Origin of the sequence: Pantoea sp. BJ2, from assembly GCF_040255075.1 — a bacterium.
Classification (GTDB): Bacteria; Pseudomonadota; Gammaproteobacteria; order Enterobacterales; family Enterobacteriaceae; genus Pantoea; species Pantoea leporis.
In genome coordinates this window covers 2642829-2700499 of the sequence record NZ_CP158292.1, presented here as the reverse complement: position 1 = coordinate 2700499, position 57671 = coordinate 2642829, and the positions used below count along the sequence as shown (strand labels likewise).

Here is a 57671-nt window from a genome sequence, read left to right as displayed (position 1 = left end):
AAATAGATGAGTCTCTGGTCATATCCTTAAGTATTTGATGGTAATCAGAAATACCTGAGCGAACAGCCCCTTTGTACTCCGAGTAATCTGGAAGTAAAAGATCATCCACATCAATTATGATTTTTACATTCAAAGTACGGCAAAGATGCATAAAGTATTTTGTTTTTCGGCTACCATTACTGGGGCGGATGAATACCATCTCTTTTGCTGTAAAAATCTCTTTAACGGAGTCCAGAAAACTCGTGTCCTGATGGATGATTACCGAAGAATTTTTTCGCACTTCTGGGAAGTATCCGCGATAAAGAAAAGAAGCATTTGTCTTAACAGTGTCAAAGAAAATTATTGATTGTCCAGATTCAAAGCGTTCTGATTTTTTTATAGCACGAAAATTAGGTTCAAAAAATTCGCGCCCTTCTTTGTATCCATATGTATAGTAATGATAAGTCCCCGACAATCCGGAGTTTTTTATATCTTGATAGAATGAAAGATATTGTTTTTCATCTAATAAAAGACTTTTGATATACGCATCTGATAAGTCCGGACGCGACCTTGCAAGATTGGATAAAAAATCCGCGAACTGGTCTTGTGAGGGCACATGCGTACTATTCTGTGATTGTGAGTTCGAAGCCGGGTCACTCCGAAGTAGTTTAAAAACAGACGAATATTTCATATGAGTTCAATCTATCAATGGGTTGAAAAAAGAGGATAAAGTCGCCATCCGTTATCATCACGCTTGGGATTTTTCAAATTCGAATGTTATGCTAATGTCCTGGTAAGTGTAAAATTATATTTCTTCGGAGCGTTCATATCAAGGTTTATGATGTGTTGAACAAGCGATATTAAAATGTGTATATGATAAATTAGTAAAAGAGTTAGTGTTAATAAACAATCATAGTTTTAATGTTACTTTGCGAGTTGATAAAATGAACTATTTGAAGCAACTGTACCAGCAGCATGAAGGTAAATCTTCGGATAAATGGGATATTTATCTCGATGTATATGATGAACTTTTTTTTGACCGGCGCTCTAATGTGTCAAGTTTTTTAGAAATTGGCGTACAAAACGGAGGTTCGCTTGAAATTTGGAGTAAATACTTTTCTTCGGCTCAACATCTGGTTGGCTGTGATATAAATCCTGATTGTGCCAAATTAAATTATGACAATCCTTCAATCGAAGTGGTAATAGGAAACTCATCAACAGTTGAAATAAAAGAAAAAATTTTATCAATTTCCTCTGCATTTGATGTGATCATTGATGATGGCTCACATGTTTCTTCGGATATAATAAAATCTTTCTTGCTTTACTTTCCATTAATTGCTGATGATGGGATATATATCATTGAAGATCTTCATGCAAGTTATTGGGAAAGCTTTGAAGGTGGGTTGTATTATCCCTATTCTTCAATGTCATTCTTAAAAAAACTTGCAGATGTTCCAAATCAGGAGCATTGGGGTGTTAAGCGTGATGCGAAAGATTATTTATCTCCATTTTATCGTTTTTATAATTGTGAATCCATTGATAGTGTAGACTACTCAACTATTCATTCAGTTACTTTTGTGAATTCATTATGTGTAATAAAAAAGAAAAAATCAGAAAGTAACATTCTTGGTTCTCGTCATATCGCAGGAACTGAGTGGGATGTTTTTTCAAGAAATAAAAACTCGCAGGGTTTAAAAATAAATTGTATACCACAAGAGAAAAACATCTGGAGCCAACTTGATACATTCCCTGAAATGGAATGGACAAAGTTAGTTACGAATGGAGTTGATAACGAAAATATTAATATTTCTTTGCAACAACAAATTGAACTTTCTCAACATGAATTAAATGTTAAGATTAAAACTTTGCTCAATGAGATTAGTCAAAAAGAGTTGTCTTACGAAAACTTATTAGAAGAAAATGCTCGTATTTCTGTGAAGCTAAAAAATATTACTACAGAAAATCATGCAATACTAACCTCTAATAGCTGGAGGATTACCCAGCCTCTAAGAGCTTTAATGAGAAAGTTTAAACGTAACTGAGTACTGGTTTTTATTGAAATTGAACAAAATTTGTTGGCCCACTTATCTTGTTGGGCCAAATATTCAACCCTATTTAGTTCTAGAATTACACCACCAACAACTCCCCCCGTCTCCCAGCATTCTCCCCAGCTAACCGCACCACCAACATCCCCGCCGTCACAAACTTGGTCAAATTCCTCGCATACAACACGCCACCAAACTCTGCCACCAGCGGCATCACCTGGTCAGTAATCGGGTCAACAACCTCAGCCACCACTTCCCCAGCCTTAATCCACTCGCCCAAATTACGTCGGTAAAACACCAATCCAGATTGCGCCGCATGGATATACTCACATCCCGCCAGCGCCGTCGCCGGATGAATAAGGGCAGGGGATTCACCCACTTCACCGGCAATATAGCCGCCCTCAATCAGCGCATTGATAATCGCGTCAGCATCTTTCTCCGCCATCTCAGGCGATACATCCGCCACACCGCGCAGTTCCAGCGTCACCGGCAGCAAGCCGCGCGGCATTGGATACTCATCACCAAAACGCTCTGCCAATGTTAGCCACGGCTCACAGCAAGCCTCATCAAACGGTTCACCGCCAGATATCTGCGCCAGCAACTGCACTTCACTGCCTAACCAACGCGCCAACGGTTCAATGTCCGGCCATGCGTGCGGCGTGGTGTAGAGGTGTGGCAGCGCATCCCAGTCACAATGCAGATCAATCATCAAATCGGCCTGGCTCGCCATACGCATCAGCGTAAAGCGCTGGGCATCCAGTTCGGTGCGGGCAATGCGGTCACGATAATGGCGATCAATCGCTTCCCTGATCAGGCGTTTGTTTTCGTATTCACTTTGCGTCAGTGAGCCAGCGAGTTCTTCAACTAAGGCTTCACCCAATTCCGGGAAGCGGCGGTTAAAGTCTTGTCCTGATAACGTATGGAAACGCCCCAAATGGCTACCATGCCAATGCTGTCCCATGGCTAAAGGATTCGCCACCGGCACCAATGTGATTTTGGATTTGAGTTGTCCGGCAGATTCCAGCGCCAGCAGTTTCTGTTTCAAGTACCACGCCACTGCCATGCCCGGCAGCTCATCACCATGCAGCGCAGCCTGAATGTAAACGCGTTGCTGTGAATCCGTACCGAAGTGGAAGCTAACAATTTCGCGTTGCGTGCCCAGCGAGGCGCTTAATAGAGGATGATGTTGTTGTTGCATAACGCTATCGATGTCCTTTATTCATGGCACGCTTTCAGCGACGCCAGATGCATTTTCTGATGGAATTATAGTGCTGAGTGCAAAAAGGGCGGCAAAAAAGCCGCCCAAAAGATTACTGCTGGATGGAGATGTCAGTCGCGAAGTACTGTTTCTGAATTTTATCGAAAGTGCCGTTGTTCTTCAGTTCGGCAAACGCGTTATCCAGTGCGGTTTTCAGTTCGGTGTCGCCTTTACGCAGACCAATCGCGGTGCCCGGACCGATAATTGGGTCCTGCACAATCGGGCCGGCTAATTCGAAATCTTTACCCTGCGGATGTTTCAGGAAGCCATTGGCGGCTTGAGCGGCATCAGTAAACACCACGTCAAGTCGACCCGAAATCAGGTCGCTTTCTACCTGCGCCTGATCGCCATAAGGTACAACCTGCACGCCATGCGGCTGCCATTTTGCCAGCGCATAACGCTCCTGCACGGTGCCCTGCTCAACGCCCACGGTTTTGCCTTTCAGCGATTCAGCGGTTGGCAGCAGGCCAGAACCTTTACGCGCAATCAGCTGCGTATGGGTGTCGTACAGCGGCACGGTGAAATCAATCTGCTTCAGACGTTCTTCGGTGATGCCCATATCCGACAGGATGGCGTCGAACTTACGCGCTTTAAGCGCCGGGATCATGCCATCGAACTGGCTCTCCACCCACACGCATTTGGCCTGCATCTGCTGGCACAGCGCATTACCGAGATCGATATCAAAACCGACCAGTTTGCCCTGCGGCGTTTTTGATTCGAAAGGAGGATAGGTAGGATCCACTGCGAAACGCACCTGATCAATTTTTGCCTGCGCACCAAACGCGCAACCTGCCAGCACAGCCAGCGCCAGCGTGTGACGCAGGCGGGCGGTTAAACGAGAACTTGCCATAATATCGGTCTTCTTTTGATGTGATGTTGAGTCAGAAAGAGTACCGCTCAGGGCCTGGCAAGGCAATTAGAGGATTATTTTCATCACGTTACCATTATGCAGTACCTGGTAATCTGCAATGTTGAGCACTACCGATTGCTCCAGCAATCCGGCATTGAAGGCGATTTCGTCATAGCGTTCAAACAGCAGCGGATCGACCACCAGCTGTAAATCAGGATGGAAGCTAAACGGCGGAATAGCCCCAAATACGCAGCCGGTCAGCGTATCTACTTCCGCAGGCGAGGCCAGCGAAGCACGGCGACCGCCAACCGCTGCAGCAACCTTGCTGAGATCCGCTTGCTGATCGGCAGGCAGCACCGCCAGCACATGTTGCTTGATGCCGTTGCCTTTCACATGACACACCAGCGCCTTCGCACCTTGACCCACTTGCGTACCACGAATCGCTGCCACCGCTTCGCACTTGCCGGTCGCTTCATGCTCCATCACGCGATAGCGCGCCTGATGTTGGTCAAGCAGGGCGATCAATTTTTCATGTGTGGTCATGGTGTTTTCCATTATCTAAACGTGGGTTTTGAGCAGTAAGCTGCTCAAAACTAGCCAGAAAAGCCAATTTTGAGCAGCATGTTGCACAATCTGCTATTTATGACGCGCGCGCAGATTATTGATGATGGTGCTCAAATCCAGCTCCTGATCTTGCAACAGCACCATCAGGTGATAAAGCAGATCCGAAGCTTCATTGGTCAACTCGTGACGATCGTTAACCGTTGCCGCCAACGCCGTTTCCACGCCTTCTTCACCCACTTTCTGCGCGATACGCTTGGTGCCGCTGGCATAAAGCTTCGCAGTGTACGAACTCTCAGGGTCGGCGCTTTTGCGCGAAGCCAGCAGCTGCTCGAGCTGATAGAGGAACGTCCAGTCTGGCGCAGCCGGTGAGAAGCAGCTGGAAGTGCCGAGATGGCATGTTGGGCCAATCGGATTGGCCAGCACCAGCAAGGTATCGTTGTCGCAATCCGGCGTAATGCTCGCCACTTGCAGGAAGTGGCCCGAGGTTTCGCCTTTGGTCCATAAACGGTTTTTGGTGCGAGAGAAGAAGGTGACGTTGCCCTCGCTGAGGGTTTTTTGCAGCGCTTCTTCATTCATATAACCGTGCATCAGCACTTCGCCGGAAACGTTGTGCTGGACGATAACGGGCATCATGCCCGCGGTTTTGACCCAATCCAGCCTGGCCAGTTGTTCTGCAGTTAACACGCGCGAATCTCCACACCGTTGTCGATCAGGAAGTTTTTCAACTCGCCGATATTGATAATTTGTTTGTGAAACACCGAAGCTGCCAGCGCACCATCGACGTTCGCCTGCTCAAAGGCGTCGAGGAAGTGCGGCATAGTGCCTGCGCCGCCGGAGGCGATCAGCGGCACTTTGCAGACATCGCGCACTTTCTTCAGCTGCACCAGATCGTAGCCGTTACGCACGCCATCCTGATTCATCATGTTGAGAACGATTTCGCCCGCGCCCAGCTTCTGCACTTCCTGCACCCAATCCAGAGTTTCCCACGTGGTCACTTTGGTGCGCGCTTCGTCGCCGGTGTACTGATTGACGTGATATTTGCCGCTCGCTTCGTCAAACCAGGTATCGATGCCCACTACGATGCACTGCACGCCAAAGCGATCGGCCAGACGCGTAATCAGCGTCGGGTCGGCTAAGGCCGGCGAGTTGATGGAAATCTTGTCGGCACCAAACTGCAGAATGCGCGCCGCGTCTTCTTCGCTCTTAATGCCGCCCGCCACGCAGAAAGGAATATCGATCACTTCCGCTACGCGCGACACCCAGCTTTTGTCCACGACGCGGCCATCCGATGAGGCGGTGATATCGTAGAACACCAGCTCGTCCGCACCTTCCTGCGCATAACGCTGCGCCAGCGGCACGATGTCGCCGATGATTTCGTGGTTGCGGAACTGAACGCCTTTCACCACTTGCCCGTCACGCACATCGAGACAAGGAATTATCCGTTTTGCCAGCATGCGATTGCCTCCGCCACCGTGAATTTATCTTCCAGTAACGCGCGACCAACGATCACGCCCTGTGCGCCGCTGCCGCGTAACGCCGCGATGTCATCCAGCGAACCGATGCCGCCTGAAGACTGAAAAGCGATGTCGGGGAAGGCCGCAGACACTTCTTTATACAGCGCGACGTTGGATCCGCTCAGCGTGCCGTCGCGCGAAATGTCAGTGCACAACACATGCCTGAGGCCAACCGGTTGATACCAGCCAATCACCTCTTCCAGCGTCACGCCCGCCGCTTCCTGCCAGCCGCTGATCGCCACTTCTTTGCGATTGTTGGCATCAATGCGCACATCTAATGCCAGCACGATGGCGTCGGCGCCAAACTCGTTAAACCAGCTTTTCACTTCTTCCGGTTGCTTCACCGCGGTGGAACCGACCACCACGCGCGTGGCGCCCGCTGCCAGCAGCGCCGCCACATCATCGCGATGGCGGATGCCGCCGCCAACCTGTACCGGCACGGTCACGCCGCGCAGTAAGGTGGTGAGCAGGGGAATCTGACGTTTGGCCGGATCTTTCGCGCCGGTCAAATCCACCAGATGCAGCACTTCAGCGCCCTGGCGTTGGTAATCCTGTAAGCGCGGCAGCGGATCGCTACCGTAATCGCGCTGCTGGCCGTAATCGCCCTGATGCAGGCGCACCACTTTGCCGTCGATTAAATCTAATGCGGGGATAATCATCACATCTCCAGGAAATTTTTCAGCAGCTGCGCGCCGGCTTTGCCCGAACGCTCCGGGTGGAACTGCACGCCGAAGAAGTTATCTTTCTGCAGGGCAGCGGTGAACGGATAGCCGTAATCGCACTGGGCGATAGTGGCGGCATTCACCGGCATGGCGTAGCTGTGCACGAAGTAGAAGTAGCTGCCATCGGGAATGTCGCGGAACAGATGATGGCCGGCTTTAGCGGTGATCTGGTTCCAGCCCATGTGCGGCAGCGGTAAATCCTGCGTGTCCATCAGCGTGACGGGCTCATCAACCAGGCCGAGCGTGGTGACGCCGCCATTCTCATCGCTACCGCGACCGAGCAGCTGCATGCCGAGGCAAATACCGAGCACCGGCTGAGTACAGGCTTTGATTAAGTCGATGAGATCGCGCTCCTGCAGCTGATTCATCGCCGCCTGCGCGGTGCCCACGCCGGGCAGCAGCAGCTTGTCGGCATGCAGCACCACATCCGGGTCGCGGCTCACCTGCGGCGTGTAGCCGAGGCGCTCAATCGCCCACTTCACCGAAGACAGGTTGGCGCAGCCGGTATCGAGGATCACCACGTTCATCACAGCACTCCTTTCGAGCTCGGCAAGGTGTTGCCTTCCACGCGAATCGCCTGGCGCAGCGTGCGGCCAAAGGCTTTGAACAGGCTTTCCACACGATGGTGATCGTTGCGGCCTTTGGTTTTCAGGTGCAGCGTGCTCATCATCGCGTAGGATAGCGAGCTGAAGAAGTGCTCGACCATCTCGGTGCTGAGATCGCCCACGCGCTGGTAGCTGAACTCGGCTTTGAATTCGATGTGCGGACGGCCGGAGATATCCAGCGCGCAGCGCGCCAGGCACTCATCCATTGGCAGCACAAAGCCGAAACGGCCGATGCCACGTTTGTCGCCCAGCGCTTTCAGCAGCGCTTCGCCGAGCGCCAGACCGGTATCTTCCACGGTGTGGTGATCGTCGATGTAGAGATCGCCTTTCACATCAATGTTCATGCGGAAGCCGCCGTGCACCGCAATCTGGTCCAGCATGTGATCGAAGAAGCCGACGCCGGTGTTAATTTTGCTGCCGCCTTCACGATCCAGCCACACTTCGACTTTGATCTGCGTCTCTTTGGTGTTGCGTTGCACCAGCGCGTAACGATCGCGTTTGGTCAGGCGCGCCTGAATCGCATCCCAATCTTCGCCTTCCGCGCCGTAACGCAGGCCCTGAATGCCCATGTTCTGCGCCAGCTGAATATCGGTGAGACGATCGCCAATCACGTAGCTGTTGGCGGTATCGAGCGCACCGGCGGCCAGCCAGGCTTCCACCATTTTGGTCTTCGGCTTGCGGCAATCGCAGTTATCTTCCGGCATATGCGGGCAGATCAGGATGTCGCTGAAATTCACGCCTTGTGAGCGGAGAATCTGCATCATCAGGTTGTGCGGGCCGTCAAAATCGGCCTGCGGGAAGCTGTCGGTGCCGAGGCCATCCTGATTGGTGATCATCACCAGCTGATAGCCCGCTGCCTGCAACGCCAGCAGCGCCGGAATGGCGTTCTTCTCAAACGCCAGTTTCTCCATGCGATCCACCTGATAATCAGTGGGTGGCTCAGAGATGATGGTGCCGTCGCGGTCGATAAAAAGGATCTTCTGACTCATGCTTGCTCCACTGATAAGGCTTGCAGCGCGGCGATCAGCCGCTCGCACTCTTCACGGGTGCCGATGGAGATGCGCAGGCATCCCGCAAGGCCGGGGTTTTTGTTTTGGTCGCGCAGAATAATGCCTTGATCCCACAGCGTTTTAAACACTTTTGGCGAATCAGTGAAGCGCGCCAGAATGTAGTTGGTTTCACTCGGGAACACCTGCTGCACCACGCTAATCTGCGGCAACTGCTCAAACAGCCAGGCACGATTGGCGTTCAGCTCGGCAACGTGTTGACGCATGAGCGCGATGCCTTGCTCGCTCAGCGCTTGTCCCGCCACATCCGCTACCGGCGTCGCCAGCGGATAGGGCGCAATCACCTTCATCAGCAGATCGATCACCGGCTTGTTCGCCAGAGTGAAGCCGCAGCGCAAACCGGCCAGCGCAAAGGCTTTGGACAGCGTGCGCAGAATCACTAAGTGCGGATATTCCTGCAGCCAGCCCGCCAGCGTCGCGTCCGGGCAGAACTCGATATAGGCTTCATCGGCCACCACCAGCGCTTTACCGGCGGTCATCGCCAGCAGCGCGCGGATGTCATCCTGATTGATCAGGTTGCCGGTCGGATTGTTCGGGCTGCACATATAGACGACTTTCACGCCGTCGAGCTGGTCGGCAATCGCCGGCAAGTTCAGCTGCCAGTCATCAAGTGCCGCCACGGTGCGGTATTCAATGCCGATGGTTTCGGCGCTGACGCTGTACATGCCGTAGGTTGGCGGGCAGAACAGAATCGCATCTTTGCCCGGCTCGCAAAACGCGCGCATCAGCAGTTCGATACCTTCATCCGCACCGCGGCTGACCACAACCTGCTCCGGCGTCAAACCGGCGTAAGCGGCGTAGCGCTCAATGACAATCTTTGGCTGGCATTCCGGATAGCGGTTCAGCGTCTGCTGCGACAGCTCAAACGGCACCGGCAGCGGGAATTCGTTGGCATTCAGCCACACATCACCGTTACCACCCAGACGACGCGCCGATTGATACGGCGTCAGCGCTCGCACGTTGGCGCGCGCTAACTCTTCAATATTAAGGCTCATGCTTGCTCCTTCAGCGCGGCAACACGCAGGGTAACGGCATTTTTGTGGGCTTCCAACTGCTCGGCGGCGGCCAGCGTTTCAATCGTCGCGGCAAGATTGAGGAAGCCTTGCGGCGTCAGCTCTTGCACCGTCATACGCTTCTGGAAATCGGCCAGGCCAAGGCTGGAACAGGTCGCGGTGTAGCCGTAGGTCGGCAGCACGTGGTTAGTGCCGGACGCATAATCGCCCGCGGATTCCGGGGACCAGTCGCCAAGGAATACCGAACCGGCGCTGGTGATGCTTTCGACCAGATCGCGCGGCTGACGCGTCTGAATGATCAGGTGTTCCGGGCCGTACAGGTTGGAGATCTCAATGCACTGCTCCAAATCGCGCAGCACAATCAGGCGGCTGCTCGCTAATGCCTGACGCGCGGTAGCCGCACGTGGCAGCTGCGCCAGTTGCTCTTCAACCGCTTGCGCCACGCCTTCGGCCAGTTGCAGCGATGGCGTCAGCAGAATCACCTGCGAATCCGGGCCGTGTTCCGCCTGCGACAGCAAATCAGATGCCACGAATGCGGGCGTGGCGCCTTCATCGGCGATCACCAGCACTTCCGATGGACCGGCCGGCATATCAATTGCCGCGCCATCTAAACGCTGGCTAACCTGACGTTTGGCTTCGGTGACGTACGCGTTGCCTGGGCCAAAAATCTTGTCCACTTTCGGCACGGTTTCGGTGCCGAAGGCAAGGGCGGCGATGGCTTGTGAACCGCCCACCTGAAACACCTCTTTCACGCCACACAGCTGGGCTGCGTAAAGAATTTCATCGGCAATCGGCGGCGGCGAGCACAGCACCACGCGACCGCAACCGGCGATGCGTGCCGGTGTCGCCAGCATCAATACGGTTGAGAACAGCGGGGCGGAACCGCCAGGAATGTACAAACCCACCGATTTCACCGGACGGGTAATCTGCTGGCAGCGCACGCCAGGCTGAGTTTCCACATCCACTTCCGCCAGAATCTGCGCGTTGTGGAAAGTCTCGATATTACTCACGGCCACGGCCATCGCCTGCTTCAGTGTGTCGCTCAGACGATCGCTGGCCGCTTGCATCTCTTCGGCGCTGACGCGCAGGTTATCCACCTGCGCTTTATCGAAGCGCGCGCTAAATACACGCAGCGCCGCATCGCCGCTCTCTTTCACTTGCACTAACACGTCGCGCACGATCTGGCTGATAGTTTCTGAAGCCGAAATCGCCGGACGCATCAGCAGCGCTTGCTGCTGCTCTGCGCTACATTGCTGCCAATCAATGGGTGTCATCAGCGTGCTCATGGTATTACTCCAACATTTTTTCAATTGGCAGCACGAGGATCGAGCTGGCACCCAGCGACTTCAGCTTTTCCATGGTTTCCCAGAACAGCGTTTCGCTGCTCACCATGTGCATCGCCACGCGGCTCACATCGCCGGCCAGCGGCAGCACGGTTGGACGCTCAGCACCCGGCAGCAACGCAATCACCTCATCCAGGCGCTCGCTTGGCGCGTGCAGCATGATGTACTTGGATTCACGCGCTTTAATTACGCCCTGAATACGCGTCATCATTTTGTCGACCAGCTCTTGCTTGGCGGCAGGCAGTTCGCCATCGCGCTGAATCAGCACCGCTTTAGAGCGGTAGATCACTTCCACTTCGCGCAGGCCGTTGGCTTCCAGCGTGGCGCCGGTTGAAACCAGGTCACAAATCGCATCGGCCAAACCCGCGCGTGGTGCGACTTCAACCGATCCGTTCAGCAGGCAGGATTTAAAGGCGACGCCTTGTTTATCGAGGTATTTCTTCAGCAGGTGTGGATAAGAGGTGGCGATGCGGGCGTTATTCAGGCATTGCGGGCCGGTGTACTCTTCATCAACCGGCATCGCCAGCGACAGGCGACAACCGCCGAAATCCAGACGACGCAGCGTGAAGTAACGCGGATCTTCGCCCTGAGCACGGCGATTCAGCAGCTCCTCTTCCAGCACGTTTTCACCGACGATACCGAGATCGACCACGCCATCCATTACCAGGCCAGGGATATCGTCATCGCGCACACGCAGGATGTCGATCGGCATGTTCTCCGCAAACGCAATCAGACGCTGCTGCTGAAGGTTAATTTTGATACCGCAGCGTGCCAGCAGTTCGCGTGATTCATCACTTAAACGGCCAGATTTCTGCATAGCTATGCGAATACGGGTGTTATCTAACATGGTTCCTGTCCTCTTATTCAATCCTGTCTGAACGTATTGGTTGGCGTTCGCCCATAAAAAAACCCCCGGAAGATGATCTTCCGGGGGCTCTCTTTGCGTTCGCACCACTGGAAGATCCTAATCGTCTCCCAGCACACATCGCCTGAAAGACTAGTCAGGGTGATGGTGATGATGGTGGTTGAACTGAACGCGTGTCATAGTAAATTCCGTTGCTGAATGAGTATTCATTTGCGTGCTGAATAACCTAACGAAGATGGTGACAATTGGCAACCCTTTTTTAACCGTCAATTTCCGGAATCTCCCGAAACAGTTTGCGCTGGTTTGGCACATCTACCCGCACTAAGATGAAGTGTGAGCCCATAGCAGGAGTCGATATGAAAAAGGTCGCGATTGTAGGTCTGGGATGGCTGGGTATGCCGCTGGCGATGGCGCTAACGGCACGCGGCTGGCAGGTCACCGGCAGTAAAACCTCGCCGGATGGCGTGGACGCCGCACGCCGCTGTGGCATTGAAGCCTTCCAACTGGTGCTGACCCCCGAACTGGAGTGTGAAGCCGAAGAGTTAGATACGCTGATGGCAGTCGATGCGCTGGTGGTGACGTTACCTGCCAGCCGCACGGTGAAAGGCGGTGAAGATTACATGCAGGCGGTGCAGAACGTGGTGGATACCGCGCTGGCGAAGAAAGTGCCGCGCATTATTTTCACCAGCTCAACCTCAGTGTACGGCAGCGGTGAGGGCGTAATGAAAGAGAGCAGTCCGCTGCAGCCGGAAACCGTCGCCGGCAAGACGTTAGTGGAGCTGGAGAACTGGCTGCACGATCTGCCCGGTACCAGCGTAGACATTGTGCGTCTCGCGGGATTAGTGGGGCCGAATCGTCATCCGGGGCGTTTTCTTGCGGGCAAAACCGGGCTGGAAAACGGCGGTCATGCGGTCAATCTGGTGCATCTCGATGATGTGGTGGATGCGATTGTGCTGCTGTTGCAAACCCCGAAAGGCGGGCATGTTTACAATTTGTGTGCCTCGAAACATCCGTCGCGCGACAGTTTCTATCCCAGCGTTTCGAAGCAGCTGGGGCTTGAGCCACCGACGTTTGTCGCTGAGCCCGAGCGTTCTAACGGCAAGGTGATTGATGGCTCGAAGATCGCGAGTGAGCTGGGGTTTGAGTATACGTATGATGACCCGATGAAAATGCCGTTAGAGTAATTATATATAGCCCAATCATTTTAAAACTGATTGTTAATATTGATGAATATTTGAATGTTGTTGAATATAAGGCCGCAAGTGCGGCCTAAAAAACTCAAAATATGAGTGTTTTATTATTGGCTGTTTTTATTCACATCATACTGAAAAACTTTACCCATTGAGTCACGTTCGACAACAGTAACTATCACATAATCTGGTTTATAATTTAATATTATTTCTTTTATTTTTTCAGGTGTTACTCTTGCATGATGTATCTGAAGGGTTTCGGAAAAAGTTACTGCCATTAACCTAGACATTGCCGTGCCAAATGAATCTCTTAACCAAACAACCTTTTTATTATTCAAGGCATTAGGCGATTTTATCAGAAGGTTTTCTTGGGGTGAATCAATCGGTGTGTTTTTACCATTATAAATTACTTTACCGGTAGAGTATGAAGATTCAATTATATTATAATTGCTAATTGATTTGTTTTTAATCGTAACATTGACGTCATTAAGGAAATCACCAGACCTTTGAAAATGAGATAAATCACCAGGTGCTCTAGGATACTGGTCAAACTCTAATTTTTCTGAAGGCCAAATTAATCCATCATTATTGTTTTTTGATTTCTCTTCAAGAGCTTTAAAAGCAAGAGATGCACCTAATTCATTCCAGTGTGTATCCGTCTTGAAATATAATGGATTACTGTTATTACCCTTTTCAGACCTAATTTTAGAGAATGTATCTACATAAACAGAAGGATTTAAGGAAAGCAACTTTTGAGGAATTTGATTAGCGTTAGGCTCATACCAATCAGGCATATATTCAGGATAAATGCTCTCTTTATCGGGACCAATTACTATATAGAACCTTTTGCAATCAAGGCTATTTAAATATTCTGACCAACTGTTGATGGATTTATTTACACTTTGAATTTGGTCCTCAAAGGATTTTTCCCCATTAATTTTTTTCATTAATGTTTGGTTGAAATCTTTGCCTAAAAATAACCATCCATCCTTACCTTGATAAACACTGCTGGGATCTATAGATATACCAAGTTTATTACCAAGGCTGCCGAGTACTGATAAAATGGGATCAATATTGTAGGCCTGATTCAAAGCACCATGTAAGCTTTTTGCTTTGTAAAATGTTATGCCGTCATAAAGTCTATATGCTGGAAGTGCAAGAACCGAAAGAATAAAAATTAACAAGAAGGTGATGGATTTAGTCTTCATAGTTACCTCAGAAATTAAAATAGAGAAATACCGCACTTTCTGAGTGCAGACTAAGATAAACAGCCATGGATGAAATGAAGGCCAATATGACGATTTTAAAATAACCAATCCTTTGGCCAATTATTATTTCTTGTGAGTTTTTCAATGAGCAGCAAAGTAATGCTATCGCTGACATGATAAAGACTGAGGAATATGCTGCTATACCATATGAGATGTTTTTAGCTACCCATCCTGCAATTTGTCCATATCGTGATAGATCATTCAAGGGCAGTTGTTCAAGAGAAATGTTTCTCATATTGGAAATCGTAAACATATTAGAAAGAATAGTGGAGGCTTGTCCAAAACTTTCAGACCTGAAAAAAACCCAACTGATATTTACAAACATGAATGTTATAAACCAAGCAATAGGTTTGTACATCCGCATGCCAGTAGCTTTCCAGGCGCGATGAATAATAAGGGCTGCGCCGTGCATTGCTCCCCAAAGTACGAATAACCAACTTGCACCATGCCATAAACCAGCAATAGTAAAGGTGAAGAATAGGTTGAAGTAAGTCCTAAACGGAGAAAGTCTATTTCCGCCTAAAGGTATATATATGTAATCGCGTAAATATCTGCCCAGTGTAATGTGCCATCTCCTCCAAAAATCTTGTATATCAACAGCTTTATAAGGAGAGTTAAAATTTATAGGAAGCATGATGTTAAACAGCAAGGCAGCACCAATTGCCATATCACAATAGCCACTAAAATCGAAATATAATTGGAAGGTGTATGATAAACTCGTCGCCCATGCGCTATAAAAATCATGTACATAGCCCGGAGAGTATCCTTCTTGCGCAAATACCGCAAACGTGTCAGCAATAATTACTTTTTTTATCAATCCAATTGAAAAAATGCATAGTCCAGAAAGTATATTGGAAAAATTAACTTTGTTATTATTATGATCTTTAAATTGCGGCATCATTTCGCCATGATGGAGGATTGGCCCCGCAATCAAATGAGGAAAGAACGTTACAAAAAGAATGTAATTGATAAAGCTATATTCTTTAACTTTTCCTTTATAGCTATCCACCAAAAAAGCAATTTGAGTGAATGTGAAGAAACTTATTCCAAGAGGGAGTAATAAATGAAGAGGAGTGAAACTATTATCAAAAAATGAGTTTACGTTCTCGAGGAAAAAATTAGAGTATTTATAATATCCCAGAGCGCCAATATTTATAAGTATGCCAAATATTAAAATATATTTTCTTTTTTGACTTTTAATGTCATCTTTAGGTGTAATTATATTTCCGATCACGAAGTTGAAAATGATTGATGAGAGAAGTAAAGGTATATATTTCACCTCCCAATAACCATAGAAAAACAAACTAGCCAGACATAACCATGCTTTACTGGTTTTATAGAAACCATATTTGTTTAGTGAAAAATAAACAATTGCGCATATAGGTAAAAATACGAAAATAAAGTATGAAGAGCTGAAAAGCATCAAATCACCCGAAAATTTGTAAATGCTAAAGTGCCAATGTAAGGTTATTATAATCTAATTGTTTTGATATTGACAAGGATAACGAGCGGAAGTCAGAGGAGAGTTTTAATAAAAGTTATGATGTGCATCACACTGATAATTTACAATTAAAAATAATTTTTCAGTTTAGATATAAATTAGCTAGCACCTCTTAAATGAAAAATGCTAGCTAAACACTGGGATGATTATTTATTTTTTGATCAGTTCCATTGACCAACCTGGGGGATTAGTATGGATTAATACTTTCTCACCATTCTTTGCCTTATTAAAGACAGCAACGTCTTTATCGTAGCCGACATTGTCCAGAGGAGGCATTCGATAAGATACAGTTAAAGATGAAAATAGAGTTATACAGAACAGTAAGATAATAGTATAAGGCCTAACTTTTATCCGACTCATTATTATTAAGCTTAAGCAAAAAATGCCCATACCGCTCAGTATGAAATAGCGACATCCTACGATAGGAATTAGGAAGAGAGGCCACTGTTCCTCGCTATGATTTATAACAGGCTTATATAGTGATACGAGTAGCGTGAAGAATACATAACAAAATGCAGCTTTATATCTCCAGTCCATTTTTACCAGAAAGAAAAATGATGAGATTATAAAAACGAGTGATATAAATGCATTAATAATAGGTTTCCCAATTATCCATTGGACGTTGTTTAAATCAAAAAATGCACCAAGAATGACTTTGTACGACATTATTTCAAAAAAGAGCGGTATTGTAGCTCCAAGACTTGAAGGTGTTCTGGTGTTGTCGCCAAACATAACCGAACCAGCTTGAATCAACATACAACAAGCGAAAACAACATCGAAAGTGTTAATGCCTTTTATGGCATTTAATATTGAACCTCTTTCATAATATCTTTTTATCGCAAGTGAAGGGGCGAGCAACGCAATGAATGGACCGCTAATACCTGATAAAATTAGAACAAGTATATCATGTGTTTTCCATACAATGTTTTTAGAGTCTTTAGCTAAAATAACGGCCAAAAGATAGATTGCAAGATAGGTGTGAGCATTTGTGATGTTTACATATGCTTCTTGTATGTTGGGTTGAAAAAGGAAGTATAAGCAAAATGCCAGTCTAAAGCGCATATCGATGTAATTAAATCGACTGGTCATAATGAAAACAACAAATAAGCAGCGGAGTGAAATTGCTATAGATGTTGATATGAGAGCAACATAACTAAGTCCAAATGACGAGGCAATTGCCATTGTTATTTTAGGAAGAGACTGATAATATCCATCTCTTGGAGTCATTATGGAAGTTAGAAACCCTTGATTCCACACTGGTTCTAAAAATGCCTTACCATCCTCTGCCCATAACTGTGGATGATTTATAATGTCAGGTCGTCTAGTGATAATAATAACTGCCGCTACTATAAATATGGCAATAAAATACCAGGGTGATAATTTGTCTTGTTTTGAAATCATGATTCACCTTTAAAGCTTTACATGCAAACAGCTGTTGAAATTAAAGCGAATTTAAAATGCTATTTTATTTGCTTCCTGGATACGATATATCTTGGTCGGCCTTTAGTCTCAACATAAATCCTACCAATATATTCCCCAAGCACGCCAATCCCAATGAGCTGTACGCCACCTAAAAACAGCATTGAAACCATAATTGAAGGATAACCTTTAACAGGGTTGCCCCAGAATATAGTATCAATCAGCATCCATGCGCCATAGATGAATGAAAGGGCAGCGACGACAAGTCCGAGATAAGTCCAGATCCGAAGTGGGAAGGTTGAAAACGAAGTAATCCCTTCAAGCGCAAGATTCCACAGTTTCCAGCCATTAAATTTTGTTGTACCAGCAACACGTTCAGCGCGAATATATTCAATGACCGCAGTTTTGCCGCCGACCCAGCTGAGAACACCTTTCATAAACAGGTTACGTTCCTGCAGCAGTTTAATATTTTCCACTACGTCACGTGACATTAAGCGGAAATCACCTACGTTTTCTTCGATCTTCGGCGAACTGATCTTGTTATGCAGTTTGTAAAACCACTCGGCAGTCTTACGCTTTAGATGAGAGTCGGTGCTGCGATCAACACGTTTCGCCAGAACAATATCCGCGCCCAATTGCCATTTATCAACCATCAAAGGAATGACATCTATAGGATCTTGTAAATCCACATCGATTGGAATGATGGCATCGCCAGTTGCCGCTTCAAGGCCAGCGAAAAGGGCCGGTTCTTTACCAAAATTGCGTGTGAACGAAATATGTTTGACTAAATCATCATTAGCCTCAATTTCATTGAGAACCGCTTCTGTGCTGTCTGTGCTGCCATCGTTTATAAAAACGATTTCAATATTATATTTTTTAAAAGGTTTAAATTCGCGTACTGCTTTATAGAAGAGGGGAATGGCTTCCTCTTCATTCAATACAGGAACAATCAGAGAAAATTTCATTTACTCGTCCTAAACACGAAAAACTTAGAGTAGGCGAAGCCGCAAACCAAGCTGAGTGCAGAGAAGAAAACCAATGTAATAATTGGATTAATGTGCAGATAGTCAGCTGTCCAGCCCACGGCTGTTGCCATTGCGCCCATGAAGCAGATATAGAGAAGATATCGGGTGGTGGTCGCTTCTGCATTAAACGTCCATTTTGCGTTAGCAAAGAAGGAAAAGGTTACCGCAACACAAAACGCCACGAGGTTAGACAGGGATTGGCTACCAATGATGGCAAAAAGTGCGGCAAATACGCCCCAATGAATGAGCGTATTAATTACACCTACAGAAGTGTATCTGGCGAACAACCTCAACATTTTGCAGCCCAAAAATTAAAGAGCCCGATCCTGACATTACTGCTGTTTTATAGCAAGTTTTGGTAAAGGAATGTCGAGAAATTGTAATCAGTGGTTCACACCCCAAACCGATCCCTTAACGCATACCACGCCGCCCCCATTGCGGTGAGCGGCACCTTAAACCTTCTCCCACCTGGAAACGGCAGATGCGGCAATTTTGCGAACGCATCAAATCTCTCGGCGTGCCCACGCAGCACTTCAGCAATCAACTTTCCTGAAAGATGGGTACAGGTCACGCCATGTCCGCTGTCGCCCTGCATAAAGAACGCATTCTTCTCCACCTGCCCAAACTGCGGCATGCGCGATAGCGTGAGCAGGAAATTTCCGCTCCAGCGGTGGCTGATTTTGATGTCACGCAGCTGCGGAAAAGTGCGCAGCAACTTAGGGCGAATCAGCGCTTCGATGTCATCCGGCTCGCGCGCACCATAAACTACGCCGCCGCCGTAGAGCAGGCGGTTATCGGCGGTGAGGCGGAAGTAGTCGAGCAGATAATTACAATCTTCAACGCAGTAATTGTTCGGCAGCAAACCCAAAGCCTGATCGCGCGTTAAAGGTTCGGTGGTGACGATCTGCGAGCCGCACGGCATGCTTTTGCCCGTCAGGCGCGGTTCAAGCTGTGACGGCAAGTAAGCGTTACCGGCAAAAATCACGAAGGTGGCGCTGACTTCGCCCTTAGCGGTTTTTATGCGATGCGGTGCGCCGTATTTCACTTCAATCGCCGCCGACTGCTCATAAATGCGCCCGCCGTGACGGCGAATCGCTTCGGCTTCGCCCAATGCGAGATTAAGCGGATGCAGATGCCCGCCGCGCTTATCGAGTAAGCCACCGACGTAGCGATCGGTCGCCACTTCGCGCCGAATGCCGCGTTCGTCGAGCAGCTCCAAATCGTGATTGCCATAGCGTGCCCAAAGGGCTTTTTGGCTGCGCAGATGGCCCATTTGCCGCTGATTCAGTGCGGCGAAAATGCCGCCGGGACGATAGTCGCAGGCGATAGCGTAACGGTCGATGCGGTCGCGAATAATCTCCGCGCCTTCAAACATCATGCTGCCAAGCATTTGTGCGGTCTGTTTGCCGTAGCGCTGCTCAATCACATCCACGTCGCGGCTGTAGGAGTTGACGACCTGGCCGCCGTTGCGGCCGCTGGCGCCAAAGCCGATTTTCGCCGCTTCAAGCAGCACCACGTCGTAACCGGCTTCGGTGAGAAACAGCGCGGATGAAAGTCCGGTAAAACCGCCGCCAATGATGCAGACATCGCACTGCACCGACTCTTGCAGCGCCGGCCACGGCTCATGGGCGTTGGCGGTAGCGGCGTAATAACTTCCCACATGTTGCATTAAATCCTCCTTAAGCGCGAAATCTTAGAAATTGGCGGGCGTATGCGCGCTAACAATGCGACACGGCTGATCTGAGGTATTGGTAAAACTGTGCGGCAAGCCGGTATCAATCACATAGCTTTCACCGCGATAGAGATGGTAACTCTGGCCGTTGACCACCAGCGTGATTTCCCCTTCCAGCACGGTGCCGGTTTCCTCGCCGGGATGGCGTAACTTCTCGCCGGTGCTGGCGCCGGGTTCATAACGCTCCAGCAGCATCGCCAGCGCGCGCCGTGCGGCACCGTTATCGATCAGCATAAGCGATACGCCCAGGCTGCCGATCTCCACGCACTCTTCCGGGCGTACAATCACCCGCGGCGTGGCATTGATTTTGGGTTCGGAGAAAAACTCTGAGAGCGACAGCCCGTAAACTTTTAGCAGCTTCTGTAAGGTGCTGACGGCCGGGCTCACTTTGTCCTGTTCGATAGTGCTAATGGCGCTGTGCGTTAAACCTGATAACTCAGCGACGCGACGCTGAGACAATCCCAACTCCTGCCGGATCTGCGATAAGCGACGTCCGGGTGCCAGAGTGGCATCATTCATGGCTGTTTTTCCTTGTGATAACAGACCGCGGCCTGGATAAAAGCCTCAAACAAACGGCGCGAGACCGGATCGCGATCGGAGTGCCATTCCGGATGCCATTGCACCGCAAGGGCGAAAGGGTGCTTTGGCAGGCTTACGGCTTCAACCAGCCCATCGGGCGCGCGCGCTTCGACACGCAGCTGCGGACCGGTTTCGCGGATGCCTTGCCCGTGCAGCGAGTTGACGGCAAAAGGTTCAGCGCTGCCGAGCAGTTGGCTCAGCATGCCATCCACTTCTGGCTGCACGGTATGTGCCGGCGCGTATTGCTCATCCAGCGGCAGCGCGTCGTTTTCGCGGTGCTCCTGAAACAGATGTGTCATATGCAGCTGGCGATGCAGCGCACCGCCATTAGCTACCACCAGCTCCTGCAAACCGCGACAGATACCGAACATCGGCATCTTTTTACCGATCGCATGGGTGATGAGCCCAAAGGCGAGGCGATCGCGCGCCGGATCGGCATGCGTCTCTTTACCGTCTGCGCCATAATGCCAGGGCTCGATGTTGCTGGGGCTGCCGGTCAGCAAAATGCCATCCAGCACGGTCATACTGTTTTCTAATAGATGAGGTGCCTGCACCAGTTGATGCGGCAATGGCAGCGGCACGCCACCGGCAAGCACGATAGCGTCGAGATATTTGTTGTGAACCGTTTGCCCTGGATGGTTGCCGATTAAGTTCTGGCACATCACTACGCCAATCAAGGGCTTGTCAAAAATAATGCCCATAACGTCTCCGCGTTGCTGTTCAATATTTTCGCCGGAAATGCGCGGCTGGCCTTAAAAGTGTGCAATATTTTGTCAATCTAGCAACCGATCGTTCATTCCTCAAACAGAATTGTTACATTTGCACACTTTTTACGTTAGCGCTATGTTAGTGGAGTGGCTGTTATTTTGAGCATTGCGCGCACCAATATTAAACGGTAAAGGGCGGGTGGGATCATGACGAACCTCGTAGAAGTAGAAGACTTCACGCGACACAGTGAAGAGAAACGAACAAGCGCGTTCCAGCTGGAGGTCAAAACCTGGCTGGAACGCCATCCTGAAACGCAGTATGTCGATATTCTTCTTAATGATTTAAATGGGGTATTTCGCGGTAAACGCATTCCCATCTCCGCATTGGCAAAACTGGAAAAAGGGTGTTACTTCCCGGCCTCGGTTTTCGCTATGGATATTCTCGGTAACACCGTCGAAGACGCCGGACTGGGTCAGTCACTGGGCGAACCCGACCACCTCTGCATGCCGGTGCCCGGCACCTTAATTCCTACTGCCGCCGATCCCACGCACATCGCTCAGCTGTTGCTGACCATGTGTAACCAAGATGGCACTCCCTTTGACGTTGAACCCCGTAATGTCCTTAATCGGCTGTGGCAACAGCTGCGTAATCGAGGATTGTTCCCGGTGGTAGCGGTAGAGCTGGAGTTCTATCTGGTGGATAAAAAGCGTGATGCGGAGGGCTTCATTCAGCCGCCGTGCTCGCCGGGCAGTGACGAACGCAATATGCAGAGCCAGGTGTATTCGGTGGATAATCTCGATCACTTCGCCGACGTACTGCGTGACATCGACCATCTGGCCAAGCTGCAAGGCATTCCTGCCGATGGCGCGCTGGCGGAAGCCTCGCCCGGCCAGTTCGAAATCAACCTGCATCACACGCGCGACGTGCTGAAAGCCTGTGATCACGCTATTCAGCTGAAACGGCTGGTGCGTCAGGTGGCGGAAAATCACGGCATGACCGCCACTTTCATGGCCAAGCCTTATGAAGAGTACGCAGGCAGCGGCATGCATGTGCACATCAGCATGCTGGATGCCGCCGACCACAACGCCTTTGCGCTTGATGACGGCAGCGATTCACCGCTGATGAAACGCGCGCTGGCGGGCATGATCGATTTAATGCCGGCTTCAATGGCGTTGCTGGCGCCGAACGTGAACGCTTATCGCCGCTTCCTGCCGGAAGCCTATGTACCGCTGCAGGCGTCATGGGGACACAACAACCGCACGGTTGCGCTGCGTGTGCCTTGTGGCGATGCGGATAACCATCGCATCGAGTATCGCGTGGCCGGTGCGGATGCAAATCCCTATCTGGTGGTGTCAACTATTCTTGCCGGTATTTTGCACGGTCTGGATAATCAGCTACCTTTACCGCATGCGGTGCAGGGCAATGGACATGAAGCAGAAGGGCTGGCATTACCGATTCGGCAGAGTGATGCGCTGTATGAATTCGAGAATAGCTATCCGCTGCAAAAGCTGCTGGGCGAGCGTTTTAGCGGGGTGTGGCACAGCTGCAAACAGTACGAACTGATGCAGTTTGAGCGCTTAATCACCTCGACGGAAATCGACTGGATGCTCAAGAATGCCTGAGTGCCGGAAGAATTGATCTAACGTCTTGTGCCGATGGCATAAGTTGGGGCAAAATACGCGCCCTGCAAAATGAGAACTAACCGACGTTAACCGCGTCGGTTATTTTTTTGCATGATGTACTCACTGACATTCACACGAGGCCGGACACGCATCCGGATAGATAGATACTGACAAACACGCTTGTGCGTGAGATTTGAGGAAAACAAAGATGGGACTGTTTAACATTGCACCAGCGCAGGCTGGTTCTCGCTTCCGTGATGACTACGGCGCCGCGACAATCGTAAACACTAATATCACTTCTCACTGCAGCAAATTGCGCAGTAGCCCTGTAGCCCAACCGATCGCGGTTGTCGTCTGCGGGGGCCTGAACAATGTCGCTTAACACCTCTGCCGCACCTCAGCGTGCACACCTGAAAAAATCTCTGACCCTGATCCCGGTTGTCATGATGGGCCTGGCGTATATGCAGCCAATGACCCTGTTTGATACTTTCGGTATCGTGTCTGGATTGACCGACGGCCACGTCGCCACCGCTTATGCTTTCGCCCTGATCGCGATTCTGTTTACTGCCGTGAGCTACGGCAAGCTGGTACGCCGCTTCCCATCTGCGGGCTCCGCTTACACCTATGCTCAGAAGGCAATCAGTCCGCACGTCGGCTTTATGGTTGGCTGGTCATCGCTGCTGGACTACTTGTTCATGCCGATGATCAACATCCTGCTGGCGAAAAGCTACTTTGAGACGCTGGTGCCGGGCATTCCGTCGTGGATTTTCGTGGTGCTGCTGGTGGCCTTTATGACCATCTCCAACCTGCGTGGAATCAAAACCGTTGCCAACTTCAACAGCGTGATCGTGGTGCTGCAGGTGGTAGTGATGGTAGTGATTACCGGCATGGTGGTTTACGGTGTGGCACACGGTGTTGGCGAGGGGACATTGACCAGCAGCAGACCGTTCTGGTCTGAGAATGCGCACGTAGTACCGATGATTACCGGTGCGACCATTCTCTGCTTCTCGTTCCTTGGCTTTGATGGTATCAGTTCGCTGTCAGAAGAGACCAAAGATGCTGAACGCACCATCCCGCGCGCGATTTTCCTCACCGCGCTGATTGGTGGTGTGATCTTTATCGGTGTTTCTTACTTCCTGCAGCTGTACTTCCCGGACATCTCGCGTTTCCAGAATCCGGACTCTTCACAGCCAGAGATCATGCTGTTCGTAGCGGGTAAAGCGCTGCAAATTGGCATCCTGATCTTCTCGGTGGTGACGGTGCTGGCATCCGGTATGGCCGCGCACGCAGGCGTTTCACGTCTGATGTACGTGATGGGCCGCGATGGCGTGTTCCCGCAGCGTTTCTTTGGCTTCGTGCACCCGAAATACCGCACGCCGTCACTGAACGTGCTGCTGGTGGGCGCGGTCGCGCTGATGGCGATCAACTTCGACCTGGTAACCGCAACTGCGCTGATTAACTTCGGTGCGCTGGTGGCGTTTACCTTTGTGAACCTGTCGGTGATTGCGCAGTTCTGGATCCGTGAGAAGCGTAACAAGACGCTGAAAGATCACATCAACTATCTGGTGCTGCCGGTGATGGGCGCCCTGACGGTGGGGGCGTTGTGGATTAATCTGGAAGAGACCTCCATGGTGCTCGGCTTGGTGTGGGCAGCGATTGGTATTATTTACCTCGCCTTTGTGACCCGCACCTTCCGCAACCCGGTTCCGCAGTTCAGCGAAGAAGTGTGATTTGATCGACGTCGCTGTCCCCCATCCCGGCCTTCCCCCGCAAGCGGGGGAAGGAGACGCTGCCACATGCACCTCCTCACTCGTATAGAGCACCATCTTCCTCCCCCATTTATGGGGGAGGACCGAGGAGGGGGACAGCAAGCACGGACCAGGGATGGGGGACAGCGAGCACCGACCGAAAGGGACAGCACGCACTATCCCGCCAACACCAACTCCCAACTCCCCGCACTCAACGCCTCGCGTCCCGCTTTACTCAACCCCGCATCGGTAATCAAGGTATCAAACCGCTCCAGCGGTAACGCCAGATGCGTCGCAATCTTGTTGTACTTCGAACTGTCGCTTAACAATACGCGCTTACTACTCACATCGCTCGCCGCCAGCTTTACCGGCACCTTATCCTCATCCGGCGTAAACAGCCCGCGCGGGCCCCAGCAGGACGCGGAGATAAACGCGATATCAATCGCCAGCTGGCGCAAACTTCTGGCGGCCGCTTCACCGACGCTGGAACGGTTCTCACGACATACCGTGCCGCCGGTGTGAATCAACTTACAGCCGCTGCTCTCCATCAGCAGGCGCGCAATCACGAAATCGTTGGTCACCACCAGCAAGTCATCACGCTCAAGCAACTCGCGCGCCAGCGCCAGTGTGGTGGTGCCGGCATCGAGATAGATGCAGCTATTACGCGGAATATGACGCGCGGCATACTGCCCAATCGCCATCTTCTCGCCGCTGTACATATTGGTTTTCGCCAGATGCGATGGCTCCGCCGCCAGGCGATCCGCTGAGCGCACGCCGCCCGAAACAGACAATACCGCACCTTGCTCTTCCAGCTTCTGCACATCGCGACGTATCGTCATATGCGACACACCCAAGCGCTCAGTGAGCTCGGCAATGCTAACCACGCCGCGTTCGCCCACCAGCGCTAAAATTTGTTGATGACGTTCAACCGGAATCACCTTGCTCTCCCTGAATTATCATTTTTTCACATTGTAGATCATCGATTCACAGCCCGCAGCACAATTTATCTTGCCGTAATCTAAGCAGAAATCCCATCTGGACTGACTTCGATGCGCTGACCTCCGGCTGTGAATCGATGTTAATCCTTGCGCGCATAAGTTAATTTTTGTGATTTTACGCACGTTTATTCGCCACTGACTGCGGCAGACTTAACACCAATGAACAAATTATCACTTAAATTAACAATGGAGGTTTGCTATGTCAGCAACCGTGAATAACATCGGCGTGATTGGTTTAGGTTCCATGGGCATGGGTGCAGCGCAATCTTGCATCCGTGCAGGATTAAATACCTGGGGTGTTGATCTCAATCCGCAGGCGCTGGAAACCCTGCGTCAGGCCGGTGCACGTGATGCGCAAACCTCCGCTGCCCGCTTTGCCGCTGAACTCGATGCGGTGCTGTTGCTGGTGGTGAACGCCGCGCAGGTTAAAGCAATCCTGTTCGGTGAAAACGGCGTGGCGGCGCAGCTCAAGCCCGGCACCGTGGTCATGGTCTCTTCTACCATCTCTTCACAGGATGCGCAGGCGATTGAACAACAGCTGGCGCAGCATCAGTTGCTGATGCTGGATGCACCGGTTTCCGGCGGCGCAGCCAAAGCCGCAGTCGGCGAGATGACGGTGATGGCGTCCGGCAGCGATGAAGCTTTTGCCCTGCTCAAGCCCGTGCTGGATGCGGTGGCGGCGAAAGTCTATCGCGTGGGCAGCGAAATCGGTCTCGGCTCAACCGTCAAAATTATTCACCAGTTGCTGGCGGGCGTGCACATTGCTGTGGGCGCTGAAGCGATGGCGCTGGCCGCGCGCGCTGGAATCCCGCTCGACACCATGTATGACGTGGTGACCAACGCCGCCGGTAACTCATGGATGTTCGAGAACCGCATGCGTCACGTGGTGGATGGCGATTACTCGCCGAAATCAGCGGTCGATATCTTCGTTAAAGATCTCAATCTGGTGGCGGATACCGCCAAGTCGCTGCACTTCCCGCTGCCGCTGGCTTCTACTGCGCTCAATATGTTTACCGAAGCCAGCAACGCCGGCCACGGTCGTGAAGATGACAGCGCAGTGATCAAGATCTTCAGCGGCATCACGCTGCCGCAGGCGAAGGAGCAATAATCATGCGTTTAGGCGTTATTGCAGACGATTTTACCGGCGCAACCGACATCGCCAGTTTTCTGGTGCAAAACGGTTTGCCGACCATCCAGTTCAACGGCGTGCCGGAAAGTCATGACGCGCTGAGCGCGCAGGCGATTGTTATCAGCCTGAAGTCACGCTCATGCCCGGCGCAGCAGGCGATCGATCAGTCGCTGGCCGCGCTGCAGTGGCTGCAACAGCAGGGCTGCGATCGTTTCTATTTCAAATATTGCTCCACCTTTGACAGCACCGAGCAGGGCAATATCGGCCCGGTGACCGATGCGCTGCTGGCAGCGTTGGGCGAAACGCAAACGGTGATCTCGCCGTCGCTGCCGGTTAACGGTCGTACGGTTTATCAGGGTTATCTGTTTGTGGCCGATCAGCTGCTGTCCGAATCGGGCATGCGTCATCATCCGGTAACGCCAATGACCGATAGCAATCTGGTGCGTTTGATGACGCGGCAGGCCAAAGGCCAGGCCGCAGTGATCAACGCCGCGCAGCTCGATCAAGGAGCTGATGCGGTGCGTGCGCAGCTGGATACCCTGAAAGCACAAGGCATCAACTATGTGGTGCTGGATGCGCTGCACGAGCAGCATCTGCTGACGCAGGGCGAAGCGCTGAAAGAGACGCGCCTGGTGACCGGCGGTTCAGGCCTGGCGATCGGTATCGCCCGCGCCTGGGCAACGCAGCAGCAGAACAGCGATGCTGAACACGCCGGGCGCCCACAAGGCGATCGCGCGGTGGTGATCTCAGGCTCCTGCTCGCAAATGACCAACCGTCAGGTGCAGGCGTATCGTCAGCAAGCGCCCTCGCATGAAGTGCTGGTGGAACGCTGCCTTGATAACGCCGAAAGCTATGCGCAGGAGCTCTGTGACTGGGTGGAAGCCAATCATCAGTCCGAACTGGCACCTTTGCTGTTTGCTACCGCCGATGCCCAGCAGCTGCAAGCCATTCAGCAGCAATACGGCGCAGCGCGCAGCAGTCAAGCGGTTGAGCAGCTGTTTGCCGCAGTAACCCGTAAACTGAAAACCCGTGGCTGGCAGCGCTTCATCGTTGCTGGCGGTGAAACCTCGGGCGTGGTGGCACAAAGCCTTGGCGTCACCGCATTCCACATTGGCCCAATGATTTCGCCGGGCGTGCCGTGGGTACGCGATATCCATCAGCCGCTGTCGCTGGCGCTGAAATCAGGCAACTTTGGCGACGAACAGTTCTTTGCCCGCGCACAACAGGAGTTTTCAGCATGACGGAACAACAAGCACGCGAAGAAATGGTGCAGCTCGGCGCGTCCTTCTTTCAGCGTGGTTACGCCACCGGTTCAGCGGGCAATTTGTCGCTGCTGCTGGAGGATGGCAACTTGCTGGCGACGCCAACCGGCTCCTGCCTCGGCGAATTGCAGGCCGATCGTCTGTCGAAAGTGACGATTCAGGGCGAATGGATCTCCGGCGACAAGCCGTCGAAAGAGGTGGCTTTTCACCGCGCGCTCTACCTGAACAATCCCGCGTGCAAAGCGGTGGTGCATCTGCACAGCCACTATTTGACGGCGCTCTCCTGCCTGAACAATCTCGACAGCGAAAACTGTATTCGTCCGTTCACGCCGTATGTGGTGATGCGCGTCGGCGATGTGCCGGTGGTGCCGTATTACAAGCCGGGCGATCAGCGGCTGGCAGACGATCTAGCCAATCTGGCCTCGCGCTATAACGCCTTCCTGCTGGCCAATCATGGTCCGGTGGTGGTGGGCAAATCCCTGCGCGAAGCTGCCAATAACACTGAAGAACTGGAAGAGACCGCGCGTCTGATGTTTACGCTCGGTGACCGCTCGATTCGTTATCTGACCGATAGCGAAGTCGCGGAATTGAGGAATGTTTAATGCCTAAGTTTGCAGCCAATTTATCTACGCAGTTCGGTGAGCTGCCGTTTATCGAACGCTTTGCCGCCGCGGCCAACGCCGGTTTTCGCGCCGTTGAATTCCTGTTCCCGTATGACTTTCCGGCCGAGGTGATTAAAGCCGAGCTGGAAAAACATCAGCTGGAACTGGTGCTGTTCAACACCGCCGCCGGCAACGTGCAGGCGGGCGAGTGGGGCGTTTCCGCCATTCCGGGCCGTGAACAGGAAGCGCGTGCCGATATCGATCGGGCGCTGGAATATGCGCTGGCGCTCAACTGCCAGCAGGTGCATGTGATGGCGGCAACGGTCCCAAACGGTGCCGATCGTGCAGCCTATGAAGAGACTTTCGTGCTTAATATGCATTATGCCGCCGAGCGTTTTGCGCCGCACGGCATTCGCCTGCTGCTGGAAGCACTTAATCCAGTGACCAAGCCGAATTATCTCTACGCCAGCCAGTATCAGACGCTGGCGATGATGGCGCGTATCGATCGGCCCAACGTCTTTACCCAGCTCGATCTGTTCCATGCACAGCTGGTGGACGGCAATCTGACGCATCTGATTCGTGAATACGCTGGTCGTTATCGCCATATCCAGATCGCCTCTGCGCCGCATCGCCACGAGCCGGATGAAGGCGAGATCAACTATTCCTATCTGTTCGACCTGCTGGATGAAGTGGGTTACGACGGTTGGGTGGGATGTGAATACATCCCGCGCGGCCGCACTGAAGCTGGCCTCGGCTGGTTCGCGCCTTACGCTAAATAAATTTTGTTTAACCACCCAGCACAGGGATTTTCAGCACTGTGCTGGGTAAGTCTTACCTGAATTCGACAATACCAGATAGAGCTGTACCCAAACTATACTAATTAAATCAGAGGATTATCATGTCTACCGCGTTGTTGTTAGCCATTGCTACCGCCAGCATTGTGATCTTGCTGCTGCTGGTGATTAAAACCAAAGTTCACCCCTTTGTGGCGCTGCTGATTGTCAGCTTGCTGGTGGCGATTGCGACCGGCATTCCAGCCGACAAAATTATGGAAACCATCTTTAGCGGGATGGGTAACTTGCTGGGGCATATCACCATTATCATCGTGCTGGGGGCGATGCTCGGCGCAGTGATTGAAGCCTCCGGCGGTGCCGAGTCGCTCGCGCAACGCTTCAGTAAATCGCTGGGTATCAAGCGGACCGTGGCGGCGCTGACCATGGCGGCGTTTATCCTCGGCATTCCGGTGTTCTTCGAAGTCGGCTTTATCATCGTGATTCCGCTGATTTATGGCTTCACCAAAGTGGCGCGCGTGTCACCGCTGAAGTTTGGCTTGCCGATGGCGGGCGTGATGCTGACGGTGCACGTGGCGCTGCCAACCCATCCCGGCGCGGCGGCGGCGGCGGGCATTCTGCACACTGATATGGGCTGGCTGATGATGCTCGGTATCCTGATCTCGATTCCGGTCGGTATCGTCGGTTATTACGTCGCGAAAGCGATGAACCTGCGTCAATATCATCTTTCCGTTGATGTATTAGAACAGCTGCAGCTAGCGAAGCCGGAAGGCAAGCCGAAGAACGACGCGCCAGCGCCGGGTGCACTGACCATTACCGGTCTGATTGTTGTGCCGATTCTGTTGATCGTCATGGGCACCGTCGCGCACACCACGCTGGAAGAAGGCAGCACGCTGCGTGCGGTGATGACGGTGATCGGTACGCCAGCCATTGCGTTGCTGATTGCGCTGGGACTGGCGGCATGGCTGCTCGGCGTGCGTCGTGGCTGGAGCAAAGAGAAACTGGAAGATCTCACCGGACGTGCGATTCCCAGCTCCGCCAGCGTGATTCTGGTTGCGGGCGCGGGCGGCGCGTTTGGTAAGGTGCTGGTGGAATCGGGCGTGGGCAAAGCGCTGGCGTTGACGCTGGAAACCTTGCATCTGCCATTAGTTCCGGCTGCGTTCATTCTGTCGCTGGCGCTGCGTGCTTCGCAGGGGTCGGCAACGGTGGCGATTTTAACCACCAGCGGCTTGTTAAGCCAGGCGGTGGGCGAAGTGACGGGTATGCAGCGCGTGTTGGTGACGTTGGCGGCCTGTTTCGGCGGGTTAGGTTTGTCGCACGTCAATGATGCGGGTTTTTGGGTGGTGACGCGTTATCTGGGCTTGTCAGTGGCCGATGGCCTTAAGACCTGGACGGTATTGACGACGGTGATGGGGCTGAGCGGTTTTGCACTGACGTGGCTGGTGTGGGGGATGATTTAAGGGTTTTCCCTCACCCTAACCCTCTCCCACAGGGAGAGGGAACCGATCGAGCGCTCACGCCAGCATCTGGCAGCGTCTCCCTCTCCCTGTGGGAGAGGGCCGGGGTGAGGGCATCAAATCGCAGAGGACTAAGACACCAGCTCCTGCGCATACAAATACAGCGCCTTCAGCTGCGCCATCTTCTCCGTATTCCCCTCATGCAAACTCGCTAGCGACTCCAGCTCCAACAGGAACGCCTGCACGCGCTCAGCATTCAGCGCTTCGCGGCGATGCTGCAACCAGCGCTGCTGTTCGGCGTCATCCAGGGTGCCGGGGAAGTTGCGCGCACGGTAACGGAACAACAATTTAGCAATGCGCTTGTCGTCGAAGGTCAAATCCAGCGCCGGTAGGTTCTGCGGCGGCGTCTGGCGTATGATATTCATGCCAGCGCGATCGGCATCGCTAAAGAAGCCGTCATACAACTGCGCGTCAACATCATCTGACGGGGTAAACGGCTCGGCGTCGGCAAACAGCGCCACCACTTTCTCACGCACTTCCGCGTGGTCACGCAGCAGCTTGAGGTTTGCAAGGCACTGCTGACGATCGATGTTGAGGCGCGCGGCATCTTCCGGACGCAGCGTGCTGGCAGGCGCCAGCACCGGACACTTATTAATGTGCACCAGCTTGATCGGCACCGCAGGCAGATCGCCCAAATCGCTGTGGCGGGTATATAAACGTTCGCGCAGTTCGTCAGATTCCAACGCCAGCAGCGGCGACATATCACCGGCCAAATCGGCAACAATCAGCGCGTTACGGTTATCCGGATGCCACGCCAGCGGCACAATCCAGCTGGTGTTACCGCGCGCCGCACCGAACATGCCGGAGACGTGCACCAGCGGTTTCATCTGCGGGATATCAATCAGCGTCATCAGTTTCTGTTTGTTGCGATGGGTAAACAGAAACTCAAACAGCTTCGGCTGCTTCTCTTTTACCAGTTTTGCCATCGCCAGCGTGGCATAAACGTCGGACATCGCATCGTGCGCCTGTTCGTGCGCCACGCCGTTGGCCTTAGTGAGATGCTCCAGCTTGAAGCTGGGGAAGCCATCGTCATTCTCCGGCCACTCAATGCCTTCCGGACGCAGCGCATAGCAGGCGCGCATCACATCCAGCAGATCCCAGCGCGAATTGCCGTTCTGCCAGCTCCAGCCATAAGGATCGAAGAAGTTGCGATAGAAGATATTGCGCGTCACTTCATCATCAAAACGCACATTGTTGTAACCAATCACACAGGTTTGCGGCTCACTAAACAGGCCGTGAATGCGTTCGGCAAACGCCGCCTCGGTCACGCCGCGCGCTTTGGCGGTTTGCGGCGTAATACCGGTGATCATCACCGCTTCCGGCTGCGGCAGATAATCGTCGGCTGGCTGGCAATAAAACACCTGCGGTTCACCTACTGCATTGAATTCTTTGTCGGTACGCAGGCCCGCGAACTGCGCCGGACGGTCCAGCGACGGGCTTTTACCGAAGGTTTCATAATCGTGGAATAAGAAGGTGAACTCAGAGGCGGGCACGGCGTTATCCTGGCAATGGAGAATCAACGCACAGGATAGTCGTCCCTTGATAGCAGTACAACCTCGATCATCCTCGCTGCGAGCAGGCGCGCAGCATTTATGCGCAGTTCATACTTTTTTTCAATTTATTCAGATCTGTAAGCGCTATTTGCCGTAAAACGTGCGGCGGTAAATTCATTTTTTTGATTTTGAGGTAGAAGTGTTGAAAAGGCGTCTGCTGGTAACTGTATCTGGAATAATTATTTGGGCATCGTGGGCGCAGGCTGACGACAGCATGCCGTTTCCCCTGACACCACCGCCGATTGATGCGGCTTCATGGGTGTTGATGGACGCCACCACCGGACAAATTCTCACCGCTGGCAATCCGGATGAAGAGCGTAACCCGGCCAGCCTGACCAAACTGATGACCGGCTATGTCGTGGATCGCGCTATCGATCAGAATAAAATCAGCCGCGATGACAAAGTCACTATCGGCAAAGATGCGTGGGGCGCAGGCAATCCGGTGTTCAAAGGCTCCTCGCTGATGTTCCTCAAGCCTGGCGATCAGGTCACGGTGCGCGACCTGATGCGCGGCGTGATCATCGATTCCGGTAACGATGCCTGCGTAGCGCTGGCGGATCACGTGGCCGGCAGCGAAAGCAGCTTCGTCACCATGATGAACAGCTACGTGCAGAAACTCGGCCTGTCGCACACCCATTTCGAAACCGTGCACGGCCTCGATGCGCCGGGCCAGCACACCACCGCACGCGATCTGGCGGTGCTGTCGCGTGCCATCATCAGCGGCGAGCCCGATTTCTACGCCATGTACGGGGAGAAAACCCTGACGTGGAACGGCATCACCCAAAACAACCGCAACGGCTTGCTGTGGGATCAAAATCTGCATGTCGATGGTCTGAAAACCGGCCACACCGAAAGCGCCGGTTTTAACATCATCGCTTCTAACGTTGTCGGACGTCATCGCCTGATTGCGGTGATCATGGGCGGCAAGAGCCCGAAAGGGCGTGAAGATCAGGCGCGCAAGCTGCTGGTGTGGGGCCAAAACAGCTTTGATACCGTGCAACTGTTCCACGCAGGCAAAAAAATCGGTAGCGAAAACGTCTGGTACGGCAATCCGCATAAGGTCGATGTCGGCACCACGCAGGATATCTACCTGTCGCTGCCGCGCACCGAAGTGGCCAACGTGATGGCGAAATACGTTATCGATCGCAAAGATCTGGAAGCGCCGCTGAAAGCGGGCGAGCAGATTGGCGAAATTCAGGTGATGGACAAAGATAAGCAGTTGGCCAGCTATCCGCTCTACGCGCTGCAAGCGGTGGAAGAGGCAGGCATCATTACGCGTATCAGCGATTACGTGAAACAGAAACTGTAATCTGTCGCGTATTTCCGCGTCATCATCGTCGCCGTGATGCGGCGATGATGACACAATCGCTGTAGGCGTTGCAGACCAGAAAGGTGTGCTGGTGCGCGATGACGTGATTTTCTGATCGCCATTCATGGCAACCGTTTTAATGCACGCACCAAACACGCTGCGTTACATCAATGTTTCTATTGAGAAAACCTGATGTAACGTCCATGTTGTATTTCAGCAAAACCTGAAAAATAATTGCGTTCGACCCTGATGATGCAGCCGTCGCCAGGGTAACATAGCGCGCAAATTTTTAGCGTTCCCGGACAACCATGTTACGCGCTGACAAGCCCATCTCGCAGATTGAGTTCTGGTTCTACCGCCACTATCGCACCGTACACGGCGTGCGTATCGCTATCGCCTTTGTGCTGTGTTTCCTGTTTGTGCGGCTCACCGACATTCCCGAAGGCACCTGGCCGCTGATTACGCTGGTGGTCGTGATGGGGCCGATTTCCACCTGGGGCAACGTGCTGCCGCGCGTGGTGCAGCGCATTAGCGGCACTTTTGCCGGTCTGATTTCTGGCCTGATCGCGCTCAAGCTTGAGCTGTTTTCACTGCCGGTAATGCTGGTGTGGTGCGCCGTTGTGATGGTGGTCTGCGGCTATCTGACGCTGGGAAAACATCCTTACATGGCGCTGCTGATCGGCATCACGCTCGGCGTGGTGGTCGGCGCACCGGCCGGGGATTTCACCATCGCCATGTGGCGCGGAGGCGATGTGATTCTCGGTTCACTGATGGCGCTGCTGTTCAGCGCCATCTGGGCGCAGCGCGCCTACACCCATTGGCGCATCCAGTTGTCAGATGCGTTTATCGCCATGGCCAAACTGCATCACACCGGCTTCTCCGCAAATTTGCTGGAGAAGCCGCGGCTGAATAAACCTTTTCAGAAATTGCTGAGCAGCGTGATCAAAATGCGCGCGCTGCTGGAGCCGGCGAGTAAAGAGACGCGCATTCCGAAATCGGTGTTTGAGGCGATCCAGACCATCAATCGCAATCTGGTCAACACCATGCAGATGCAGATTGATGCATGGTGGTCGTCGCGTGAAAGCCACTTGATTATGCTCAACGCGCCTACGCTGCGCCGCACCCAGCAGATGACCGAAGACACGCTGAATGCGCTGGCCACGCTGATGGTGAAAGGCGAAACCGAGCAGATCACCGCCAACAGCCACGCGCTGGAGGAGATCACCCAGGAACTGGAGCAGCTGATTGCTAATCGCAGCGGACGTTCCGAAACCACGGCGATTTACGGCTACGTCTGGCTGAGCCTTGAACAGGCGCGTCAGCTGGAGCGTATGACTGATTTAGTGCGTCTGGCGCTGCGTAAATAGTTTTCTCAGGCAAGGACTTAATGTGAATCACCCTTTCTTTGCGCTAAGATAAGCGCCAGTCCGAATTTAGCGGTGAGAATTGCAACCCTGGCGGCCAAGCCGCTAAGCTAAACGTTATGACTATTCCGCCTGCCGACGCAGGCCTTAAGAAAGGTGCCAACATGGAAAATGCCAAGCAATCATTTCAGGACGTACTGGAGTTTGTGCGTATGTTCCGTCGTAAAAACAAACTGCAGCGCGAAATCGTGGATAACGAGAAGAAAGTCCGTGATAACCAGAAACGTGTGCTGCTGCTGGACAACCTGAGTGAATACATCAAACCCGGCATGAGCATCGAGGCGGTTCAAGAAATTATCGCCAGCATGCGTGTGGACTATGAAGACCGCGTTGATGAGTACATCATCAAAAACGCTGACCTCTCCAAAGAGCGTCGCGAGCTGTCGAAGAAGTTGAAAGCGATGGGCGAGCCAAAAGCGCAATAAATTTCCATCCACCACTCATCTTGAGGTCGTCATTTATGACGACCTTTTTATTTGGGAATAGATAACCCCAATAACTCTTCTTGCGATTTAGAGTTATTGGGGTTATCTTTTATGCTTTCAGGACGCGGAAGGGCAATGGCATGGATAGCAGATCACTAATGGCCGAGATCAAGGCCGATGGCTGGGAACTGATACGTGTGAACGGCAGCCATCACCATTTTGTCCATCCGGTAAAAAAAGGGCTGGTGACGATACCGCACCCCAAAAAGGATTTGCCGATCAAAACGGTGAAAAGTATCAGGAAACAAGCCGGACTGACTGTCCATTAATTCGAAAGAGGTGACGTATGTTTTATCCCATCGCGATTGAGGCTGGCGACCAAAGCACGGCATTTGGCGTCACGGTGCCGGATTTGCCGGGCTGTTTTTCTGCTGGAGATACGCTGGAAGCGGCGGTAACAAATGCCAAAGAGGCGATTATCGGCCATCTGGAGCTGCTGGTAGAATTAGAGCAGGACATCCCGGCGGTTTCTGAATTGAAATCGTTGATGAAAGATCCGCAATATGCAGGTTATGTTTGGGTGCTTATTGATGTGGATGTCACTCGCATTTTGGGCGGGTCCGAGAAAATCAACGTAACCTTGCCAAAACTGCTGATTGATCGCATTGACCGCTGCGTAGCAACGCATCCCGAATTCAAAACCCGTTCAGGTTTTTTGGCGCAGGTCGCGCTTGAGCGCATTGCGAAGACCCGTTCATAAGCTTCGTAGGAAACTCTATTCATGGCGAACTGGCGCACAGTAATGGGCAATTCATATGAAACAGCGCGACGAATCGCGCTGTTTTTTTTATTCCACCGCGAACTCCCACCATAGCTTATCCAGCGCGTAGTAGCGGTCGCGTTCCGATTCAGGCTGATTCAGGTCGCGTTTCCACGGCTTCGCCAGAATAAAGTGCAGGTTCTTCACTTCATCTTCGCGCCACATCTTACTGTGCTGGAACTGTAAGGTTTTCAGCGCATTGTATTTGTACGAAAGCGGCAGCCAGCGATCCTCGAACACTTCATTAAGCAAATCCTGCTCGGAGAAGGGATAGCGGCGCAAATCGGTAATGCCCGCCACTTTTTCCTGCAGCCACTCAAACACCGCCAAATCCGGCTTCAGCACCAAAAAACCGCCGTTCAGATAGCGATCAAGCGTGGACGGTGCCGGTTCGCCGCGGTCCTGCCAGGTATAGTGACAATTCTCTGGCTGCCAGCTGGCGGGATAACTGGCGATCTTATTGGGGTTGCAGCGACAGGCGTGGCACGCTGCCAGCGCATGCTTGCCCAGATCAAGCGTAAACAGCTCATCCATGTTGCGCAGCACCAGCATGTCGGCATCGAGAAATACTACGCGCTCACAATCAACCAGCTCCCACGCGCGCAGCTTGCTCCACACTTCACCGAACTGCGCCGAAGCGTAATGCTGCTCCAGTTCGGCGTTTGGCATCAGCGGATCCACCGGATGGATCACGCAGCCCAGCGCCTGCAACGCTTCACGCGTCTCCAGATCGATGGCGTCGGTGACCATGACAATCAGCGGCCAGCGGGTTTCGCTGCGCTTCAGCGAGCGGTGCAGCGCCTTCACGCCAATGAAATAGTCCGGCTGCGTTAACAGCGTTACCCATGCAAACATGGTTTCTCCCCTTCAAACTTAATCAAACAAAGCAGTGACATAGTCATTGCTAAAACGGCGTTGTGGATCGAGCTGGTCGCGCACCGCGCGGAAAGCGTCCCACTGCGGATAGATATCGCGCCACTGATAGCGCTGCGGATCGTAATATTTGCCCCAGTGCGGACGTCCGCCTTCGGCCGCCAGCAGCTTCTCGACTTCAGTGAGAAAATGCAGGCCATCCTGCGACAGCGAACCGTCATCAGCGTAATAAACCACAAAGCCAAAGAAGCAGGTGGCGTGCTGATACGCCGGGCTGAGCCAGCCTTCAGACGCGCCGGTACAGCGCAGAATGATCGGATAGTGCATGTGCGGATGATTCTCGGCATACCACGCTTTGATCTTGCTGATAATCTGCGGCGTTTTCTCCAGCGGCACGCCGATCTCGACGTTGATCTGCGGCACGGCAATGCCGCGACAAAATAGCTGATAGATATCGCCGCTGATGTCGGTGAAATCGCGGAAGCGCGTCACGGTGCGGAACTGTTTGCCGCCTTTGCCGTGAATCTGCGTATCGCGATGCATCTGCGCCAGCGTCTGGTCGATGGTGTCATTCAGGCTGCTGTCGGTGTCATCGCCATGCTCAATCACCTCGCGCTGATTGGCGTGCCATGCCTGCGAATCTTCAGCGCTGGCTTCGTGCGCGTTCCACACATGCATCAGGTTGTCATCGACAAACCACCAGGCTTTGCTCATCTCATACTGCTGGTTCCATTCGATCAGATCGTTCTCCAGCGTATCGGCGGAGACGGCGAATTTGTGGCAGGTAAACAGGCGGAAAGGGCGGGTGCGCAGCGTCACGGCCGTCACAATGCCCAGGGTGCCGAGCGAAACCTGGGCGGCAGCGAAATCGGGCTCACCGCGCACAAATTCACGCACGCTGCCGTCAGCCAACACCATGCGAATGCGCAGCGCTTCATCGGCGATGGAGCTTTGTGCTAAACCCTGGCCGTGCGTGCCGGTGGCCATTGCGCCCGCCAGCGTTTGCACCGCAATCACGCCCGGCGACGAGGCCAGCATGCGATCCATCTCGGTTAGGGTGCTGTAAACCTGCTCCAGCGGCGTACCGGCGGCAAAGGTGACGCTCTCTTCGTCTTGGGCGATCACGCCGTTGAACGCGCTGAGATCCAGCAGCAAATCCTGCTCATCAACGCCCAGCATGCGGCCCGGCGACAAGCGGTTGCCCAGCACGCGCACTTTACCGCTGGCGGTGCGCAGCAGTTGTTGCAACTCCGCTTCAGTTTGCGGCTGATGTAACTGACTACGCTGACCAACCACCGAGTTTTGCGCCCAGTTCCACAGTGCGCTGTCCCGATCGGTATTCTGCGTATGGCGTAAGGGATAAAGGTGGGGATCTTTGTTCACTACGGCGTTCCTTAGTCTGTGGTCTGTGACGGTCCCAAATTTAAAAGCGTAGACCATCAGCGCGCAGCCGCAGCCTACGGGGCTTTGCGCACATAACGCAGCGTGGCGGTGACGGCTAACTGGCGGTTGCGACGGATGCTGTCTTCCTCGCTATCGTTCGGCGTGAACAGCGTGTGAAAGGTGTAGCGATTGGAGACGTGATGCACACAAATGCTGCTCAGCAAGCGGTGCACATCCACGGTATCCAGCCCAGCAATAAACAGCCCTTGCTGCTGGCCGCGCGTCAGAATGTCATCCAGCACATCGAGTGCACTTTTGTTCAGCGCCTTAATGCGTTCGGATTGCATGATGTAGCGCCCGCGCAGCAGGTTTTCGGTACACACCAGCCGCATAAAATCCGGATGCGAGACGTGGTAATCAAAGCTGGCTTCCACCAGTTTTGTCATCGCCAGTTCCGGTGCCATCTCGGCGAGATTAAGGCCGGTTTCATGCTGGCGAATCGCCTGATACACCTGCTCCAGCACCTCAATATAGAGCTGCTCTTTATTGCCAAAGTGATACACCACCATGCGTTTAGTGGTTTGCGCGTGCTCAGCGATCTGCTCCAGCCGCGCGCCCTGCATACCGAACTCGGCGAACATTTTCAGCGCACCAGCAAGAATGCGCTTCTTAAGCCCTTCAGGGTCATTTTTTCGTTTAGGTGTGGTGTTCGACATAGCGCTTATAGTAACAAGTCCATCAAAAGGGGGAGGATAGCACAGCCCTTTCTCGCGTGTGGCGATGCGAGCGGCGCGGCGGATTTATGCTTTTCAGGAATAGCATTCCTGAATAAATCATAATGCAGGAATAAGCATCTGCGTATACTGCGGTCAACTGTCGTTACGACAGCTAATTTTGACTCGCGCAATTATAATGATTAGGAAGCACTTTATGCACACACGTCTGTCAGCAGTAAAAAATAAATTCCTGTTAACGGCTGGCGCCTTGCTGCTGGCCAGCGCGGCGCTGTCGCCGCTGTCCATCGCGCACGCGGCGGACAAAACCTCGGTAAAAGTCGGCATTATGAGCGGCGAAGATGAAGACGTCTGGCGCGAAGTGATCAAACAGGCGGCGGCGAAAGGCTTAACGGTGAAAACCGTCATTTTCAACGATTACAACCAGCCGAACGAAGCGCTGCAAAACGGCGAAGTGGATGCCAACGCCTTCCAGCATCAGCCGTTCCTCAATAACCAAATCAAGGTCAATCACTACGACATCGTACGCGTCGGCGATACCGCCGTGTGGCCGATTGGTCTCTACTCGAAGAAAGTGAAAAGCGCCAAAGCGCTGAAAGAGGGCGCGGTGATTGGCGTGCCAAACGATCCCTCTAACGAAGCGCGCGGTCTGGTGCTGCTTGAGCAACAAGGCCTGATCAAACTGAAGCCGGGCGTCGGCATCGCGGCCACCACCGCCGATATCACCGCCAATCCGCATCATCTGAAAATCAAAGAGCTGGATTCCGGCATCATCGGCCGCTCCGTTCCTGACCTCGATGCCGCCGTCGTCAACACCGATTGGGCGCTGAAAAGTGGCCTGACCGCCGAAGACCGCATTGCGCAAGAGCCGGTAAAAGATAACCCGTACAACAACTTTATTGCGGTGAAGAAAGAGAACGTCAGCGCGCCGTGGGTGAAAACGCTGGTGGCTTCTTACCAGAACGATGCCGTGAAGACCGTGTTTGACAAGGTCTACAAAGGCACGGGCGAAACGGCCTGGTAAGGAACGATAAAGATGACGTTATTCTCAGCAGCCGAAACGCCCTTTACCGCCGTGAAACGCGGCGTGGCGGAAAGTGCCCATGACGAGGCGCAGGTGAAGTTTCGCGACAGCGGCAGCGTGGTGCGCCTGCAAGGCGTGTCACGTCGCTTTGGACAAACCCAGGCGCTGCGCGATATCTCGTTGACGGTGCAGAAAGGCGAAATCCTTGGCCTGATTGGGCGCAGCGGCGCGGGGAAATCCACGCTGATCCGCTGTCTCAACGGGCTGGAACAACCTGATGAAGGCGTCATTGAAATCGAAGGCCGTAACATCACCGGCCTGTCAGAAAAACAGCTGCAAACGGTGCGCAGCCGCGTTGGCATGGTGTTCCAGCACTTCAATCTGTTATCAGCAAAAACGGTGGCGCAGAACGTCGCGCTGCCGCTGAAAATCGCCGGCATGGATAAAGCGCAACGCCAGCAGCGCGTGGCGGAACTGCTGGCGCTGGTGGGATTGGCGGACAAAGCACAAAGCTATCCGGCAGCGTTATCCGGCGGTCAAAAACAGCGGGTTGGCATTGCCCGCGCGCTGGCGGCCAGCCCGGCGCTGCTGCTGTGCGACGAAGCCACCTCGGCGCTCGATCCGGAAACCACGCGCTCGATTCTGGCGCTGCTCAAATCCCTGAATCAAAAACTCGGCATCACCATTTTGCTGATTACCCATGAGATGGAAGTGATCATATCCGTGGCGCATCGCGTGGCGGTGATTGATGCCGGTGAAATCATTGAACAAGGTCCGGTTTGGCAGGTGTTTGCGCATCCCAACTCGCAATTGACGCGCACGCTGCTGCGCGGTTTGCTGCCGCAGCTGCCGGAAAATATTGCTGCGCGCCTCAGCGATGACAAGCAAGGCGACGCCATCTACAGCGTGCACTTTGCCGGTGACGATGCGCAGGGCGATCTGCTCACCCGCTTTGCCGGCGCGCTGCCGGGCAAATTCCGCCTGCTGCAGGGCGGCATCGATCACATCCAGCACTACGCGGTGGTGCGTTTCTTTATTGCGCTCCCGGCAGCCAACGTGGCCGACGAGCAGCAGATTCTCAGCTGGCTGCACGCGCAGCAGGCTCAAGTAGAGTGGGTGGGTTATGTCGCCAGTCATGATTGATCTTTTACTCAATGCGTTAGGCGAAACGGTTTTAATGACGGTGATCTCCGGTCTGTTTTCGCTGGTGGCCGGCTTGCCGCTCGGCCTGATTCTGGTGATGACCAGCCCCGGCGGCATTGCCGAACATCGCGGCATTAATCGCGTGCTGGGCCTGATCATCAACAGCTTCCGCTCGCTGCCGTTCATCATTCTGCTGGTAGCGCTGATTCCCTTTACCCGTTTTCTGGTCGGCACCTCGCTCGGCACCTGGGCCGCGATTGTGCCGCTGTCGATCACCGCAACGCCGTACTTCGCGCGCGTGGCCGAAGTGTCGCTGCGTGATGTCGATCGCGGCCTGATTGATGCGGTGCGCGCCATGGGCGCCAGCAAGCTGCGTATCGTCTGGGACGTGCTGATCCCGGAAGCGCTGCCCGGCATCTTGTCGGGGTTTGTGGTTACGCTGGTGGCGCTAATTGGTGCTTCGGCCATGGCCGGCGCGATTGGCGCAGGCGGACTGGGCGATCTGGCGATCCGTTATGGCTATCAGCGCTTTGAAACCTCAGTGATGATCGCGGTGATCGCGGTGCTGATTGTGCTGGTGTGCGGCATTCAGTGGCTCGGCGACCGGTTAGTGCAGCGTATTGATAAGCGCCATTGATTATCACTGATGCGCGATAAATCGCGCCGCTACGAATACGTGCATCTACGGTAGCGGCGCAATCTATTGCGCATTGTTTTGCCAAAGGAGAATGCTCATGTCGCTGAATCCACTTCAGCTCACGCTCGAAAACAGCCTCGAACAACACAGCGCCGCTTATCTCAAGGTATCGCAGGCGATATTCCAAAATCCTGAAACCGGCAATAACGAATATTTTGCCAGTGAGCGACTCACGCAACTACTTAGCGCTGAGGGCTTTGCGGTCACGCGCAACGTCGCCGGACATGAAACGGCGTTCTACGCGGTGAAGGCCAGCGACAAACCGGGCCCCACCATCGCTTTTCTCGCGGAATATGACGCGCTGATCGGCATCGGTCACGCCTGCGGTCATAACCTGATTGGCACCACCAGCGTGGCGGCGGCCATCACGCTATCGCAGGTACTGGATCAAACCGGTGGACGCGTGGTGGTGTTAGGCACGCCAGCGGAAGAGGGCGGATTAGCCGGACCGGGCGGACCCAAAGGCAACGTGAAAAAGCGCTTTGTCGAAGCCGGCTACCTCAAAGATGTCGACGTGGCGCTGATGGTGCATCCTTCGGGCAAAACCCGCCTGACTGAATCGACGCTCGCCAATAATCATCTCTATTTCCACTTCTACGGCAAGCCGTCGCACGCCGCCAGCGCGCCGCATGAAGGGATCAACGCGTTGGATGCGCTGGTGCTGCTCTACAACGGCATCAGCGTGCTGCGCCAGCAACTGCCGGATGGCGTGCGCGTGCACGGCATTATCACCAACGGCGGCCAGGCCCCGAACGTGATCCCGGAATACGCCTCCGCGCATTACTACATCCGCGCGGACAGCCGCGAAGTGGTGGAATCCCTTGAGCCGCGTCTGCGTGCCATTGCTGAAGGCGTGGCGCTGGCGACCGGCGCGCGCGTCGAGATTGACCATCAGATTGGCCCGCGCGATTTCAAACTCAACGCAGCGCTGGATGCCTTGCTGCTGGAAGAGTTCACCGCGGCAGGCGAACAGGTTGATCTCTCGCCGCAGAAAAACAAAGTCTCCACCGATGCTGGCGACATCAGCCACGCGGTGCCGACGGCGCATCCGTGGCTGAAAATCGGCCATGACGATCTGATTTTCCACACCGTGCCCTTCCGTGAAGCGGCCAACTCAGCGCGCGGCTATCAGGCGTTGCTGATTGGCGCGCGCGTGCTGGCTCGCACCGGCTTACGTCTGCTGACCGATGCGGACGCCTTAAACCATGTCAAAGCGGATTTCGCGCGACAACCATAAAGGAGAGTGTTGTGTCGCAAACCTATCGCAGAAAACTTAAAACGCTGGTCGGCGCCAGCAGTGTGATTTCCGCCGCCAATGACAGCCAGACCGGCGTGGGCATCACGCGCGCCATCGAACTGGCGAAAATTGCCGAGCGCGAAAAAATCACCGGCCTGTTCACCGCCGATTTGCTGCAGGCCGATGCGGCCGGATTAGCGGGCACCACCGGCACGCAAGATCCGCTGATTGCGCTGGCGGCATTGAGCCAGGTCACTTCGCACATCGGTTTAATCGCTACCGTCAGCACCAGCTGGCTGCATCCGTATAATCTGGCGCGTCAGGTCGGCACGCTCGATCACATCAGCGGCGGCCGCGCGGGCTGGAACGCGGTAACTTCCTCGGTTGGCGAGGAGAACTTCGGTGAGAGCCAGCTGCCGCCACCGCAGGAGCGCTACGCGCGCGCCACTGAATTTATTGAAGTGATGAACGCGCTGTATGACGCCAACGAACGCGCGGCAGTGCAGCGCACCGCCAGCGGCGGTATTCGTCTCGACCACAGCAAACTGCATCCGATTCACTATCGCGGCGACTATTTCCAGGTGGCGGGACCGCTTAACGTACCGCCGCCGCCACAGCGCCGTCCGGTGCAGTTCCAGGCGGGCCAATCCGACGCGGGCGTCACGCTCGGCGCACGTTATGCCGAGGTGATTTACACCTCGCAGCCCACGTTTAATGCGGCGCAAACCTTCGTGGCTGATGTGCAGCAGCGGGCGCGACGTTTTGGCCGCGAACATAATCCGCCGCTGATCATGAACTCGTTCCACGCCATCATTGGCGACAGCGACGCCGATGTGGCGCGCCGTCTGCGCGATAAGCATGAACGCATCAACTATGAACAGGGCAGATTACGTGTGGCCGACATGCTGGGCGGCGAGGTGGATCTGCGCGATGTGCCGCTCGACCAACCGCTGCCCGCCGCGTTAATTCCCGAACTGGCGCAGGTGCATCGTCGTCAGGGGCGCGCCGCCATTTTCCGTGGCTATGCGCTGGAAGGATTAACCCTGCGCGAGCTGATCATCAAAGCCGAAGAGACCGGCCACTGGTTTGTAGCCGGTACGCCAGAAACCCTGGCCGATGCCATCGAACAGCGCTACCGCGCCGGCGTGCTGGATGTGATTTCACTGCATGGACTCGGCCAGCCCGATCAGCAGGATTTGCTGCTCAACGGCCTGCTGCCAGAACTGCGTCGCCGCCAGCTGATAGATAACGATTATGTCGGCAACGATTTCCGCAGCACTCTGGAGCTGGCTCCGCTGACGTAGTTGCTCGTGGCGACCTGGCAAATCCTCAAAAACACAAAACCCCGCTCAGGTTTCCCTGAGCGGGGTTTTTGAATTTGGCTCCTCTGACTGGACTCGAACCAGTGACATACGGATTAACAGTCCGCCGTTCTACCGACTGAACTACAGAGGAATCGTGTGAACGAGGCGCATATTAGCGATGCCGATCCCCGTTGTCAAAGCCCGACTGCACACTTTTGGTTTAAGTGCGCGTAAAAGCAGCGGAATGCTGCTTTTCTGCCTTGAATGATCAGATTCTAAACTGCCAGCAAGATCTCACTTTAAACGCAATTCCTTTGAGATGTTAGATGCATGTCAAAGTTTTGTTATTTGCCGATTTTAAAACAATCATTTCAGTGCTTTTATGATGAAAGTTTCAAATGCAAGTTAGATGAAATAAATGAACTGCTAATCATCACCGGCGAAATGAGTTGTGTCATCTGAAACGGCATTTCGAAAATAACTGGCTGATTAGTAGCAAGTTACACAGAAAAGATGCAGTAAACCGATAGCGTTAGACCAGAAGCCTTACCTCTACAACCATAAAAAAAACGCCAGCGACGTTGGGTGAATGTAAAAGATATTTTTCATTCGCGGTCTCAGCCAACCTGAGCATGTTAACGAATAAGAAGGGTTACCTATGAAATTCAAAAAAGCGTTATTAACTTCCCTGTTAGTTTGCATGTTACCTGCCGCCGTGATGGCAAAAGATCTTCAGGTAGGCGTTTCTATGGCGCTGTTTGATGACAACTTCCTCACTATTCTGCGCAACGCAATGCAGAAAGAGATGCAAAAAGACAACATCAAAGGCCAGGTTGAAGACGCCAAAGGCGACGTGGCACAGCAGCTGCAGCAGGTGCAGAACTTCATTGGTCAGGGCGTTGACGCCATCATCGTTAACCCCGTGGATACTAACGCGGTGAAACCGCTGGTGGATGCCGCAGCGAAAGCCGGCGTGCCGCTGGTGTTCGTCAACCGTAAACCGGCAGGCGAGTTGAAAGACAAAATGGCGTTTGTCGGTTCGGATTCTGAACTGGCGGGCCGTCTGCAGATGGAAGCGCTGGCTAAAAAGATGAATGGCAAAGGCAACGTGGCGATTCTGCTGGGTGACCTGGCTAACGAATCCACCCGTGAACGCACCAAAGGTGTGGAAGCGGTGGTCGCCAAATATCCGGGCATTAAAGTTGTGCAGAAACAGACCGCCAAATTCACCCGTAATGATGCGGTGGACGTGGTGAGTAACTGGCTGACCGCGGGCGATGACATTCAGGCGATTGCCTCCAACAACGATGAAATGGCAATCGGTGCGCTGCAGGCGCTGGGTAAAAACCCGAATCACATCCTGGTAGCGGGTGTGGATGGTACGCCGGACGCATTGCAGATGATCAAGAACGACAAAATGGTCGCCACGGTCTTCCAGGATGCGAAAGGTCAGGGCGAAGGCGCGGTACAAACGGCGGTCAAGCTGATTAACGGCGAGAAAGTGCAGAAAGTGGTCGATATCCCGTTCCAGCTGATTACCAAAGATAACTACGAAAAATTTGCCAGTCAGAACCAGAAATAAACCGTAACCGACTCAGCCGTACGGAGGTGATGTATGACCGCTTTTGCGCTTGAAGCCGAAGGCATCAGCAAGTTCTTCCCCGGAGTGAAGGCACTCGACAATGTCTCACTGCGTATTAAACCGGGGTCGGTACATGCCCTGATGGGTGAAAATGGCGCGGGCAAATCCACTTTAATGAAATGCCTTATCGGGATGTATCGTCCCGATAAGGGCACCATTCGCATTAAAGGGGAGCCGGTGCAGTTTCAGGACACCATGGATGCGCTGCGTTCCGGCATCTCCATGATTCACCAGGAACTCAATCTGGTGCCTTACATGACCGTGGCCGAGAACATCTGGCTCGGCCGCGAACCGATGAAGTACGGCTTTGTTGACCACGGCAAGCTGAACAAACAGACGCAGGAACTGCTGAACAAACTCAATATCCGTTTGAAAGCCGATCGTCTGGTCGGCGAGTTAAGTATTGCGTCGCAGCAGATGGTGGAAATCGCGAAAGCGGTGTCATGGAATTCGGACATCGTGATTATGGATGAACCGACCTCCGCACTGACGGAAACCGAAGTGGCGCACCTGTTCACCATCATCCGCGACCTGCGTGAGCAGGGCAAAGCCATCATCTATATCAGCCATAAGATGGATGAGATTTTCACCATTACCGATGAGATCAGTATTTTCCGTGACGGATCGTGGGTCGGCAGCAACAGCACCAGCGAATACACGCGTCAGTCACTGATTACGCAAATGGTGGGCCGTGAATTAACCCAGCTGTTCCCGAAATTCAACGGTGAAATCGGTGGGGATGTGCTGACGGTGCGCAATCTCACCTGCAAAGATCGCTTCACCGACATCAACTTCACGGTGCGCAAAGGCGAAATCCTCGGCGTCGCGGGATTGGTCGGTGCCGGACGCAGCGAAGTGATGGAAAGCCTGTTCGGCATGGAGAGTTTCGACAGCGGTGAAATCCTGATTGATGGCGTGCCGGTCAAGATCGATTCGCCGTCAACGGCGATTGAGAAGGGCATGGCGTTCCTGACCGAAGACCGTAAAAAGTCGGGGCTGTTCCTGGTGTTGTCGGTGATGGAGAACATGAGCATCGTCAACATGCCCGATTACACCCATAAAAGCGGTTTTGTCAGCCACATCAAAATGGCGCAGGACTGCATGGATCAGATTCGCAAGCTGAACATTAAAACCCCCACCATGGATCAGATCATCAATAACCTCAGCGGCGGTAACCAGCAGAAGGTGCTGATTGCCCGCTGGCTGCTGGCGCAACCGAAGATCCTGATTCTCGACGAACCCACGCGCGGTATCGACGTGGGGGCAAAAGCAGAGATTTATCGCTTAATCAGTGAACTGGCGAATCGCGGCGTGGCCATCATCATGGTGTCGTCCGAACTGCCAGAAATTCTCGGCATGAGCGACCGCGTGATGGTTATGCACGGCGGACGTATAACCGGCATCCTCGATAAAGAAGAGGCCAATCAGGAATCCATTTTGTCGTTGGCATCCGAGTGAGGCGTGAGACACCTATGAGTAACGTAAAAATTACGGCCCCGCAGGCCGCAGAACAGAGTTCTTTCTTTGGCAACCTGCGTCACAAGCTGCCAAAAGACACCGGGATTTTTGTCGTGATGGTGGGCATTGCCCTGATTTTTGAAATTGCCGGTTGGTACGTACGTGACCAATCTTTCCTGATGAACACCAACCGCTTAGTGCTGATTATTCTGCAGGTGGCGATTATCGGTATCATCGCGGTGGGCGTGACCCAGGTCATCATCACCACCGGTATTGACCTGTCATCCGGTTCGGTTATTGCCCTCACCGCGGTGGTGGCGGCCAGTCTGGCGCAAACTTCAGACAGCCTGTCGCCGATGTATCCCTCGCTGGTAAACCTGCCTGCGGTGATTCCCATCGTCGCCGGTATTGGCGTAGGGCTGCTGTGCGGCGTAATGAACGGCGTGCTGATCACCAAAACCGGTATTCCGCCGTTCATCGCCACGCTTGGCATGATGGTGTCGGCACGCGGTCTGGCGCAGTACTACACGCAGGGTAACCCGATTAGCTTCCTGTCAGATGGCTTCACCTCCATCGGCCAGGGCGCGATGCCAGTCATTATCTTCCTGGTGGTGGCGTTCCTGTTCCACATCGCACTGAAACACACCCGCTACGGCAAATATGTCTACGCGATTGGCGGCAACATGACCTCCGCCAAAGTGTCCGGTATCAACGTTAATAAGTACCTGATCATTGTCTACACCATCGCCGGTGCGCTCTCTGGCCTGGCGGGTGTGGTGCTGGCGGCGCGTGTCAGTAGCGGCCAGTCCAGCATGGGTATGGCGTACGAACTGGATGCCATTGCCGCAGCGGTTATCGGCGGCAGCAGCCTGATGGGCGGCGTGGGGCGCATCACCGGTACGCTGATTGGTGCGGTGATCCTTGGCCTGATCAAGAGCGGCTTCACCTTTGTCGGTGTCGATGCTTATGTGCAGGACATCATCAAAGGCATCATCATCGTCGCAGCGGTTTCAATAGATATGCATCGCAACCGTAAAAAACGCTAATACGCTTCATGCTTCACGCTGTAGCGGCGTTGGCTGCGAAAATTCCCCCCGGTCACATAGTTAACTATGCTCCCGGGGCTGAATTTTCTTGCCGCCTTGCTACAGCGCGAATTATTTTGCGTAGTGACATTGTGCACGGTCAGTTCCCTCTCCCGCGCGCGGGAGAGGGTTAGGGTGAGGGACGGCGCGCACCGCCGCCCACATAAGTTTTCCAACTGGCTAACCCCATTCTTTCCCGCTCGTTTTGTTCCATTCCCGCCGTTTCTGTTCACTTTCTGTGTTTTCTGCACCAAACCAGCTCATCCGGTCATCACTTTTTTGCACGCCTGACTCGCATTTTCTGCCCCACGGCGGTGCATGTTGTTCAACGCTTACGCAAATCACGTCATCGCCCACGCTTATTAACTCCTTCGAGGTAATCACAAACGCTTATTTTCCGTGCCGTTAGGAAAAATCTGGCAACGCAATTTTGCATCGCGAACAAACCTGGCCTGCATATTGCAACTTCATTCCCACAAGCCAGCAGGCTGAAACACCCAACTGGGTATTCGGGGATTGACGGAGGCAACATGAATTTAAGACGACTCAAATATTTTGTAAAAATCGTCGATATCGGCAGCCTGACTCAGGCAGCAGAAGTGCTGCACATCGCGCAGCCTGCGCTTAGCCAGCAGGTGGCGACGCTGGAAAATGAACTCGATCAGCAATTGCTGATCCGCACCAAGCGCGGCGTGACGCCCACTGAAGCCGGAAAAATTCTGTATGCCCACGCTCGCACCATTCTGCGCCAGTGTGAACAGGCGCAAACGGCGGTGATCAACGCCGGCCAGGCACTGAACGGCCAGGTTTCGATTGGTTTAGCGCCGGGCACCGCCGCATCCTCGCTCACCATGCCGCTGCTGCACACGGTGCGTGAGCAGTTCCCGGATGTGCTGGTGTATCTGCATGAAAACAGCGGCACCTCGCTCAATGAAAAAGTGATGAACGGCCAGCTGGATATGGCGGTGCTGTACGACCGTGCGCCAACGGCGGGCATCAACAGCATTCCCTTAATGAAAGAAGAGCTCTATCTGGTGGGCGCAACAGCGTGCCCGGGTGCGACGGTCGATCTGGCCGATGTGGCGCAGATGAGCCTGTTCCTGCCGCGCGATTACAGTGCGGTGCGTAAACGTGTCGATGAAGCGTTCTCGCTGCGCCGTCTGAGCGCGCGCATCATCGGCGAAATCGAATCCATTTCGACGCTAACGGCGGCGGTGTCCAGCGGCATGGGCGTGACGGTGCTGCCAGAATCTGCAGCGCGGGCGCTAGTGAGTTCAACCCATGCATGGATGGCGCGCATTAACAGTCCGTCACTCAATCTGCCGCTGTCGCTGAACATCTCGGCGCGTCTGCCGCTGTCGCCATCGGCGCAGGCCGTGAAGAATATTTTGCTGTCGCTGCTGAATAAGCCAGCGGTAGAGGACCGCGAATTGATGCTGGTGGGATGAGTTAAGCGCACTTTTTCCCTCACCCTAACCCTCTCCCATCAATGGGAGAGGGGACCGATCCCGCCGATATTAGCCAAATAAATCACCTCACCAACCAACCGCTCGATCAACTCCCTCGCCCGCTTGCGGGAGCGGGGACCGATCCCGCCTATATTAGCCAAATAAATCACCTCACCAACCAACCGCTCGATCAGCTCCCTCGACTGCTTGCGGGAGCGGGGACCGATCCAGCGCATATTTAGCCACAATGATCACCTTACCAACCAACCGCTCGATCAGCTCCCTCGCCCGCTTGCGGGAGAGGGTTGGGGTGAGGGCGTCCTTCAAACGACTCCTTATTACTATTCCGCATAACACACCGTTTTTTATTATTTGTTGCCATGACACCAACTTCATAACATGGACGAAACAGGGGCAGGAACCAGGAGAAAAGGGTGTGAATTTCCAGCAACTTAAAATTATACGTGAAGCGGCCCGTTGCGAGTTCAACCTGACCGAAGTGGCGAATACGCTGTTTACCTCCCAATCCGGAGTCAGCCGCCATATTCGCGATCTGGAAGATGAACTGGGCGTAGAAATCTTTATTCGTCGTGGCAAGCGACTGTTAGGCATGACCGAACCGGGCAAGGCGCTGTTGACCATTGCTGAGCGCATCCTTGATGAAGCGGGCAAAGTACGCCGCTTAGCGGATGTGTTTACCAATGAAACCAGCGGCGTGCTGACCATCGCCACCACGCACACCCAGGCGCGTTACAGCCTGCCGCGCGTGATCAAAGCGTTTCGCCAGCTCTATCCCAACGTGCGCCTTGAGCTGAATCAGGGATCGCCGCAGGAGATCGTCGCCATGTTGCTGGCCGGTGAAGCCGATATCGGTATCGCCTCCGAGCAGCTAGTGAACAACAGCAGTCTTGCGGCGTTCCCGTGGTTCAGCTGGCATCACTCGCTGCTGGTACCGCACGATCATGAACTGTTGCAGCAGCAGCCCATTACGCTCGCCAGCCTGAGCCGTTATCCGTTAATCACTTATCGTCAGGGCATTACCGGCCGTTCGCGGGTGGATCGTGCATTCCAGGCTGCCGGTCTGCGCCCGGATATCGTGCTCAGCGCGCAGGATTCTGACGTGGTGAAAACCTACGTGGAACTCGGTCTTGGCGTGGGGATTCTCGCCGATCAGGCGTGCGATATTTACGAAGGGGAAGATCTGGTAAAAATCGATACTCATCATCTGTTCGATGCCAATACCGTGTGGCTCGGCCTGAAGCGCGGCCAGCTGCAACGCAATTACGTTTGGCAGTTCCTCGAACTCTGTAATGCCAACCTGTCGCTGGAGGAGATCAAGCGTCAGGCGCTCTCCTACGAAACCGAAAACGAACCGGCCATCGACTTCCAGATTTGATCCAGCACGGTGCGGCGCAATTCAGCCGCACCGCCACGCAACCACGCTCCCGCTTTCATCCCCGCCCTGAAATGTGCTAAAGACAAGGGCATTTCCCGCACATCAGGAGCAAACATGATCAGGCTACGCGCTATGACGCCACGCGACATCGAAGCGGGCGTTGCCCTCACGCAGCAACTGCACTGGCCACATCGCCGCGAAGACTGGCAGCAGGCGCTGACGTTCGGCGCAGGCACGGTGGCTGAAAATCAGGGCGACTACGCTGGCAGCGCGCTGGGGTTTCGCTGGGGCGAGCAGGCGGCCACCATCGGACTCGTCATCGTCAGCCCACGCTGGCAAGGGCAGGGCATCGGTAAACAGTTGATGCTGGCGCTGCTGGAACAATTTCCTGATTACCGGCTGCGGCTGCACGCCACCGAGAGCGGCAAACCGCTGTATCAGAAACTCGGTTTTGCGGTGACGGGCCAGCTCCTGCAGCATCAAACGCGCGCGCTGGCGGCGGTGCCAGCGTTGACGGTGCCAGCCGGTTTCACGCTGCGTCCCGCGCTGCCCGCAGAGGCACAACAGTTAACCGCCTTCGATCACCAGGCGCACGGCCTGTGGCGCCCCGCGTTAATCACCCACCTGATTGCCGCTGCACACACCCGGATATTGCTGGATGCGCAGCAGCGCGTGCAGGGCTTTGCCAGCCTGCGCCGGTTTGGTCACGGCTGGTCGATTGGCCCGGTGATTGCGTTGAATCTGGCGAGCGCGCAAACCTTGATTGCCGCCCTGATGCAAACCCTGCATGGCGAGTTTGTGCGCATCGATACCGACGCCGCGTTACCGCTGGCGCAATGGCTGAAAACCCTGGGTCTGGAGCAGGTGGATGCGCCCACCATCATGGTGCGCGGCACGCCATGGGCGCCACAGCCCGGCGCGATGCAGGCTTATGGTTTGATGACGCAGGCGATGGGGTGATGCCGGATGAAGAGGGGATCGCTGCCGGTGCCGTCTCGGCGGATGCGGTGTGCGGTGATCGCCGCGCAACGTAGCGGCGCGATTTATCGTGCAATGCCAGCCGGTGCGCAATGCCAGCAGGTGCGCAATGCCAGCAGGTGCGCAATGCCATCCGGGGCGCGATGCCCGAAGGTTCTGAGTGGGTAAACAACAAAAAAAAGCCACCGAACTTCGGTGGCTTTCCAGACAGATTTAGAAGGATCTAACCGTTAAATCAGCTCGGTTTTCACCCCCTGCTGCACCAGCAGTTCCGCGTCATCGCCGTGGCTGTACACTTCGTACTCCACGCCCGCAACCGTCACGGTTCCCTGCTGATGCTGCCACTCGCTGATATCGCTGCCTTCCGGCAGAATATCTTTCAGCTGCACCACATCGCCGGCATCGCCATTGATCATCAGCTGGGTTTTGCCGTCTTCGATAAACAGATCTTTTTCGCCGTAATGCAGCAGCGCATCCAGATCGATTTTCAGCGTATTATCCCCGCTGCCGCGAATATCAAAGATCTCCACCGATTGAATCTCTGCTTGATGCTGAGATAAATCGAGCAGCTGATCTTTGCCGGTTAATTGCAGAGTATCAACCTGGGTTTCACTGCCGGTAATGGCGTGTTCGGTTAATTCGTCAACGCCATCGAGGAAGTGGACGATGTTTTCGGGTTCATCTACCAACTGTGCCGAGGTGCTTGGTGGTGTAACAATAGTATATATATTATCAAAAACGAATTGATTAGCCGGTCCAAAAAAGAGTAGGGCCAAACTTTCAGTTTTGGTTCCATCAAAAGTGTTCTTGTAACTATCACGATCAAAATGAAGTGTTTCGCCAGGTTTAATAGTATAGGTTTCTGCGATACGACTGCTTACAGTCATTCGGAATGTTAAATCTGTAGTTCCTCTATTATATACATCGAAACCAATATCTACTATCTTACCACCTTGGATTTCTAATTGGGCCCAATTCGGAATAAGACAATGCTCTCCAAAATAATCAGGAGCGCCATTTGGCTTTTGTATAATATAAGCACTTAAAACTTCGGGACTATTTCTGCTCCCCCAAACAAGTGCACAATTTCCGTTGAAAAGAATTCCTGCACCATAACGCGGACCTAAATACATATCTTCAAAATCGACAATTCCTTTTCTACCTGAATAATCCTTCGTAATACTTAGCTCAAACGATTCCCCCCAATTCTCCACTTCGGATTGCTTCACCTGGAAATCCCAGTCGCCTTTCGCCAGCGCCGTATCCGGCGTCCAGCTCCACTTACCATCCGCACCCGCCTTCACGCTGTAGGTTTTTTCACCCGAAGCATGCTGTGCACGGATCATCACCACGCTGTCTGCTGGCGCGGTGCCGCGCAGGGTTGGCGTCTGGTCATCGGTGGTGTCACCGCTGGCGAGGCTGCCGGTCTCGGCACCGAAATCATCAAATGCATCGGTAATGGTCGGCGCGGGATCGGTGTAGTTCAGAATAAAGCTCTCTGACCAGTCGCTTTGGCCGCTGCTGTTCTCTGCATACGCGCGGAAGTGCCAGTTATCGCTGTGATCCAGCGCCGGCGACGTCCACTCCCAGCTGCCGTCCGCGTTTACCACCGTGCTGCCCACGTTCACCCACGGCTTATCCCACGGGCCGTTCTGGAAGTGAATGATGCTGCCCGCCACGCCGCGCCCGCGCAGGGTTGGCGTGCTGTCATCGGTGTAACCATTGTGCTTCACGCTGCCCGTCACCGGACCGACGTCGTCAAACGCATCAACGATGACCGGCTTGTCAGGCGCCGCTGCGACGTATTTCACCACAAACTTGTTGCTCCACGCGCTGTAGTGATCGCCGTTCTGCGCCTGGGCCTGGAAGTCCCAGGTGTTGCTGTTTTTCAGCGCCGGTGAAGTCCACTCCCAGGTGCCGTCGGCTTTCACCACGGTGCTGCCTACTGGCTCCCACGGCACGCCCGGCGGGCTGCTCTGAATATGGATGATGGTGCCGGCCACGCCTTTGCCGCGCAGGGTCGGCGTGCTGTCGTCGGTGGTATCACCGTTCTGCAGGCTGCCGGTCTGGGCTCCAAAATCATCAAACGCGTCAATAATGGTCGGCGTCGGATCGGTGTAGTTCAGAATAAAGCTGTCTGACCAGTCGCTTTGGCCGTTGCTGTTCTCTACGTACGCGCGGAAGTGCCAGTTGTCGCTGTGGTCCAGCGCCGGCGACGTCCACTCCCAGGTGCCGTCGGCTTTCACCACCGTGCTGCCCACGTTCACCCACGGCTTATCCCACGGGCCGTTCTGGAAGTGAATGATGCTGCCCGCCACGCCTTTGCCGCGCAGGGTTGGCGTGCTGTCATCGGTGTAGCCGTTGTGCTTCACGCTGCCGGTCACCGGACCGACGTCGTCAAACGCATCGGTGATGGTCGGCTTGTCAGGCGCCGCCGCAACGTATTTCACCACGAACTTGTTGCTCCACTCGCTGAAGTGATCGCCGGTCTGCGCCTGGGCCCGGAAGTCCCAGGTGTTGCTGCCACTCAGCGCCGGTGAGGTCCACTCCCAGGTGCCGTCGGCTCTCACCACGGTGCTGCCCACGGTCTCCCACGGCACGCCCGGCGGGCTGCTCTGAATGTGGATGATGGTGCCGGCCACGCCTTTGCCGCGCAGGGTCGGCGTGCTGTCGTCGGTGGTGTCTCCGTTCTTCAGGCTGCCGGTCACCGCGCCAAAATTGTCCCAGGCATCGTCGATGGTGGGCTGCATATCCAGCGCCGGATCGATGGTCAGCTTAAAGCTGCTCCAGCCGTTCTGGCCGCTCTTCTGCACCTCAAAAGTCCAGCTGCCTTTCGCCAGCCCGGACGGCGTCCACGACCAGTTGCCTGCATTGTCCACGCTCACCGTGGTGGAGGCGTAGCTGCCGCCGTCCATTTTGTAGCGCAGCGTGATGGTGCCGCTGGACGGGCCGCTGCCGCGCAGGGTCGGGGTGGTGTCGTCGGTGGACGCGCCGCTGCTCAGGCTGCCGGTCACCGGACCCGCGTTGTCGAACGCGCTGTCGATGCTGGCATTGCGATCCGCGTTGGAATCGATGGTCAGCTCGTAGCGGCTCCAGTTTTCCTGGCCGTCCTTCTTCACCTCAAAGGTCCAGTGTCCGTCCTCCAGATCTGGCGCGGTCCACGTCCAGTTACCGCTGGCATCCACTTTAATAATGATGCCGCCGCTGCGGTCGCCATTGCTGTACTTCAGCGAGATGCTGCTGTTGGCCGGGCCGGTGCCGCGCAGCGTCGGGGTGCTGTCGTCGGTGGTCCCGCCGTTGGCAATGGTGCCGGTCACGGCGCCAAAGTCATCCCAGGCGCTGGTGATCACGGCATCGCGGTCCACGGTCGGATCGATGGTCAGCGTAAAGCTGCTCCAGCCGCTCTGGCCGGCTTTCTGCACCTCAAAGGTCCAGCTGCCGTTGGCCAGCGCGGACGGCGTCCACGTCCACTTGCCGTTGCCGTCCACGCTTACCGTGGTGCTGGCGTAGCTGCCGCTGCCAAGCTTGTAGCGCAGGGTGATAACGCTGTTGGCCGGGCCGCTGCCGCGCAGGGTTGGCGTGCTATCGTCGGTGCTGCTGCCGCTGCTCAGGCTGCCGGTCACCGGGCCGACGTTATCGAGCGCGCTGTCGATGGTCGGGTAGCGATCGAGGTCCGGATCGATGGTCAGCTGGAAGCTGCTCCAGCCGTTCTGGCCGGCCTTCTGCACCTCAAAGGTCCAGCTGCCTTTTGCCAGCCCGGACGGCGTCCACGACCACTTGCCGCCGCCGTCCACGAACACCGTGGTGGAGGCGTAACTGCCGCTGCCAAGCTTATAGCGCAGCGTGATGGTGCTGTTCGCCGGGCCGCTGCCGCGCAGGGTTGGCGTGCTGTCGTCGGTGCTGCTGCCGCTGCTCAGGCTGCCAGTGTTCGGACCGAAGTCGTCCCAGGCACTGTCGATGGTGGCGTTGCGATCGGCGGTGGAGTCAATGGTTAGCTCATAGCTGCTCCACTGAGACTGCCCGCTTTTCTTCACCTCGAAGGTCCAGTCGCCGTCCGTCAGCGCCGGTGCGGTCCACGTCCAGTTGCCACTGCTGTCTACCTTGATCGTGCCCTCAAACAGGGTGGCAAGGTGGAAGTAGCGCAACAGAATGGTGCTGTTGGCCGGGCCGGTGCCGCGCAGGGTGGGGGTGGCGTCGTCGGTGATGCCGCCGTTGGCGATCAGGCCGGTATTCGCGCCAAAGTCATCCCAGGCGCTGTCGATAGTCGGCTTGCGATCCACGGTCGGGTCGATTGTCAGCTTATAGCTGCTCCAGCCGTTCTGGCCGGCCTTCTGCACCTCAAAGGTCCAGCTGCCGCTGGCCAGCGCATTCGGCGTCCACATCCAGTTGCCGCTGGCGTCCACGCTCACGCTGTCGGTGTTGTAGCCACCGCTGCCGAGCTTATAGCGCAGGGTGATGACGCTGTTGGCCGGGCCGGTACCGCGCAGGGTTGGCGTGGCGTCATCGGTGACGCCGCCGTTGGAAATAACGCCTTTGACGGCACCAAAATCATCATAGGCGCTGTCAATGGTCGCGTTGCGGTCCAGGGTCGGATCGATGGTCAGCTGGAAGCTGCTCCAGCCGCTCTGGCCGGCCTTCTGCACCTCAAAGGTCCAGCAGCCTTTCGCCAGCGCGGACGGCGTCCACGACCAGTTGCCCGCGTTGTCCACGCTCACCGTGGTGGAGGCGTAGCTGCCGCTGCCGAGCTTGTAGCGCAGCGTGATGGTGCTGTTGGCCGGGCCGGTGCCGCGCAGCGTCGGGGTGCTGTCGTCGGTGATCCCGC

Annotated in this window: 52 protein-coding genes, 1 tRNA gene and 1 other annotated feature (2 of these 54 cut by a window edge); of the genes, 25 read left to right on the top strand and 28 right to left on the bottom strand. The window is 54.0% G+C overall.

Translation table 11 applies throughout. The features are described from left to right. A protein-coding gene (locus AAF463_RS12590) for a glycosyltransferase (protein WP_192411537.1) crosses the window boundary here: on the bottom strand, positions 1 to 595 show its beginning. The gene continues 644 nt to the left of window position 1, outside the view; 595 of the gene's 1239 nt are visible here — the first part of the coding sequence; the start codon lies at positions 593 to 595; its stop codon lies beyond the left edge, outside the window. Between the two features lie 280 nt (positions 596 to 875). Between AAF463_RS12590 and AAF463_RS12585 the strand changes: the two genes are divergently transcribed. Beyond that, positions 876 to 2021 (top strand): class I SAM-dependent methyltransferase, encoded by a 1146-nt coding sequence (locus tag AAF463_RS12585; RefSeq protein ID WP_350260883.1) that lies wholly within the window; start codon positions 876 to 878, stop codon positions 2019 to 2021. A gap of 85 nt (positions 2022 to 2106) precedes the next feature. Here the strand turns inward: AAF463_RS12585 and AAF463_RS12580 are convergent, their stop codons facing one another. The 12 genes from AAF463_RS12580 to hisL all read right to left on the bottom strand — a co-directional run bounded on the left by AAF463_RS12580 (position 2107) and on the right by hisL (position 12005). Continuing rightward, positions 2107 to 3222: a succinylglutamate desuccinylase/aspartoacylase family protein gene (locus AAF463_RS12580; RefSeq protein WP_350260882.1), complete on the bottom strand. Its 1116-nt coding sequence runs from the start codon at positions 3220 to 3222 to the stop codon at positions 2107 to 2109. A 112-nt stretch (positions 3223 to 3334) separates the two neighbouring features. Then, positions 3335 to 4132, bottom strand: a complete 798-nt coding sequence (locus AAF463_RS12575; protein ID WP_350260881.1) for an ABC transporter substrate-binding protein — start codon at positions 4130 to 4132, stop codon at positions 3335 to 3337. A 66-nt stretch (positions 4133 to 4198) separates the two neighbouring features. After that, positions 4199 to 4675, bottom strand: coding sequence for a YbaK/prolyl-tRNA synthetase associated domain-containing protein (locus AAF463_RS12570; RefSeq protein ID WP_350260880.1), 477 nt, complete (start codon positions 4673 to 4675; stop codon positions 4199 to 4201). Between the two features lie 93 nt (positions 4676 to 4768). Continuing rightward, positions 4769 to 5380: a bifunctional phosphoribosyl-AMP cyclohydrolase/phosphoribosyl-ATP diphosphatase HisIE gene (gene hisIE, locus AAF463_RS12565; protein WP_101763386.1), complete on the bottom strand. Its 612-nt coding sequence runs from the start codon at positions 5378 to 5380 to the stop codon at positions 4769 to 4771. Next, positions 5374 to 6150: an imidazole glycerol phosphate synthase subunit HisF gene (hisF, locus tag AAF463_RS12560; RefSeq protein ID WP_137386100.1), complete on the bottom strand. Its 777-nt coding sequence runs from the start codon at positions 6148 to 6150 to the stop codon at positions 5374 to 5376. The genes hisIE and hisF overlap by 7 nt, the downstream gene beginning before the upstream one ends. Next, a complete protein-coding gene (gene hisA, locus AAF463_RS12555; RefSeq protein ID WP_101763388.1) occupies positions 6132 to 6869 on the bottom strand; it encodes a 1-(5-phosphoribosyl)-5-[(5-phosphoribosylamino)methylideneamino]imidazole-4-carboxamide isomerase in 738 nt (245 codons plus the stop codon). Before hisA ends, hisF begins: the two co-directional genes overlap by 19 nt. Continuing rightward, entirely contained in the window at positions 6869 to 7459 is a 591-nt protein-coding gene (hisH, locus tag AAF463_RS12550; RefSeq protein ID WP_101763389.1) for an imidazole glycerol phosphate synthase subunit HisH, read from the bottom strand. The genes hisA and hisH overlap by 1 nt, the downstream gene beginning before the upstream one ends. Beyond that, positions 7459 to 8526: a bifunctional histidinol-phosphatase/imidazoleglycerol-phosphate dehydratase HisB gene (gene hisB, locus AAF463_RS12545; RefSeq protein ID WP_137386098.1), complete on the bottom strand. Its 1068-nt coding sequence runs from the start codon at positions 8524 to 8526 to the stop codon at positions 7459 to 7461. Before hisB ends, hisH begins: the two co-directional genes overlap by 1 nt. Continuing rightward, entirely contained in the window at positions 8523 to 9599 is a 1077-nt protein-coding gene (gene hisC / locus AAF463_RS12540; RefSeq protein ID WP_350260879.1) for a histidinol-phosphate transaminase, read from the bottom strand. The genes hisB and hisC overlap by 4 nt, the downstream gene beginning before the upstream one ends. After that, positions 9596 to 10903, bottom strand: a complete 1308-nt coding sequence (gene hisD, locus AAF463_RS12535; protein WP_350260878.1) for a histidinol dehydrogenase — start codon at positions 10901 to 10903, stop codon at positions 9596 to 9598. Before hisD ends, hisC begins: the two co-directional genes overlap by 4 nt. Before the next feature lie 4 nt (positions 10904 to 10907). Continuing rightward, positions 10908 to 11807: an ATP phosphoribosyltransferase gene (hisG, locus tag AAF463_RS12530; RefSeq protein ID WP_008104821.1), complete on the bottom strand. Its 900-nt coding sequence runs from the start codon at positions 11805 to 11807 to the stop codon at positions 10908 to 10910. A gap of 53 nt (positions 11808 to 11860) precedes the next feature. After that, positions 11861 to 11982, bottom strand: a sequence feature (His leader region). After that, positions 11958 to 12005 carry a his operon leader peptide gene (gene hisL / locus AAF463_RS12525; protein ID WP_100396937.1) on the bottom strand — a complete coding sequence of 16 codons (48 nt, stop codon included), beginning with the start codon at positions 12003 to 12005 and terminating at the stop codon, positions 11958 to 11960. (Overlaps the previous feature by 25 nt.) Positions 12006 to 12181: 176 nt before the next feature. On the opposite strand from hisL, the gene AAF463_RS12520 reads away from it, so the two are divergent. Further along, the gene (locus AAF463_RS12520; protein ID WP_277973780.1) at positions 12182 to 13009 is read left to right on the top strand and encodes an SDR family oxidoreductase; all 828 of its coding nucleotides are present in this window, start codon (positions 12182 to 12184) and stop codon (positions 13007 to 13009) included. 113 nt (positions 13010 to 13122) lie between these two features. On the opposite strand, the gene AAF463_RS12515 is transcribed toward AAF463_RS12520, so the two are convergent. The 8 genes from AAF463_RS12515 to puuD all read right to left on the bottom strand — a co-directional run bounded on the left by AAF463_RS12515 (position 13123) and on the right by puuD (position 21240). After that, a complete protein-coding gene (locus AAF463_RS12515; RefSeq protein ID WP_350260877.1) occupies positions 13123 to 14223 on the bottom strand; it encodes a hypothetical protein in 1101 nt (366 codons plus the stop codon). 7 nt (positions 14224 to 14230) lie between these two features. Next, positions 14231 to 15562 carry an MBOAT family O-acyltransferase gene (locus tag AAF463_RS12510; protein WP_350260876.1) on the bottom strand — a complete coding sequence of 444 codons (1332 nt, stop codon included), beginning with the start codon at positions 15560 to 15562 and terminating at the stop codon, positions 14231 to 14233. 372 nt (positions 15563 to 15934) lie between these two features. Next, positions 15935 to 17185 carry a glucosyl transferase gene (locus AAF463_RS12505; protein ID WP_192411548.1) on the bottom strand — a complete coding sequence of 417 codons (1251 nt, stop codon included), beginning with the start codon at positions 17183 to 17185 and terminating at the stop codon, positions 15935 to 15937. A 59-nt stretch (positions 17186 to 17244) separates the two neighbouring features. Further along, a complete protein-coding gene (locus tag AAF463_RS12500; protein WP_350260875.1) occupies positions 17245 to 18168 on the bottom strand; it encodes a glycosyltransferase family 2 protein in 924 nt (307 codons plus the stop codon). Next, positions 18165 to 18524, bottom strand: coding sequence for a GtrA family protein (locus AAF463_RS12495; protein WP_350260874.1), 360 nt, complete (start codon positions 18522 to 18524; stop codon positions 18165 to 18167). The genes AAF463_RS12500 and AAF463_RS12495 overlap by 4 nt, the downstream gene beginning before the upstream one ends. A gap of 95 nt (positions 18525 to 18619) precedes the next feature. Then, complete coding sequence (locus tag AAF463_RS12490) at positions 18620 to 19897, bottom strand: FAD-binding oxidoreductase (RefSeq protein WP_101763397.1); 1278 nt, start codon at positions 19895 to 19897, stop codon at positions 18620 to 18622. Between the two features lie 24 nt (positions 19898 to 19921). Then, positions 19922 to 20479: an HTH-type transcriptional regulator PuuR gene (gene puuR / locus AAF463_RS12485; RefSeq protein ID WP_008104818.1), complete on the bottom strand. Its 558-nt coding sequence runs from the start codon at positions 20477 to 20479 to the stop codon at positions 19922 to 19924. Then, positions 20476 to 21240, bottom strand: coding sequence for a gamma-glutamyl-gamma-aminobutyrate hydrolase (gene puuD / locus AAF463_RS12480; RefSeq protein ID WP_350260873.1), 765 nt, complete (start codon positions 21238 to 21240; stop codon positions 20476 to 20478). The genes puuR and puuD overlap by 4 nt, the downstream gene beginning before the upstream one ends. A 210-nt stretch (positions 21241 to 21450) precedes the next feature. Between puuD and AAF463_RS12475 the strand changes: the two genes are divergently transcribed. Beyond that, a complete protein-coding gene (locus AAF463_RS12475; protein ID WP_350261999.1) occupies positions 21451 to 22869 on the top strand; it encodes a glutamine synthetase family protein in 1419 nt (472 codons plus the stop codon). Between the two features lie 371 nt (positions 22870 to 23240). Continuing rightward, positions 23241 to 24599, top strand: a complete 1359-nt coding sequence (locus AAF463_RS12470) for an APC family permease (protein ID WP_101763400.1) — start codon at positions 23241 to 23243, stop codon at positions 24597 to 24599. Between the two features lie 194 nt (positions 24600 to 24793). Here the strand turns inward: AAF463_RS12470 and ygbI are convergent, their stop codons facing one another. Next, a complete protein-coding gene (gene ygbI, locus AAF463_RS12465) occupies positions 24794 to 25555 on the bottom strand; it encodes a DNA-binding transcriptional repressor YgbI (protein ID WP_101763401.1) in 762 nt (253 codons plus the stop codon). 259 nt (positions 25556 to 25814) lie between these two features. On the opposite strand from ygbI, the gene ltnD reads away from it, so the two are divergent. The 5 genes from ltnD (at position 25815) to AAF463_RS12440 (ending at position 30859) form a co-directional block, all read left to right on the top strand. After that, complete coding sequence (ltnD, locus tag AAF463_RS12460; protein ID WP_101763402.1) at positions 25815 to 26723, top strand: L-threonate dehydrogenase; 909 nt, start codon at positions 25815 to 25817, stop codon at positions 26721 to 26723. Positions 26724 to 26725: 2 nt separating this feature from the next. Further along, positions 26726 to 27985, top strand: coding sequence for a 3-oxo-tetronate kinase (gene otnK, locus AAF463_RS12455; RefSeq protein ID WP_350260872.1), 1260 nt, complete (start codon positions 26726 to 26728; stop codon positions 27983 to 27985). Beyond that, positions 27982 to 28608, top strand: a complete 627-nt coding sequence (locus AAF463_RS12450; RefSeq protein ID WP_101763404.1) for an aldolase — start codon at positions 27982 to 27984, stop codon at positions 28606 to 28608. Before otnK ends, AAF463_RS12450 begins: the two co-directional genes overlap by 4 nt. After that, positions 28608 to 29387, top strand: a complete 780-nt coding sequence (locus AAF463_RS12445; RefSeq protein ID WP_101763405.1) for an HPr family phosphocarrier protein — start codon at positions 28608 to 28610, stop codon at positions 29385 to 29387. Before AAF463_RS12450 ends, AAF463_RS12445 begins: the two co-directional genes overlap by 1 nt. Positions 29388 to 29506: 119 nt before the next feature. Beyond that, on the top strand, positions 29507 to 30859 hold the full coding sequence (locus tag AAF463_RS12440; protein ID WP_350260871.1) for a GntP family transporter: 1353 nt from the start codon (positions 29507 to 29509) through the stop codon (positions 30857 to 30859). A gap of 128 nt (positions 30860 to 30987) precedes the next feature. On the opposite strand, the gene sbcB is transcribed toward AAF463_RS12440, so the two are convergent. Further along, on the bottom strand, positions 30988 to 32409 hold the full coding sequence (gene sbcB, locus AAF463_RS12435) for an exodeoxyribonuclease I (protein ID WP_350260870.1): 1422 nt from the start codon (positions 32407 to 32409) through the stop codon (positions 30988 to 30990). Positions 32410 to 32611: 202 nt separating this feature from the next. On the opposite strand from sbcB, the gene dacD reads away from it, so the two are divergent. The 5 genes from dacD (at position 32612) to AAF463_RS12410 (ending at position 36387) form a co-directional block, all read left to right on the top strand. Beyond that, positions 32612 to 33778, top strand: coding sequence for a serine-type D-Ala-D-Ala carboxypeptidase DacD (gene dacD / locus AAF463_RS12430; protein ID WP_192233442.1), 1167 nt, complete (start codon positions 32612 to 32614; stop codon positions 33776 to 33778). Positions 33779 to 34086: 308 nt separating this feature from the next. Further along, positions 34087 to 35145 (top strand): FUSC family protein, encoded by a 1059-nt coding sequence (locus AAF463_RS12425; RefSeq protein WP_101763409.1) that lies wholly within the window; start codon positions 34087 to 34089, stop codon positions 35143 to 35145. Positions 35146 to 35306: 161 nt separating this feature from the next. Continuing rightward, the gene (gene tmaR, locus AAF463_RS12420; RefSeq protein ID WP_008110563.1) at positions 35307 to 35627 is read left to right on the top strand and encodes a PTS system regulator TmaR; all 321 of its coding nucleotides are present in this window, start codon (positions 35307 to 35309) and stop codon (positions 35625 to 35627) included. Between the two features lie 140 nt (positions 35628 to 35767). Continuing rightward, on the top strand, positions 35768 to 35956 hold the full coding sequence (locus AAF463_RS12415) for a type II toxin-antitoxin system HicA family toxin (protein WP_007891008.1): 189 nt from the start codon (positions 35768 to 35770) through the stop codon (positions 35954 to 35956). Between the two features lie 17 nt (positions 35957 to 35973). Beyond that, positions 35974 to 36387 (top strand): type II toxin-antitoxin system HicB family antitoxin, encoded by a 414-nt coding sequence (locus tag AAF463_RS12410; protein ID WP_101763410.1) that lies wholly within the window; start codon positions 35974 to 35976, stop codon positions 36385 to 36387. A gap of 87 nt (positions 36388 to 36474) precedes the next feature. Here AAF463_RS12410 and AAF463_RS12405 read toward each other — a convergent pair whose 3' ends face one another. The 3 genes from AAF463_RS12405 to AAF463_RS12395 form a co-directional block, all read right to left on the bottom strand. After that, entirely contained in the window at positions 36475 to 37302 is an 828-nt protein-coding gene (locus tag AAF463_RS12405; RefSeq protein WP_350260869.1) for a glycosyltransferase family 8 protein, read from the bottom strand. Positions 37303 to 37320: 18 nt separating this feature from the next. Continuing rightward, positions 37321 to 38703, bottom strand: a complete 1383-nt coding sequence (locus tag AAF463_RS12400) for a D-arabinono-1,4-lactone oxidase (RefSeq protein ID WP_192233446.1) — start codon at positions 38701 to 38703, stop codon at positions 37321 to 37323. Between the two features lie 74 nt (positions 38704 to 38777). Further along, a complete protein-coding gene (locus AAF463_RS12395) occupies positions 38778 to 39419 on the bottom strand; it encodes a TetR family transcriptional regulator (protein WP_350260868.1) in 642 nt (213 codons plus the stop codon). Positions 39420 to 39633: 214 nt separating this feature from the next. Between AAF463_RS12395 and AAF463_RS12390 the strand changes: the two genes are divergently transcribed. From AAF463_RS12390 to AAF463_RS12370, 5 genes are all read left to right on the top strand, one after another. Continuing rightward, complete coding sequence (locus tag AAF463_RS12390; RefSeq protein WP_137386082.1) at positions 39634 to 40461, top strand: MetQ/NlpA family lipoprotein; 828 nt, start codon at positions 39634 to 39636, stop codon at positions 40459 to 40461. A gap of 12 nt (positions 40462 to 40473) precedes the next feature. Continuing rightward, positions 40474 to 41604, top strand: a complete 1131-nt coding sequence (locus AAF463_RS12385; RefSeq protein WP_350260867.1) for an ATP-binding cassette domain-containing protein — start codon at positions 40474 to 40476, stop codon at positions 41602 to 41604. After that, the gene (locus tag AAF463_RS12380; protein WP_350260866.1) at positions 41585 to 42241 is read left to right on the top strand and encodes a methionine ABC transporter permease; all 657 of its coding nucleotides are present in this window, start codon (positions 41585 to 41587) and stop codon (positions 42239 to 42241) included. Before AAF463_RS12385 ends, AAF463_RS12380 begins: the two co-directional genes overlap by 20 nt. 97 nt (positions 42242 to 42338) lie before the next feature. Further along, a complete protein-coding gene (locus AAF463_RS12375; RefSeq protein WP_350260865.1) occupies positions 42339 to 43538 on the top strand; it encodes a M20 family metallopeptidase in 1200 nt (399 codons plus the stop codon). 11 nt (positions 43539 to 43549) lie between these two features. Then, the gene (locus AAF463_RS12370) at positions 43550 to 44842 is read left to right on the top strand and encodes an NtaA/DmoA family FMN-dependent monooxygenase (RefSeq protein ID WP_350260864.1); all 1293 of its coding nucleotides are present in this window, start codon (positions 43550 to 43552) and stop codon (positions 44840 to 44842) included. A 75-nt stretch (positions 44843 to 44917) separates the two neighbouring features. Here the strand turns inward: AAF463_RS12370 and AAF463_RS12365 are convergent. Next, positions 44918 to 44993: transfer RNA gene (locus AAF463_RS12365), tRNA-Asn, on the bottom strand. A gap of 507 nt (positions 44994 to 45500) precedes the next feature. Here AAF463_RS12365 and AAF463_RS12360 point away from each other — a divergent pair. From AAF463_RS12360 to AAF463_RS12335, 6 genes are all read left to right on the top strand, one after another. Further along, positions 45501 to 46424, top strand: coding sequence for a sugar ABC transporter substrate-binding protein (locus AAF463_RS12360; protein WP_110866691.1), 924 nt, complete (start codon positions 45501 to 45503; stop codon positions 46422 to 46424). Positions 46425 to 46457: 33 nt separating this feature from the next. Beyond that, a complete protein-coding gene (locus AAF463_RS12355; protein WP_101763420.1) occupies positions 46458 to 47942 on the top strand; it encodes a sugar ABC transporter ATP-binding protein in 1485 nt (494 codons plus the stop codon). A 14-nt stretch (positions 47943 to 47956) separates the two neighbouring features. Next, entirely contained in the window at positions 47957 to 48988 is a 1032-nt protein-coding gene (locus AAF463_RS12350; RefSeq protein WP_101763421.1) for an ABC transporter permease, read from the top strand. 569 nt (positions 48989 to 49557) lie between these two features. Further along, on the top strand, positions 49558 to 50475 hold the full coding sequence (gene nac, locus AAF463_RS12345) for a nitrogen assimilation transcriptional regulator NAC (protein ID WP_101763422.1): 918 nt from the start codon (positions 49558 to 49560) through the stop codon (positions 50473 to 50475). Between the two features lie 436 nt (positions 50476 to 50911). Beyond that, on the top strand, positions 50912 to 51871 hold the full coding sequence (gene cbl, locus AAF463_RS12340; RefSeq protein WP_101762578.1) for an HTH-type transcriptional regulator Cbl: 960 nt from the start codon (positions 50912 to 50914) through the stop codon (positions 51869 to 51871). Positions 51872 to 51985: 114 nt separating this feature from the next. Then, positions 51986 to 52831: a GNAT family N-acetyltransferase gene (locus AAF463_RS12335; RefSeq protein ID WP_350260863.1), complete on the top strand. Its 846-nt coding sequence runs from the start codon at positions 51986 to 51988 to the stop codon at positions 52829 to 52831. A 248-nt stretch (positions 52832 to 53079) separates the two neighbouring features. Here AAF463_RS12335 and AAF463_RS12330 read toward each other — a convergent pair whose 3' ends face one another. Beyond that, positions 53080 to 57671: the 3' end of an Ig-like domain-containing protein gene (locus tag AAF463_RS12330; RefSeq protein ID WP_350260862.1), read on the bottom strand. It continues 5020 nt past the right edge of the window; only the last 4592 of its 9612 coding nucleotides appear in the window; the start codon falls outside the window, past its right edge — the gene reads right to left on this strand; its stop codon occupies positions 53080 to 53082.

What these genes read in the sequence shown, in the direction of transcription:
- AAF463_RS12425 (WP_101763409.1), top strand. Translation starts at nt 34,087, where the DNA reads ATGTTACGCGCTGACAAGCCCATCTCGCAGATTGAGTTCTGGTTCTAC.
- AAF463_RS12575 (WP_350260881.1), bottom strand. Translation starts at nt 4,132, where the DNA reads ATGGCAAGTTCTCGTTTAACCGCCCGCCTGCGTCACACGCTGGCGCTG.
- AAF463_RS12440 (WP_350260871.1), top strand. Translation starts at nt 29,507, where the DNA reads ATGTCTACCGCGTTGTTGTTAGCCATTGCTACCGCCAGCATTGTGATC.
- hisA (WP_101763388.1), bottom strand. Translation starts at nt 6,869, where the DNA reads ATGATTATCCCCGCATTAGATTTAATCGACGGCAAAGTGGTGCGCCTG.
- AAF463_RS12410 (WP_101763410.1), top strand. Translation starts at nt 35,974, where the DNA reads ATGTTTTATCCCATCGCGATTGAGGCTGGCGACCAAAGCACGGCATTT.
- AAF463_RS12490 (WP_101763397.1), bottom strand. Translation starts at nt 19,897, where the DNA reads ATGCAACATGTGGGAAGTTATTACGCCGCTACCGCCAACGCCCATGAG.
- puuR (WP_008104818.1), bottom strand. Translation starts at nt 20,479, where the DNA reads ATGAATGATGCCACTCTGGCACCCGGACGTCGCTTATCGCAGATCCGG.
- AAF463_RS12445 (WP_101763405.1), top strand. Translation starts at nt 28,608, where the DNA reads ATGCCTAAGTTTGCAGCCAATTTATCTACGCAGTTCGGTGAGCTGCCG.
- hisH (WP_101763389.1), bottom strand. Translation starts at nt 7,459, where the DNA reads ATGAACGTGGTGATCCTCGATACCGGCTGCGCCAACCTGTCTTCGGTG.
- hisC (WP_350260879.1), bottom strand. Translation starts at nt 9,599, where the DNA reads ATGAGCCTTAATATTGAAGAGTTAGCGCGCGCCAACGTGCGAGCGCTG.
- AAF463_RS12355 (WP_101763420.1), top strand. Translation starts at nt 46,458, where the DNA reads ATGACCGCTTTTGCGCTTGAAGCCGAAGGCATCAGCAAGTTCTTCCCC.
- AAF463_RS12470 (WP_101763400.1), top strand. Translation starts at nt 23,241, where the DNA reads ATGTCGCTTAACACCTCTGCCGCACCTCAGCGTGCACACCTGAAAAAA.
- AAF463_RS12380 (WP_350260866.1), top strand. Translation starts at nt 41,585, where the DNA reads ATGTCGCCAGTCATGATTGATCTTTTACTCAATGCGTTAGGCGAAACG.
- AAF463_RS12385 (WP_350260867.1), top strand. Translation starts at nt 40,474, where the DNA reads ATGACGTTATTCTCAGCAGCCGAAACGCCCTTTACCGCCGTGAAACGC.
- hisG (WP_008104821.1), bottom strand. Translation starts at nt 11,807, where the DNA reads ATGTTAGATAACACCCGTATTCGCATAGCTATGCAGAAATCTGGCCGT.
- AAF463_RS12350 (WP_101763421.1), top strand. Translation starts at nt 47,957, where the DNA reads ATGAGTAACGTAAAAATTACGGCCCCGCAGGCCGCAGAACAGAGTTCT.
- AAF463_RS12520 (WP_277973780.1), top strand. Translation starts at nt 12,182, where the DNA reads ATGAAAAAGGTCGCGATTGTAGGTCTGGGATGGCTGGGTATGCCGCTG.
- AAF463_RS12395 (WP_350260868.1), bottom strand. Translation starts at nt 39,419, where the DNA reads ATGTCGAACACCACACCTAAACGAAAAAATGACCCTGAAGGGCTTAAG.
- AAF463_RS12390 (WP_137386082.1), top strand. Translation starts at nt 39,634, where the DNA reads ATGCACACACGTCTGTCAGCAGTAAAAAATAAATTCCTGTTAACGGCT.
- hisB (WP_137386098.1), bottom strand. Translation starts at nt 8,526, where the DNA reads ATGAGTCAGAAGATCCTTTTTATCGACCGCGACGGCACCATCATCTCT.
- puuD (WP_350260873.1), bottom strand. Translation starts at nt 21,240, where the DNA reads ATGGGCATTATTTTTGACAAGCCCTTGATTGGCGTAGTGATGTGCCAG.
- AAF463_RS12450 (WP_101763404.1), top strand. Translation starts at nt 27,982, where the DNA reads ATGACGGAACAACAAGCACGCGAAGAAATGGTGCAGCTCGGCGCGTCC.
- AAF463_RS12375 (WP_350260865.1), top strand. Translation starts at nt 42,339, where the DNA reads ATGTCGCTGAATCCACTTCAGCTCACGCTCGAAAACAGCCTCGAACAA.
- ltnD (WP_101763402.1), top strand. Translation starts at nt 25,815, where the DNA reads ATGTCAGCAACCGTGAATAACATCGGCGTGATTGGTTTAGGTTCCATG.
- AAF463_RS12335 (WP_350260863.1), top strand. Translation starts at nt 51,986, where the DNA reads ATGATCAGGCTACGCGCTATGACGCCACGCGACATCGAAGCGGGCGTT.
- AAF463_RS12505 (WP_192411548.1), bottom strand. Translation starts at nt 17,185, where the DNA reads ATGATTTCAAAACAAGACAAATTATCACCCTGGTATTTTATTGCCATA.
- AAF463_RS12570 (WP_350260880.1), bottom strand. Translation starts at nt 4,675, where the DNA reads ATGACCACACATGAAAAATTGATCGCCCTGCTTGACCAACATCAGGCG.
- hisF (WP_137386100.1), bottom strand. Translation starts at nt 6,150, where the DNA reads ATGCTGGCAAAACGGATAATTCCTTGTCTCGATGTGCGTGACGGGCAA.
- AAF463_RS12580 (WP_350260882.1), bottom strand. Translation starts at nt 3,222, where the DNA reads ATGCAACAACAACATCATCCTCTATTAAGCGCCTCGCTGGGCACGCAA.
- AAF463_RS12495 (WP_350260874.1), bottom strand. Translation starts at nt 18,524, where the DNA reads ATGTTGAGGTTGTTCGCCAGATACACTTCTGTAGGTGTAATTAATACG.
- nac (WP_101763422.1), top strand. Translation starts at nt 49,558, where the DNA reads ATGAATTTAAGACGACTCAAATATTTTGTAAAAATCGTCGATATCGGC.
- AAF463_RS12360 (WP_110866691.1), top strand. Translation starts at nt 45,501, where the DNA reads ATGAAATTCAAAAAAGCGTTATTAACTTCCCTGTTAGTTTGCATGTTA.
- AAF463_RS12405 (WP_350260869.1), bottom strand. Translation starts at nt 37,302, where the DNA reads ATGTTTGCATGGGTAACGCTGTTAACGCAGCCGGACTATTTCATTGGC.
- hisD (WP_350260878.1), bottom strand. Translation starts at nt 10,903, where the DNA reads ATGAGCACGCTGATGACACCCATTGATTGGCAGCAATGTAGCGCAGAG.
- otnK (WP_350260872.1), top strand. Translation starts at nt 26,726, where the DNA reads ATGCGTTTAGGCGTTATTGCAGACGATTTTACCGGCGCAACCGACATC.
- AAF463_RS12515 (WP_350260877.1), bottom strand. Translation starts at nt 14,223, where the DNA reads ATGAAGACTAAATCCATCACCTTCTTGTTAATTTTTATTCTTTCGGTT.
- AAF463_RS12415 (WP_007891008.1), top strand. Translation starts at nt 35,768, where the DNA reads ATGGATAGCAGATCACTAATGGCCGAGATCAAGGCCGATGGCTGGGAA.
- AAF463_RS12500 (WP_350260875.1), bottom strand. Translation starts at nt 18,168, where the DNA reads ATGAAATTTTCTCTGATTGTTCCTGTATTGAATGAAGAGGAAGCCATT.
- tmaR (WP_008110563.1), top strand. Translation starts at nt 35,307, where the DNA reads ATGGAAAATGCCAAGCAATCATTTCAGGACGTACTGGAGTTTGTGCGT.